53 protein-coding genes (1 of these 53 running past the window's edge) are annotated in these 57671 nt (G+C 52.1%); 17 read left to right on the forward strand and 36 right to left on the reverse strand.

The window, feature by feature from the left end; genetic code table 11:
• Positions 1 to 330: 330 nt before the first annotated feature.
• Positions 331 to 903 (reverse strand): D-glycero-beta-D-manno-heptose 1,7-bisphosphate 7-phosphatase, encoded by a 573-nt coding sequence (gene gmhB, locus ACJHYD_RS05710; protein WP_001140178.1) that lies wholly within the window; start codon positions 901 to 903, stop codon positions 331 to 333.
• A 186-nt stretch (positions 904 to 1089) separates the two neighbouring features.
• Between gmhB and metN the strand changes: the two genes are divergently transcribed.
• The 7 genes from metN to ACJHYD_RS05745 all read left to right on the forward strand — a co-directional run bounded on the left by metN (position 1090) and on the right by ACJHYD_RS05745 (position 7554).
• Positions 1090 to 2121 carry a methionine ABC transporter ATP-binding protein MetN gene (gene metN / locus ACJHYD_RS05715; RefSeq protein WP_000593994.1) on the forward strand — a complete coding sequence of 344 codons (1032 nt, stop codon included), beginning with the start codon at positions 1090 to 1092 and terminating at the stop codon, positions 2119 to 2121.
• On the forward strand, positions 2114 to 2767 hold the full coding sequence (locus ACJHYD_RS05720) for a methionine ABC transporter permease MetI (RefSeq protein WP_001294600.1): 654 nt from the start codon (positions 2114 to 2116) through the stop codon (positions 2765 to 2767). Before metN ends, ACJHYD_RS05720 begins: the two co-directional genes overlap by 8 nt.
• 39 nt (positions 2768 to 2806) lie before the next feature.
• Positions 2807 to 3622, forward strand: coding sequence for a methionine ABC transporter substrate-binding lipoprotein MetQ (gene metQ / locus ACJHYD_RS05725; RefSeq protein WP_000874224.1), 816 nt, complete (start codon positions 2807 to 2809; stop codon positions 3620 to 3622).
• A 117-nt stretch (positions 3623 to 3739) separates the two neighbouring features.
• Complete coding sequence (gene rcsF / locus ACJHYD_RS05730) at positions 3740 to 4144, forward strand: Rcs stress response system protein RcsF (protein ID WP_001202329.1); 405 nt, start codon at positions 3740 to 3742, stop codon at positions 4142 to 4144.
• Complete coding sequence (gene tsaA / locus ACJHYD_RS05735; protein WP_000094022.1) at positions 4141 to 4848, forward strand: tRNA (N6-threonylcarbamoyladenosine(37)-N6)-methyltransferase TrmO; 708 nt, start codon at positions 4141 to 4143, stop codon at positions 4846 to 4848. The genes rcsF and tsaA overlap by 4 nt, the downstream gene beginning before the upstream one ends.
• 110 nt (positions 4849 to 4958) lie before the next feature.
• Positions 4959 to 6677, forward strand: a complete 1719-nt coding sequence (proS, locus tag ACJHYD_RS05740) for a proline--tRNA ligase (protein WP_001260708.1) — start codon at positions 4959 to 4961, stop codon at positions 6675 to 6677.
• Positions 6678 to 6729: 52 nt separating this feature from the next.
• Positions 6730 to 7554, forward strand: coding sequence for a YaeF family permuted papain-like enzyme (locus ACJHYD_RS05745; protein WP_001550629.1), 825 nt, complete (start codon positions 6730 to 6732; stop codon positions 7552 to 7554).
• Between the two features lie 30 nt (positions 7555 to 7584).
• Here ACJHYD_RS05745 and nlpE read toward each other — a convergent pair whose 3' ends face one another.
• Genes nlpE through ACJHYD_RS05760 form a run of 3 tightly spaced genes read right to left on the reverse strand, consistent with a single transcriptional unit; the run spans position 7585 to position 9273 of the window.
• The gene (nlpE, locus tag ACJHYD_RS05750) at positions 7585 to 8295 is read right to left on the reverse strand and encodes an envelope stress response activation lipoprotein NlpE (protein WP_000239188.1); all 711 of its coding nucleotides are present in this window, start codon (positions 8293 to 8295) and stop codon (positions 7585 to 7587) included.
• Positions 8296 to 8308: 13 nt separating this feature from the next.
• Positions 8309 to 8731, reverse strand: coding sequence for an alternative ribosome rescue aminoacyl-tRNA hydrolase ArfB (gene arfB, locus ACJHYD_RS05755; protein WP_000635534.1), 423 nt, complete (start codon positions 8729 to 8731; stop codon positions 8309 to 8311).
• A complete protein-coding gene (locus ACJHYD_RS05760) occupies positions 8728 to 9273 on the reverse strand; it encodes a YaeQ family protein (RefSeq protein ID WP_001185287.1) in 546 nt (181 codons plus the stop codon). The genes arfB and ACJHYD_RS05760 overlap by 4 nt, the downstream gene beginning before the upstream one ends.
• 165 nt (positions 9274 to 9438) lie before the next feature.
• Here ACJHYD_RS05760 and ACJHYD_RS05765 point away from each other — a divergent pair, with 165 nt between their 5' ends.
• Positions 9439 to 9639 (forward strand): YaeP family protein, encoded by a 201-nt coding sequence (locus tag ACJHYD_RS05765; RefSeq protein WP_000417058.1) that lies wholly within the window; start codon positions 9439 to 9441, stop codon positions 9637 to 9639.
• Positions 9626 to 9886, forward strand: coding sequence for a Rho-binding antiterminator (gene rof, locus ACJHYD_RS05770; RefSeq protein WP_000062311.1), 261 nt, complete (start codon positions 9626 to 9628; stop codon positions 9884 to 9886). Before ACJHYD_RS05765 ends, rof begins: the two co-directional genes overlap by 14 nt.
• Before the next feature lie 48 nt (positions 9887 to 9934).
• Here rof and tilS read toward each other — a convergent pair whose 3' ends face one another.
• From tilS to rpsB, 20 genes are all read right to left on the reverse strand, one after another.
• Positions 9935 to 11233, reverse strand: coding sequence for a tRNA lysidine(34) synthetase TilS (gene tilS, locus ACJHYD_RS05775; RefSeq protein ID WP_001550628.1), 1299 nt, complete (start codon positions 11231 to 11233; stop codon positions 9935 to 9937).
• A 64-nt stretch (positions 11234 to 11297) separates the two neighbouring features.
• Complete coding sequence (locus ACJHYD_RS05780; protein ID WP_000901098.1) at positions 11298 to 11687, reverse strand: VOC family protein; 390 nt, start codon at positions 11685 to 11687, stop codon at positions 11298 to 11300.
• A gap of 56 nt (positions 11688 to 11743) precedes the next feature.
• Positions 11744 to 13885: a lysine decarboxylase LdcC gene (gene ldcC, locus ACJHYD_RS05785; RefSeq protein ID WP_001020973.1), complete on the reverse strand. Its 2142-nt coding sequence runs from the start codon at positions 13883 to 13885 to the stop codon at positions 11744 to 11746.
• A 97-nt stretch (positions 13886 to 13982) separates the two neighbouring features.
• Positions 13983 to 14942: an acetyl-CoA carboxylase carboxyl transferase subunit alpha gene (accA, locus tag ACJHYD_RS05790; RefSeq protein WP_000055748.1), complete on the reverse strand. Its 960-nt coding sequence runs from the start codon at positions 14940 to 14942 to the stop codon at positions 13983 to 13985.
• Between the two features lie 12 nt (positions 14943 to 14954).
• Positions 14955 to 18437, reverse strand: coding sequence for a DNA polymerase III subunit alpha (gene dnaE, locus ACJHYD_RS05795; protein ID WP_001294781.1), 3483 nt, complete (start codon positions 18435 to 18437; stop codon positions 14955 to 14957).
• A gap of 36 nt (positions 18438 to 18473) precedes the next feature.
• Entirely contained in the window at positions 18474 to 19070 is a 597-nt protein-coding gene (rnhB, locus tag ACJHYD_RS05800; protein WP_001550627.1) for a ribonuclease HII, read from the reverse strand.
• Positions 19067 to 20215: a lipid-A-disaccharide synthase gene (gene lpxB, locus ACJHYD_RS05805; RefSeq protein ID WP_001550626.1), complete on the reverse strand. Its 1149-nt coding sequence runs from the start codon at positions 20213 to 20215 to the stop codon at positions 19067 to 19069. Before lpxB ends, rnhB begins: the two co-directional genes overlap by 4 nt.
• A complete protein-coding gene (gene lpxA, locus ACJHYD_RS05810; protein WP_000565966.1) occupies positions 20215 to 21003 on the reverse strand; it encodes an acyl-ACP--UDP-N-acetylglucosamine O-acyltransferase in 789 nt (262 codons plus the stop codon). The genes lpxB and lpxA overlap by 1 nt, the downstream gene beginning before the upstream one ends.
• 3 nt (positions 21004 to 21006) lie before the next feature.
• Positions 21007 to 21462, reverse strand: coding sequence for a 3-hydroxyacyl-ACP dehydratase FabZ (gene fabZ, locus ACJHYD_RS05815; protein ID WP_000210739.1), 456 nt, complete (start codon positions 21460 to 21462; stop codon positions 21007 to 21009).
• 104 nt (positions 21463 to 21566) lie between these two features.
• A complete protein-coding gene (lpxD, locus tag ACJHYD_RS05820; protein WP_001139287.1) occupies positions 21567 to 22592 on the reverse strand; it encodes a UDP-3-O-(3-hydroxymyristoyl)glucosamine N-acyltransferase in 1026 nt (341 codons plus the stop codon).
• A gap of 3 nt (positions 22593 to 22595) precedes the next feature.
• Entirely contained in the window at positions 22596 to 23081 is a 486-nt protein-coding gene (gene skp / locus ACJHYD_RS05825) for a molecular chaperone Skp (RefSeq protein ID WP_000758956.1), read from the reverse strand.
• A gap of 121 nt (positions 23082 to 23202) precedes the next feature.
• Positions 23203 to 25635, reverse strand: coding sequence for an outer membrane protein assembly factor BamA (gene bamA / locus ACJHYD_RS05830; protein WP_001240896.1), 2433 nt, complete (start codon positions 25633 to 25635; stop codon positions 23203 to 23205).
• Positions 25636 to 25664: 29 nt separating this feature from the next.
• Positions 25665 to 27017, reverse strand: a complete 1353-nt coding sequence (rseP, locus tag ACJHYD_RS05835) for a sigma E protease regulator RseP (protein WP_001520521.1) — start codon at positions 27015 to 27017, stop codon at positions 25665 to 25667.
• An 11-nt stretch (positions 27018 to 27028) separates the two neighbouring features.
• Positions 27029 to 27886 carry a phosphatidate cytidylyltransferase gene (cdsA, locus tag ACJHYD_RS05840; RefSeq protein WP_019842250.1) on the reverse strand — a complete coding sequence of 286 codons (858 nt, stop codon included), beginning with the start codon at positions 27884 to 27886 and terminating at the stop codon, positions 27029 to 27031.
• Positions 27887 to 27898: 12 nt separating this feature from the next.
• Positions 27899 to 28657 carry a (2E,6E)-farnesyl-diphosphate-specific ditrans,polycis-undecaprenyl-diphosphate synthase gene (ispU, locus tag ACJHYD_RS05845; RefSeq protein WP_001295562.1) on the reverse strand — a complete coding sequence of 253 codons (759 nt, stop codon included), beginning with the start codon at positions 28655 to 28657 and terminating at the stop codon, positions 27899 to 27901.
• 188 nt (positions 28658 to 28845) lie between these two features.
• Positions 28846 to 30042 carry a 1-deoxy-D-xylulose-5-phosphate reductoisomerase gene (gene ispC / locus ACJHYD_RS05850; RefSeq protein ID WP_000811923.1) on the reverse strand — a complete coding sequence of 399 codons (1197 nt, stop codon included), beginning with the start codon at positions 30040 to 30042 and terminating at the stop codon, positions 28846 to 28848.
• Between the two features lie 91 nt (positions 30043 to 30133).
• Positions 30134 to 30691, reverse strand: a complete 558-nt coding sequence (frr, locus tag ACJHYD_RS05855) for a ribosome recycling factor (protein ID WP_000622418.1) — start codon at positions 30689 to 30691, stop codon at positions 30134 to 30136.
• Positions 30692 to 30982: 291 nt separating this feature from the next.
• The gene (gene pyrH, locus ACJHYD_RS05860; RefSeq protein ID WP_000224573.1) at positions 30983 to 31708 is read right to left on the reverse strand and encodes a UMP kinase; all 726 of its coding nucleotides are present in this window, start codon (positions 31706 to 31708) and stop codon (positions 30983 to 30985) included.
• 146 nt (positions 31709 to 31854) lie between these two features.
• Entirely contained in the window at positions 31855 to 32706 is an 852-nt protein-coding gene (gene tsf, locus ACJHYD_RS05865; protein ID WP_000818114.1) for a translation elongation factor Ts, read from the reverse strand.
• A 257-nt stretch (positions 32707 to 32963) separates the two neighbouring features.
• Positions 32964 to 33689: a 30S ribosomal protein S2 gene (gene rpsB, locus ACJHYD_RS05870; RefSeq protein WP_000246882.1), complete on the reverse strand. Its 726-nt coding sequence runs from the start codon at positions 33687 to 33689 to the stop codon at positions 32964 to 32966.
• Between the two features lie 367 nt (positions 33690 to 34056).
• Between rpsB and map the strand changes: the two genes are divergently transcribed.
• The 4 genes from map (at position 34057) to ACJHYD_RS05890 (ending at position 39139) form a co-directional block, all read left to right on the forward strand.
• Positions 34057 to 34851, forward strand: a complete 795-nt coding sequence (gene map, locus ACJHYD_RS05875; protein WP_001018190.1) for a type I methionyl aminopeptidase — start codon at positions 34057 to 34059, stop codon at positions 34849 to 34851.
• 61 nt (positions 34852 to 34912) lie between these two features.
• A complete protein-coding gene (glnD, locus tag ACJHYD_RS05880) occupies positions 34913 to 37585 on the forward strand; it encodes a bifunctional uridylyltransferase/uridylyl-removing protein GlnD (protein WP_001094540.1) in 2673 nt (890 codons plus the stop codon).
• Between the two features lie 30 nt (positions 37586 to 37615).
• A complete protein-coding gene (gene dapD, locus ACJHYD_RS05885) occupies positions 37616 to 38440 on the forward strand; it encodes a 2,3,4,5-tetrahydropyridine-2,6-dicarboxylate N-succinyltransferase (RefSeq protein ID WP_001186656.1) in 825 nt (274 codons plus the stop codon).
• A gap of 312 nt (positions 38441 to 38752) precedes the next feature.
• A complete protein-coding gene (locus tag ACJHYD_RS05890; RefSeq protein WP_000272188.1) occupies positions 38753 to 39139 on the forward strand; it encodes a DUF3461 family protein in 387 nt (128 codons plus the stop codon).
• 53 nt (positions 39140 to 39192) lie between these two features.
• On the opposite strand, the gene cdaR is transcribed toward ACJHYD_RS05890, so the two are convergent.
• The 3 genes from cdaR to dgt form a co-directional block, all read right to left on the reverse strand.
• The gene (cdaR, locus tag ACJHYD_RS05895) at positions 39193 to 40350 is read right to left on the reverse strand and encodes a DNA-binding transcriptional regulator CdaR (RefSeq protein ID WP_000929439.1); all 1158 of its coding nucleotides are present in this window, start codon (positions 40348 to 40350) and stop codon (positions 39193 to 39195) included.
• A 154-nt stretch (positions 40351 to 40504) separates the two neighbouring features.
• Positions 40505 to 41929, reverse strand: a complete 1425-nt coding sequence (gene degP, locus ACJHYD_RS05900; RefSeq protein ID WP_000753946.1) for a serine endoprotease DegP — start codon at positions 41927 to 41929, stop codon at positions 40505 to 40507.
• 129 nt (positions 41930 to 42058) lie between these two features.
• Positions 42059 to 43576, reverse strand: coding sequence for a dGTPase (gene dgt, locus ACJHYD_RS05905; protein WP_000057068.1), 1518 nt, complete (start codon positions 43574 to 43576; stop codon positions 42059 to 42061).
• A gap of 83 nt (positions 43577 to 43659) precedes the next feature.
• Here dgt and mtnN point away from each other — a divergent pair, with 83 nt between their 5' ends.
• Genes mtnN through ACJHYD_RS05920 form a run of 3 tightly spaced genes read left to right on the forward strand, consistent with a single transcriptional unit; the run spans position 43660 to position 45812 of the window.
• Positions 43660 to 44358: a 5'-methylthioadenosine/S-adenosylhomocysteine nucleosidase gene (gene mtnN, locus ACJHYD_RS05910; RefSeq protein WP_069903798.1), complete on the forward strand. Its 699-nt coding sequence runs from the start codon at positions 43660 to 43662 to the stop codon at positions 44356 to 44358.
• Positions 44351 to 45151 carry a vitamin B12 ABC transporter substrate-binding protein BtuF gene (gene btuF, locus ACJHYD_RS05915; RefSeq protein ID WP_001306218.1) on the forward strand — a complete coding sequence of 267 codons (801 nt, stop codon included), beginning with the start codon at positions 44351 to 44353 and terminating at the stop codon, positions 45149 to 45151. The genes mtnN and btuF overlap by 8 nt, the downstream gene beginning before the upstream one ends.
• Positions 45152 to 45188: 37 nt before the next feature.
• A complete protein-coding gene (locus tag ACJHYD_RS05920; protein WP_000964221.1) occupies positions 45189 to 45812 on the forward strand; it encodes a TRIC cation channel family protein in 624 nt (207 codons plus the stop codon).
• Positions 45813 to 45858: 46 nt separating this feature from the next.
• On the opposite strand, the gene erpA is transcribed toward ACJHYD_RS05920, so the two are convergent.
• Genes erpA through yadX form a run of 4 tightly spaced genes read right to left on the reverse strand, consistent with a single transcriptional unit; the run spans position 45859 to position 47765 of the window.
• Positions 45859 to 46203 carry an iron-sulfur cluster insertion protein ErpA gene (gene erpA, locus ACJHYD_RS05925; RefSeq protein WP_001295564.1) on the reverse strand — a complete coding sequence of 115 codons (345 nt, stop codon included), beginning with the start codon at positions 46201 to 46203 and terminating at the stop codon, positions 45859 to 45861.
• Positions 46196 to 46261 (reverse strand): small protein YadW, encoded by a 66-nt coding sequence (gene yadW / locus ACJHYD_RS05930; protein WP_120795373.1) that lies wholly within the window; start codon positions 46259 to 46261, stop codon positions 46196 to 46198. Before yadW ends, erpA begins: the two co-directional genes overlap by 8 nt.
• Before the next feature lie 23 nt (positions 46262 to 46284).
• Positions 46285 to 47706: a H(+)/Cl(-) exchange transporter ClcA gene (gene clcA / locus ACJHYD_RS05935; protein ID WP_001550624.1), complete on the reverse strand. Its 1422-nt coding sequence runs from the start codon at positions 47704 to 47706 to the stop codon at positions 46285 to 46287.
• Between the two features lie 11 nt (positions 47707 to 47717).
• Complete coding sequence (gene yadX / locus ACJHYD_RS05940) at positions 47718 to 47765, reverse strand: protein YadX (RefSeq protein ID WP_211180485.1); 48 nt, start codon at positions 47763 to 47765, stop codon at positions 47718 to 47720.
• Between the two features lie 165 nt (positions 47766 to 47930).
• Between yadX and hemL the strand changes: the two genes are divergently transcribed.
• Positions 47931 to 49211 carry a glutamate-1-semialdehyde 2,1-aminomutase gene (gene hemL, locus ACJHYD_RS05945; RefSeq protein ID WP_000045291.1) on the forward strand — a complete coding sequence of 427 codons (1281 nt, stop codon included), beginning with the start codon at positions 47931 to 47933 and terminating at the stop codon, positions 49209 to 49211.
• A 34-nt stretch (positions 49212 to 49245) separates the two neighbouring features.
• On the opposite strand, the gene fhuB is transcribed toward hemL, so the two are convergent.
• The 5 genes from fhuB to mrcB all read right to left on the reverse strand — a co-directional run.
• Positions 49246 to 51228, reverse strand: a complete 1983-nt coding sequence (gene fhuB, locus ACJHYD_RS05950) for a Fe(3+)-hydroxamate ABC transporter permease FhuB (RefSeq protein WP_000044039.1) — start codon at positions 51226 to 51228, stop codon at positions 49246 to 49248.
• Positions 51225 to 52115 carry a Fe(3+)-hydroxamate ABC transporter substrate-binding protein FhuD gene (gene fhuD, locus ACJHYD_RS05955; protein WP_001308368.1) on the reverse strand — a complete coding sequence of 297 codons (891 nt, stop codon included), beginning with the start codon at positions 52113 to 52115 and terminating at the stop codon, positions 51225 to 51227. The genes fhuB and fhuD overlap by 4 nt, the downstream gene beginning before the upstream one ends.
• Complete coding sequence (fhuC, locus tag ACJHYD_RS05960; protein ID WP_001158929.1) at positions 52115 to 52912, reverse strand: Fe3+-hydroxamate ABC transporter ATP-binding protein FhuC; 798 nt, start codon at positions 52910 to 52912, stop codon at positions 52115 to 52117. Before fhuC ends, fhuD begins: the two co-directional genes overlap by 1 nt.
• A gap of 50 nt (positions 52913 to 52962) precedes the next feature.
• Positions 52963 to 55152 (reverse strand): ferrichrome porin FhuA, encoded by a 2190-nt coding sequence (fhuA, locus tag ACJHYD_RS05965; protein ID WP_001545231.1) that lies wholly within the window; start codon positions 55150 to 55152, stop codon positions 52963 to 52965.
• A gap of 219 nt (positions 55153 to 55371) precedes the next feature.
• Positions 55372 to 57671, reverse strand: the 3' portion of a protein-coding gene (mrcB, locus tag ACJHYD_RS05970; protein ID WP_001550623.1) for a bifunctional glycosyl transferase/transpeptidase. The gene runs 235 nt beyond the window's last position; 2300 of the gene's 2535 nt are visible here — the last part of the coding sequence; its start codon lies beyond the right edge, outside the window; it ends in the stop codon at positions 55372 to 55374.

The following is a 57671-nucleotide window of genomic DNA, read 5'->3' on the forward strand; positions in this document are numbered from 1 at the left end:
GAATTACGTGTTCACTCTTGAGACTTGGTATTCATTTTTCGTCTTGCGACGTTAAGAATCCGTATCTTCGAGTGCCCACACAGATTGTCTGATAAATTGTTAAAGAGCAGTTGCGACGCGGCTTTCAGCTTGCTGTCGCGAGGTGGCGTATATTACGCTTTCCTCTTTCAGAGTCAACCCTGAATTTCAGGATTTTTCTCTTCAACCGAACCGGCTGTTTGTGTGAAGTGATTCACATCCGCCGTGTCGATGGAGGCGCATTATAGGGAGTCGGCTCAGGAAGACAAGCGGAAAAATGCATTTTTATTTCAACCGCTCATCTTTTAATCATTACGCCGGTTTTTGCTGCTTTTTTATCGCTTGCGGCAGGTCTGCCAGGCTATTTAACACCCAATCCGCCGCGTTTTCTGCTTCAGGCGTAACAGGTTTACCCGTACGCACCAGCACTTTTGTTCCCACGTTCGCCGCAGCCGCTGCCTGCATATCTTCTAATTTATCGCCCACCATATAAGAAGCGGCCATATCAATATGCAAATAATCGCGTGCCGATAAAAGCATCCCCGGATGTGGTTTGCGGCAGTCGCAGACCTGGCGAAACTCTTCAACACTACCCTGCGGATGATGCGGGCAATAATAGATACCATCCAGATCGACATCGCGGTCCGCCAGCGACCAGTCCATCCACTCGGTCAGCGTTTCAAACTGTGCTTCAGTAAATTTACCGCGAGCAATGCCAGACTGGTTGGTTACTACCACCAGCGCAAAGCCCATTTTTTTTAGCTCGCGCATGGCGTCAATAACACCGTCGATAAATTCAAAGTTGTCGATCTCATGGACATAGCCGTGATCGACATTAATGGTGCCATCACGGTCAAGAAAAATTGCGGGTACGCTCTTCGCCACCTTTATAGCTCCTTAATAAGGCATGTGACGCTAGTATCGCATGTTTCGACCAGCAAGAAAGTGCTCTTCGCATAAACCTGATTGATTTAGACGTCTGGATGCCTTAACATCCATTTCATTGACGGCGTTGCCCGTTCCAGGCATTCGAAATGCCACGACTAACTTAATGACGATAATAAATAATCAATGATAAAACTTTCGAATATCACCAAAGTGTTCCACCAGGGCACCCGCACCATCCAGGCATTGAACAACGTCAGCCTGCATGTGCCAGCTGGACAAATTTATGGCGTTATCGGTGCCTCAGGCGCGGGTAAGAGTACGCTTATACGTTGTGTAAACCTGCTGGAGCGCCCAACCGAGGGTAGCGTGCTGGTCGATGGACAGGAACTGACCACGCTGTCAGAATCCGAGTTGACCAAAGCTCGCCGCCAGATTGGTATGATTTTCCAGCATTTTAACCTGCTCTCTTCGCGTACTGTTTTTGGCAACGTGGCTCTGCCGCTGGAGCTGGACAATACACCGAAAGACGAGATCAAACGTCGCGTGACGGAATTGCTGTCATTGGTTGGTCTTGGCGATAAGCATGATAGCTACCCGTCGAATCTTTCCGGTGGGCAGAAACAACGTGTGGCGATTGCCCGTGCATTAGCCAGCAATCCCAAAGTATTGCTGTGTGATGAAGCCACCAGCGCGCTGGACCCGGCAACGACACGTTCTATTCTCGAACTGTTGAAAGACATTAACCGCCGTCTGGGTTTGACGATTCTGTTGATCACCCACGAAATGGACGTTGTGAAGCGCATTTGTGATTGCGTGGCGGTTATCAGTAATGGCGAACTGATCGAGCAGGACACGGTAAGTGAAGTGTTCTCGCATCCGAAAACGCCGCTGGCGCAGAAGTTTATTCAGTCGACCCTGCATCTGGATATCCCGGAAGATTATCAGGAGCGTCTGCAAGCGGAGCCATTCACTGACTGCGTGCCGATGCTGCGTCTGGAGTTTACCGGTCAATCGGTCGATGCCCCACTGCTTTCTGAAACCGCGCGTCGTTTCAACGTCAACAACAACATTATTAGCGCGCAGATGGATTACGCCGGTGGCGTTAAGTTCGGCATCATGCTGACTGAAATGCACGGCACACAACAAGATACGCAAGCCGCCATTGCCTGGCTGCAGGAACACCATGTAAAAGTAGAGGTACTGGGTTATGTCTGAGCCGATGATGTGGCTGCTGGTTCGTGGCGTATGGGAAACGCTGGCAATGACCTTCGTATCCGGATTTTTTGGGTTTGTGATTGGTCTGCCGGTCGGCGTCCTGCTTTATGTTACGCGCCCGGGGCAAATTATTGCTAACGCGAAGCTGTATCGTACCGTTTCTGCGATTGTGAACATTTTCCGTTCTATCCCGTTCATTATCTTGCTGGTATGGATGATTCCGTTTACCCGCGTTATTGTCGGTACATCGATTGGTTTGCAGGCAGCGATTGTTCCGTTAACCGTTGGTGCAGCACCGTTTATTGCCCGTATGGTCGAGAACGCTCTGCTGGAGATCCCAACCGGGTTAATTGAAGCTTCCCGCGCAATGGGTGCCACGCCAATGCAGATCGTCCGTAAAGTGCTGTTACCGGAAGCGTTGCCGGGTCTGGTGAATGCGGCAACTATCACCCTTATTACCCTGGTCGGTTATTCCGCGATGGGTGGTGCAGTCGGTGCCGGTGGTTTAGGTCAGATTGGCTATCAGTATGGCTACATCGGCTACAACGCGACGGTGATGAATACGGTACTGGTATTGCTGGTCATTCTGGTTTATTTAATTCAGTTCGCAGGCGACCGCATCGTCCGGGCTGTCACTCGCAAGTAACGTTCAACACAACATAAATAATTGAAGAAGGAATAAGGTATGGCGTTCAAATTCAAAACCTTTGCGGCAGTGGGAGCCCTGATTGGATCACTGGCATTGGTAGGCTGCGGTCAGGATGAAAAAGATCCAAACCACATTAAAGTCGGCGTGATTGTTGGTGCCGAACAGCAGGTTGCAGAAGTCGCGCAGAAAGTTGCGAAAGACAAATATGGTCTGGACGTTGAGCTGGTAACCTTCAACGACTATGTTCTGCCAAACGAGGCATTGAGCAAAGGCGATATCGACGCCAACGCCTTCCAGCATAAACCGTACCTTGATCAGCAACTGAAAGATCGTGGCTACAAACTGGTCGCAGTAGGCAACACTTTTGTTTATCCGATTGCTGGTTACTCCAAGAAAATCAAATCACTGGATGAATTGCAGGATGGTTCGCAGGTTGCCGTGCCAAACGACCCAACTAACCTTGGTCGTTCACTGCTGCTGCTGCAAAAAGTGGGCTTGATCAAACTGAAAGATGGCGTTGGCCTGCTGCCGACCGTTCTTGATGTTGTTGAGAACCCAAAAAATCTGAAAATTGTTGAGCTGGAAGCACCGCAGCTGCCTCGCTCTCTGGACGACGCGCAAATCGCTCTGGCAGTTATCAATACCACCTATGCCAGCCAGATTGGCCTGACTCCGGCGAAAGACGGTATCTTTGTCGAAGATAAAGACTCCCCGTACGTAAACCTGATCGTGACGCGTGAAGATAACAAAGACGCCGAGAACGTGAAGAAATTCGTCCAGGCTTATCAGTCTGACGAAGTTTACGAAGCAGCAAACAAAGTGTTTAACGGCGGCGCTGTTAAAGGCTGGTAATTTTTAGGCTGTTTCCACAATTTGTAATATCATTCAGGACGGGCGCTTGCCCGTCTTGTCATTTTTACAAGCTCCTGATTCAATATTGACGTTTTGATCATACATTGAGGAAATACTATGCGTGCTTTACCGATCTGTTTAGTAGCACTCATGCTAAGCGGCTGTTCCATGTTAAGCAGATCCCCTGTCGAACCCGTTCAAAGCACTGCACCCCAGCCGAAAGCGGAGCCTGCAAAACCGAAAGCGCCGCGCGCCACGCCGGTCCGAATTTATACCAATGCAGAAGAATTAGTCGGCAAACCGTTCCGCGATCTCGGTGAAGTCAGTGGCGATTCTTGCCAGGCCTCCAATCAGGACTCTCCGCCGAGCATTCCAACCGCACGTAAGCGGATGCAAATCAACGCCTCGAAAATGAAGGCCAATGCGGTATTACTGCATAGCTGCGAAGTCACCAGCGGTACGCCAGGCTGCTATCGTCAGGCTGTATGTATCGGTTCTGCGCTTAACATTACGGCGAAATGAGCAGTTTCCAGTTCGAGCAAATAGGCGTTATTCGCTCGCCCTATAAAGAAAAATTCGCCGTTCCGCGCCAGCCAGGTCTGGTAAAAAGCGCCAACGGCGAACTGCATCTCATTGCTCCCTACAACCAGGCCGATGCCGTTCGCGGCCTGGAAGCGTTCAGCCATTTATGGATCCTTTTCGTCTTTCATCAAACGATGGAAGGCGGCTGGCGTCCGACTGTGCGTCCACCGCGCCTCGGCGGTAATGCCAGAATGGGTGTTTTCGCTACGCGCTCCACTTTCCGCCCTAACCCGATTGGTATGTCGCTGGTAGAGCTGAAAGAGGTTGTTTGCCATAAAGACAGCGTGATTCTGAAGCTCGGCAGTCTGGATCTGGTAGATGGTACGCCGGTGGTGGATATCAAACCGTATCTCCCCTTTGCCGAATCGCTTCCAAATGCCAGTGCCAGCTATGCGCAAAGTGCGCCAGCGGCAGAGATGGCGGTGAGCTTTACCGCAGAGGTCGAAAAGCAGCTTTTGACGCTGGAGAAACGTTATCCGCAGTTAACGCTGTTTATCCGCGAAGTACTGGCGCAGGACCCGCGCCCGGCCTATCGTAAAGGTGAGGAAACGGGCAAAACCTATGCCGTCTGGCTGCATGATTTTAACGTTCGCTGGCGCGTCACCGACGCAGGTTTTGAAGTCTTTGCGCTGGAACCGCGTTAAATTCGCGCCCTTCTCTTTTGACATTTCTTTTGCACTGGTAAACTAAATCACTTTTTTTGTCCCAGGCTCGCCTTGAGCCTGTTCTACCTTCCAACTGGAACCGTAACAACATGCGTACTAGCCAATACCTGCTCTCCACTCTCAAGGAGACACCTGCCGACGCCGAGGTGATCAGCCATCAGCTGATGCTGCGCGCCGGGATGATCCGCAAGCTGGCCTCCGGGTTATATACCTGGCTGCCGACCGGCGTGCGCGTTCTGAAAAAAGTCGAAAACATCGTGCGTGAAGAGATGAACAACGCCGGTGCGATCGAGGTGTCGATGCCGGTGGTTCAGCCAGCCGATTTGTGGCAAGAGAGTGGTCGTTGGGAACAGTACGGTCCGGAACTGCTGCGTTTTGTTGACCGTGGCGAGCGTCCGTTCGTACTCGGCCCAACTCATGAAGAAGTTATTACAGACCTGATTCGTAACGAGCTGAGCTCTTACAAACAGCTGCCGCTGAACTTCTATCAGATCCAGACCAAGTTCCGCGACGAAGTGCGTCCGCGTTTCGGCGTCATGCGTTCCCGCGAATTCCTGATGAAAGATGCTTACTCTTTCCATACTTCTCAGGAATCCTTACAGGAAACCTACGATGCAATGTATGCGGCCTACAGCAAAATCTTCAGCCGCATGGGGCTGGATTTCCGCGCCGTACAGGCCGACACCGGTTCTATCGGCGGTAGCGCCTCTCACGAATTCCAGGTGCTGGCGCAGAGCGGTGAAGACGATGTGGTCTTCTCCGACACCTCTGACTATGCAGCGAACATTGAGCTGGCAGAAGCTATCGCGCCGAAAGAACCGCGCGCTGCTGCTACCCAGGAAATGACGCTGGTTGATACGCCGAACGCGAAAACCATCGCGGAACTGGTTGAACAGTTCAATCTGCCGATTGAGAAAACGGTGAAGACTCTGCTGGTTAAAGCGGTTGAAGGCAGTAGCTTCCCGCTGGTTGCGCTGCTGGTGCGCGGTGATCACGAGCTGAACGAAGTTAAAGCAGAAAAACTGCCGCAGGTTGCAAGCCCGCTGACTTTCGCGACCGAAGAAGAAATTCGTGCCGTGGTTAAAGCCGGTCCGGGTTCACTGGGTCCGGTAAACATGCCGATTCCAGTGGTGATTGACCGTACCGTTGCGGCGATGAGTGATTTCGCTGCTGGTGCTAACATCGATGGTAAACACTACTTCGGTATCAACTGGGATCGCGATGTCGCTACCCCAGAAATTGCTGATATCCGCAACGTGGTGGCTGGCGATCCAAGCCCGGATGGTCAGGGTACGCTGCTGATCAAACGTGGTATCGAAGTCGGTCACATCTTCCAGCTGGGTACCAAGTACTCCGAAGCACTGAAAGCCTCCGTTCAGGGTGAAGATGGCCGTAATCAAATCCTGACGATGGGTTGCTACGGTATCGGGGTAACGCGCGTTGTGGCTGCGGCAATTGAGCAGAACTATGACGAACGCGGCATCGTATGGCCTGACGCTATCGCGCCGTTCCAGGTGGCGATTCTGCCGATGAACATGCACAAATCCTTCCGCGTACAGGAGCTGGCCGAGAAACTGTACAGCGAACTGCGTGCACAAGGTATCGAAGTGCTGCTGGATGACCGCAAAGAGCGTCCGGGCGTGATGTTTGCTGATATGGAACTGATCGGTATTCCGCACACTATTGTGCTGGGCGACCGTAACCTCGACAACGACGATATCGAATATAAATATCGTCGCAACGGCGAGAAACAGTTAATTAAGACTGGTGACATCGTCGAATATCTGGTGAAACAGATTAAAGGCTGATGCCAGAAAGGGTCCTGAATTTCAGGGCCCTTTTTTACATGGACTGTATAAAATGGATAAACCAAAGGTGCATTGCCGCCTGCTTCTCCCCTGCTTTCTTTTCCTTTCGGCCTGTACCGTAGATATCAGCCAGCCGGACTCATCAGCCACAGCGGTAGATGCCGGGGCGAAAACATGGGCAGTCAAATTCCAGCATCAAAGCTCTTTTACCGAACAATCAATAAAAGAAATAACGGAACCTGATCTCAAACCCGGCGATTTGCTGTTCTCCTCAAGCCATGGGGTAACCTCATTTGGAATCCGCGTCTTCAGCACTTCCTCTGTGAGTCACGTTGCAATCTATCTGGGTGAAAATAACGTTGCAGAAGCGACAGGCGCTGGCGTCCAGATTGTTTCCCTCAAAAAAGCGATGAAGCATAGCGATAAGCTTTTCGTCCTACGAGTCCCGGATCTTACCCCGCAACAAGCCACAGAAATCACCGCGTTCGCCAACAAAATTAAAGATAGCGGTTACAACTATCGCGGCATTGTCGAATTTATTCCCTTTATGGTAACTCGCCAGATGTGCTCACTGAATCCGTTCTCCGAGGATTTTCGTCAACAGTGCGTCAGCGGCCTGGCGAAAGCGCAGTTAAGCAGTGTGGGCGAAGGAGACAAAAAGTCGTGGTTTTGTTCGGAATTTGTCACTGATGCATTTGCCAAAGCCGGGCATCCACTTACACTGGCGCAATCGGGCTGGATTAGCCCTGCCGATCTGATGCATATGCGTACTGGCGATGTCTCTGCGTTTAAGCCAGAAACGCAGTTACAGTATGTTGGGCACCTGAAGCCTGGGATTTATATCAAGGCGGGCCGCTTTGTTGGGCTGACTCAGTGATGAAAGCCGGAGAATGCTCCGGCTTTCAATTTACTGCCCCAAACTACTGCAATCCTGGTTCGGGTAAAATTTACCTGCCGTATCGGGCGCTAATACTTTGGTTGGCGCACCGGTATCCGGATTAGCCTCAAGCGTAAAGTGCCCTTCTAATGACAGTAACATCGGTTTTTCACTATGACCGCGCGCAGTCAGGTAGCCACGCTCCAGCTCTGCGTTATTCGCTACCATGAAACGTTTTCCGGTCGCGCAATCAGTGAAGGTCGCCGCATCAGCCATATAAAAATACATGCCCCGCAGGGTCATCGGCGTCATAGGTAAACTGGATTGCGCCGGTTCCAGCGTATAGTTGAACTGCGATTCAATCGGATTACCTTCACGATCGAGCATCTCCAGCGCATCGCCTTTCGCCCGATAATATGACTTTTCACCTTTGCTGTCGGTTAATACCAGCTTGTCAGCGGTTCGCGCCCATGTACCGTAGGAAGCGAAAGAGGAAGGCTCTTCACGCGCACCAAGATAGCGTTCATTCATCACCCAGGTTCCATCTTTTTCGAGGAACAAAGAGGTTTCGATCCCTTCGCAATCGGCACACGGCAGCACGCCGCGCCAACTTTGCGGCATCGGTTTCAGTTCGGCAGCCTGCGCCGGAGAAAGCGTATCGACTTCGGCCCGATTATTACATCCCATCAGAGTAAAGAGGCTGATTACAGCCATCGCTGTCACTATCGCTTTTTTCACCATCCATTCCTTCTTTTTATTCCCGACCGCTGCGCACTTTGCCGCGCATCGCCTTCACGCTTGATTTTTGTGCTTTCGATGCCAGTCTGCGCTCTTTTGATGCGCGGGTGGGCCGCGTGGGTCGTCGGGCTTTTTGTTCTGTTGTTAAATCTTTAATCACTGCTACCAGCCGGGCCAGCGCCGCTTCGCGGTTGAGCTCCTGATTGCGGTATTCCTGTGCCTTAATGACAATCACGCCATCACTGCTGATCAAATGATGGCTGGCGGCGAGCAGACGCTCTTTGTAATACTCTGGCAGGCTGGACGCCCGAATGTCAAAACGCAGATGAATAGCCGTTGAGGTCTTATTAACATGCTGCCCGCCCGCGCCCTGCGCACGAATGGCGGTGATCTCAAGCTCACCATCGGGGATAGCAACATGTCGGGAAATCACAATCATGAAGGTTGTTGCCAGACGGTTAAGTTCACTTCCAGATTATTCTTATCATCCGATAACCAGATCACGCCATCCTGAATCGTTGCCTGCAGCGTCATGGTACGATCGGCAAAGGCGCTTACTTTCGCCAGTTGTTCATCGTCCAGATACCAGATGGAAAGATTGGCAAACTGCACACATTTGCTCTGATTTTGCTGCCACCAGATTTGCGCCGCCCGACTATTATAGGTAAACAGCGCAACTTCTGCGGCCTGGGTGCAGGCTTTCTTAATCCGCCGCTCATCCGGCAGCCCCAGCTCAATCCACAAATCAATGCCCAGGTGATCGTTACGCAGCCACGCTTCCGGCTCATCATCGGCACACAAACCACGGGTAAATTGCAGACGTTCATCAGCATATTTCAGCCACGCCAGCAGGCGCAGCATCATGCGCTCCTGGGTTTCTGAAGGGTGGCGCGCCAGCGTCAGAGAGGCATCGAGAAACTGGTTGCGGTCGAGATCGGCCACATTAACCGTCGCTTTATAAATTGTCGCTTTAAGCGCCATAAGAAAACTCCTTTTGAATCAGGAGGCCATTGTAACGGAATACGTGCAGTTGCGGCGCTGATATTGCAGAAATGAGTGTGGTATAGTCACCTTGCGAAACAGAGTTTATCTTCGTAGGCTTAGACTTGCATCCACGGTTAAGTCAGAGTGCTGACAGGAGGGCATGTGGAAAAATATTGTGAGTTAATACGCAAGCGGTACGCGGAAATCGCCAGCGGAGACTTAGGATACGTTCCGGACGCGCTGGGCTGCGTTTTGAAAGTGCTGAATGAAATGGCTGCCGACGACGCCCTTTCTGAGGCTGTCAGGGAAAAAGCAGCATACGCTGCGGCAAACTTACTGGTGAGCGATTATGTCAATGAATGATACGTATCAACCAATCAATTGTGATGATTACGATAATCTTGAGCTCGCCTGCCAGCATCATTTAATGCTGACACTTGAGCTGAAAGATGGCGAAAAATTGCAGGCGAAGGCCAGCGATTTAGTCTCCCGCAAAAATGTGGAGTATCTGGTCGTCGAGGCCGCTGGTGCAACCCGCGAGCTGCGTCTGGATAAAATTACCAGCTTTAGCCACCCGGAAATCGGTACGGTGGTGGTGAGCGAGTCCTGATTGACTTTCGCCGGATGCGACGTTTGAAGCGTCTTATCCGGCTTTCACTTAACTAAGCGTTTTCTGCCAGACAAAACTGACGCCTTTCTCACCTTCAGCCACACCTTCTTGCGTCACAAATACCCCTGCCGCCGCAATCAACGTTTCGCCATAAAACAGCAGTGGCGTGGTGTCACGTAGCCACGGCGGCACACCCAGCTCTTGCCAGATTTTCTTCAGCTTACGTCCGCCGTTGCGCCCGATAATATGCAGCAATCCTGGCGCTTTGAAACGCACGCTGACCGCTTCGTCTGCACGCGGAGGGCGAATATCGCCTCCCGCTGTAAGCTGTACACTTCCCAGTCCCGCCGGTAATTCCAGCGGTTGTAGCCACGTCTGCCACGGCACAATGGTTTCGCTTTGCCCGGCAACGGATTTAATCCACCACAGTTGCGACTGATAGCGGCGGATTTCAAACGCGCCCAGACGTAAACAGGGGGAAGCATCTTCCCGCGCCAGCGCCACTTCCTGCCAGATCCTCACCAACGCGTCGCGGGAAGGCATCGGTGCATTCTTCCCTGCCAGCCAGCGGCGGATAATCGCCGCGCGGCGGGCATCACTCATCGCCAGCATTGGCGCAATCTGCAGCGTCCCCTGCGGCTTTTGACAGTGCGCTATATCATCCGCCAGCAGTTCATCTAACAGGCTCTCTTGTTCAGCGCAAAGCGCAGCGCTGCGGGCCGTTGCTTCGGCAAAATGCGGCCAACGCTGCTGCAATAACGGCACCACGCGCAGGCGCAGGAAGTTACGATCGTAGCTATCATCCTGATTACTTTCGTCTTCAATCCAGCGTAAATCATACTGACGCGCCCACTGCACCAGTTCTCCCCGCGTGCGGGCGAGCAACGGGCGGATAAGCCGTGTTCCGGCAAACTCCGAAACTTCCCCCATAGCCGAAAGCCCGGCAGGGCCGCTACCGCGTTTTAGCGCCAGCAGAAAGGTTTCGCATTGATCGTCGAGATGTTGCGCGGTGACCAGCACTTCACCGGGCAACAAGGTGCGGGCAAATGCCTGATAACGCGCCTGCCGCGCCTGGGCCTCAATACCCAGTCCTTCTTGCGCAAGTTGCACGCGCTCGACCACCAGCGGCACCTGCCACTGTTGGCAGATGTTCTCGCAATGCCTAACCCAGGCATCGGCATTGGCACTTAAACCGTGATGCACATGGATAGCGCGCAGAGTGACGCCCGGATTTTCCGCCCGCCACTGCACCAACTGATGCAGCAGTACGGTAGAGTCAAGCCCGCCGCTAAAGGCCACCAGAATCTGGCGTGAGGTGAGAAGTTGTCTATTGAGCGTGAGTGTCATGATGGTGCGATTTTACAGTAGCAATGCCCGGCACGTTACCGGGCAAATGCGGCGATGACAAGCCTTACTGCTCATACAGTTCCAACGGCAGCCCGTCCGGATCGTTAAAGAACGTGAAGCGTTTTTGCGTGTATGGATCGACACGGATGGCTTCACACTTCACGTTATGGCTTTCAAGGTGCGCCACTGCCGCATCGATATCATCAACGCTAAAAGCCAGATGACGCAGGCCGCAAGCTTCCGGTCGGCTGGGGCGCTCCGGCGGGAACGGAAATGAGAAAAGCTCAATCACATATTGCCCATTAAGCGCCAAATCCCCTTTCCACGAGTCGCGCGCTTCGCGATAGACTTCGCTTTGCAGCGTGAAACCAAGAATATCGCAGTAAAACGCTTTGCTCACCGCATAATCCGTCGCAATAATCGCAATATGGTGAACCTGTTTTAAACCCAGCATAACGTCTCCTTTATTTGTTAACAGCACGTTACTCGCCCGGAAGCCGCTCTGGCAAGTTATCCCGCCATTTTTAGGACTCGTACGCGGTAAACGCCGTCTTCGTCCTGTTTCGCGCCGTGAATATCCGTTTCAAAACCGGGGTAATGTTGCCCTACGGAACAAAGCATCAGTAGAAAATCGAGTACTGTGCGGCTCTCTTTGGTCAGCATTTCTCCTGGCATCAGCAGCGGTACGCCCGGTGGATAAGGCAGGATCATATTTGCCGACACCCTACCAACCAGTTGTTCCAGCGCAATGGTTTCTACTTCGCCTTTAATCTGCCTCTGCCATGCCTGATGTGGCGTCATGATCATCTCCGGCAAGGTATCGAATGCCCGCAACATCAAACCGGGAAGATCGTGTTTACGAATCAGCTTATGGATCCCTTGCGCCAGATCCTGAATGCGCATATTGCGGTAGAAATCGGGATCTTCTGCATAGAGATCGGGTAGCATATTTTTGATCCGCAGGTTGAGATCGTAAGAGCGCTTAAATTCCGTCAACCCACGCAATAATCCCATTGCTTTGGTTTTATCGATTCCAATACTAAAGAGAAACAGCAGGTTATAAGGACCGGTTTTCTCTACTACGATCCCTCGTTCGTCGAGGAATTTTGCTACCAGCGCCGCCGGGATCCCCTCCTCGCTCATATTGCCCTGCTCGTCCATCCCCGGTGTCAAAATAGTGACTTTAACCGGATCGAGAAACATATGATCGGCATCCGCATCGTTAAAGCCGTGCCACTGTTCGCCAGGCGCAACGGGCCAGCATTCGGCTTCATCCACCTGCGGCGGTTGCCAGATATCGAAAAACCAACCGTCAGACTCTTCCCGCAGCCGCTGGACCTCTTTGCGAAAATGCAGCGCCCGCTCCACCGAACGGTTAATCAGCCGTTTGCCCGGATTACCACGCAGCATCGCCGCCGCCGTCTCAACCGAAGCAACAATGGGATAACTGGGCGAGGTGGTGGTATGCATCATAAAGGCTTCGTTAAACGCCTCTTCGTCATACTCGCCTTTAATGTGGATCAGCGAAGCCTGCGATAACGCCGCCAGCATTTTGTGGGTCGACTGCGTTTCGAAGATCACTTTTCCCGCAACACGCTCGCCGCTCATACCACTTTTACCCTGGTAGATCGGATGAAAATGGGTGTACGGCACCCAGGCAGAATCGAAGTGAATCGACGGGACATCCAGCGTCTGTTTGATCCAGTCGGTGTTGTAGAGCAAGCCATCATAGGTGGAGTTGGTGATCACCGCATGAACCGGCCATTGAGCTTGCGTGGTAGCAGCGACTTTCTCTTCGATGCTGTCGCGAGTAAATTCACGGCGCGGGATCCCACCAAGAATCCCCAACGCATTACGCGTCGGTTTCAGCCAGACTGGCACTACATCGTTCATCATCAACAGATGCGCCAGCGATTTATGACAATTGCGGTCGATCAACAGCGTACTGCCGGACGGCGCGGCGTACATACCCACAATTTTGTTAGACGTCGATGTTCCGTTGGTAACGATATAACTCTGTTCCGCGCCAAAAGTCCGCGCGATGTACTCTTCCGCTTCCAGGTGTGGCCCGGTGTGGTCGAGCAACGAACCAAGCTCGGTAACCGAAATAGAGACATCAGCCTTAAGAGTATTCCCGCCGAAAAAATCATAAAACAGACAGCCAACCGGGCTTTTTTGATATGCGGTGCCGCCCATATGACCCGGCGTACAAAAGGTGTACTTCCGCTCTTTGACGTAGGTAAACAAGGCTTTCGTGAACGGCGGTGTAATGTTATCAAGATATTCGTCGGTGTACTGACGCATACGAATGGCGATATCTTCTGCCTGCCCCAGCGCATATTCAAAAAACCAGAGCGCCATCCGCATATCCTGCACGCTGACATCCATCGTCGAGTGGGTGTTGATGAAGGCATAAAGCGGGAGATATTCATTAAGCTGATTGATATCGCTACATAAATCGAGACTGTACTCATCCCAGTCAAAAATCACGCCGCAAATTCGAGGGTTATGTTCAATAAATTTCAGCAAATCAACGCTGTTTTGTGGCCAGATAATCTGAAAGCCTTGCGCCACCAGCGCCGACTCCAGTTCTTTGATGGGCTCATCTTTATAAAAGACGCCATGCGGTCCCATAATGGCAATGATGTTCATGTGTTCCTCCTGGAAAATCCTTCCTTAATCATAGCCTGCTCAAACCGTGGCGATAAAAAAGGGCCACCGAAGTGACCCTTTTCAGAACATTTGCGAATTACGCGTAACCGTAGCTCATCAGGCGCTGATAACGACGATTTTTTAAATCTTCAGTGCTTAACACGTCGAGATCGGCCAGATCCGCCAGCAGCTGCGCTTTCAGAGACGCCGCCATCGCTTCCGGGTTACGGTGAGCACCACCCAGCGGTTCCGGGATGATGGAGTCGATCAGTTTCAGCTCTTTCAGACGCGGAGCGATGATACCCATCGCTTCAGCCGCCAGCGGCGCTTTGTCGGCGCTCTTCCACAGAATGGACGCACAACCTTCCGGCGAGATAACGGAATAGGTGCTGTATTGCAGCATATTCACTTTATCGCCCACGCCAATCGCCAGCGCACCGCCAGAACCACCTTCACCGATAACCGTACAAACTACCGGTACGCTAAGGCGAGACATTTCACGCAGGTTGCGTGCAATGGCTTCAGACTGACCGCGCTCTTCTGCGCCCACGCCCGGATAAGCCCCCGGGGTGTCGATAAAGGTGATGATTGGCATCTTAAAGCGTTCAGCCATTTGCATCAGACGCAGTGCTTTGCGGTAACCTTCTGGCGCTGGCATACCAAAGTTACGGCGAATTTTTTCTTTGGTTTCACGACCTTTTTGATGACCAATGATCATCACCGGACGACCATCGAGACGGGCGATACCACCGACGATAGCTTTATCGTCTGCATACGCGCGGTCGCCAGCCAGTTCGTCAAATTCATCAAATGCCAGGCGAACGTAATCCAGGGTATAAGGACGCTGTGGATGGCGTGCCAGTTGCGCAATCTGCCATGCACCGAGATCGGCGAAGATTTTACGTGTCAGTTCTACGCTTTTTTCACGCAGACGATGCACTTCTTCATCGATGTTAATATCCAGTTTCTCATCCTGACGGCTAACCGCAGTCAGAGAATCGATTTTCGCTTCCAGCTCTGCAATCGGCTGTTCAAAATCAAGGAAATTCAGACTCATAGTATTCCTGTATTAGTCAAACTCCAGTTCCACCTGCTCCGAACCAATGAGGCCACGGAGATCGTTTAATAAACGATCGCTCGGAGAGACACGCCACGTCGCGCCAAAACGCAACCGCGCGCGTGCATCCGCCCTCTGATAGTAGAGATGTACTGGAATTGTCCCAGAGCGGTGGGGTTCCAGAGACTGACGGAGTCGGTTTAAAAGCTGGTCATCAATTTGCCTGTCCGTCAGCGAGATAGCAAGCCCGCGAGCATATTTTTCCCGGGCTTCGTCAATATCCATCACTTCGCGAGCGGTCATTTTAAGCCCACCGCTGAAGTCATCAAAGCTGACCTGTCCGCTGACGATAAGTATGCGGTCTTTTTCCAGCAATTGCTGGTATTTATCCAGGGCGTCAGTAAACAACATCACTTCCAGCCGCCCGGAACGGTCATCCAGCGTGCAGATACCGATACGATTGCCGCGCTTGGTGACCATAACCCGCGCGGCAACAACGAGCCCCGCAGCCGTGATGACTTTACCACGTTCTGTCGGGTGCATGTCTTTCAGCCTTACGCCTCCGACATAACGCTCAATCTCTTTTAAATACTGATTGATAGGGTGTCCCGTCAGGTACAGACCTAACGTTTCACGTTCCCCATCTAATACCACCTGCTCCGGCCACGGTTGGCAGCTGGCGTAGGATTGTTCAATTTGTTCCGGCTCTTCGGCCAGCACACCGAACATATCGGCCTGACCGATAGCTTCCGCTTTCGCGTGTTGATCTGCCGCTTTTAACGCATCGCCCAGCGAGTTCATCAGCGCCGCGCGGTGTGGCCCAAGACGGTCAAACGCCCCGGACATGATCAGTTTTTCCAGCACCCGCCGGTTTAACTTTTTGGTGTCGGTTCGGGCGCAGAGATCAAACAGTTCGCGGAAGTAGCCGCCTTTATTACGGGCTTCGATGATCGCCTCAATCGGACCTTCACCGACCCCTTTGATCGCGCCAATACCATACACGATTTCGCCGTCGTCGTTGACGTGGAAATGGTAAAGACCGGAGTTTATATCCGGCGGCAGGATTTTCAGCCCCATCCGCCAGCACTCATCCACCAGGCCCACCACCTTCTCGGTGTTGTCCATATCGGCGGTCATTACCGCCGCCATAAACTCCGCCGGATAGTGCGCTTTCAGCCATAACGTTTGATATGACACCAAAGCATAGGCCGCAGAGTGCGATTTGTTAAATCCGTAACCAGCGAATTTCTCCACCAGGTCGAAGATTTTCATCGCCAGTTCGGCGTTGATTCCGTTCTTTTCTGCACCTTCAGCAAATACAGAACGCTGCTTAGCCATCTCTTCCGGCTTTTTCTTACCCATCGCACGACGCAGCATATCCGCGCCACCGAGGGTATAACCAGAAAGCACCTGGGCAATCTGCATGACCTGTTCCTGATACAGGATGATGCCGTAGGTTGGCTCCAGTACCGGTTTCAGGCTTTCATGCTGCCACTGCACGTCCGGATAGGAGATCTCTTCGCGACCATGTTTACGGTCGATAAAGTTATCCACCATCCCTGATTGCAACGGACCGGGGCGGAACAGTGCCACCAGTGCGATCATATCTTCGAAGCAGTCAGGTTGCAGACGCTTGATCAGGTCCTTCATGCCGCGCGATTCAAGCTGGAATACCGCAGTGGTTTCCGAGCGTTGCAGCATGTCGAAGCTTTTCTTGTCATCCAGCGGGATCGCGGCGATATCCAGAGGCGGCTCGCCATTCTTCGCCCGCCGCTTGTTGATCATCTCCAGCGCCCAGTTGATGATGGTGAGCGTACGCAAACCAAGGAAGTCGAACTTCACCAGTCCGGCGTATTCAACGTCGCTTTTATCAAACTGGGTGACCGGATGTTTGCCCTCTTCATCGCAGTAAAGCGGCGCAAAATCGGTAATTTTGGTCGGTGCGATAACCACCCCACCGGCGTGCTTACCGGCGTTACGGGTGACCCCTTCCAGTTTGCGCGCCATGTCGATCAGCGCCTTAACTTCTTCATCCGCTTCGTAGATTTCCGGCAGCTGCGGCTCGGCTTCAAACGCTTTCGCCAGCGTCATCCCCGGATCGGGCGGGATCAGTTTCGAGATACGGTCGACAAAGCCGTACGGATGCCCCAGCACGCGGCCTACGTCGCGGATCACCGCTTTCGCCGCCATCGTACCGAAGGTGATAATCTGCGATACCGCATCACGACCGTACATGTCCGCTACGTGCTCGATAACCTGGTCGCGTTTCTCCATACAGAAGTCAACGTCGAAGTCAGGCATGGAGACACGTTCCGGGTTAAGGAAACGTTCGAACAGCAGGTCAAATTCCAGCGGATCGAGGTCGGTGATTTTCAGCGCGTAGGCCACCAGTGAACCCGCACCGGAGCCACGGCCTGGCCCTACCGGTACGCCGTTATCTTTCGACCACTGGATAAATTCCATAACGATGAGGAAGTAGCCCGGGAAGCCCATCTGGTTGATAACCTGAAGTTCAGTCTCCAGACGTTCGTCATATTCCGGGCGGCGCTTAACACGTTCTTCCTCGTCAGGGAATAAAAATGCCAGACGCTCTTCCAGGCCCTCTTTTGCACGCATGACCAGATAATCTTCGGTGCTCATGTCCCCGGTCGGGAACTGCGGCAGGAAGTATTCACCAAGACGCACAGTTACGTTACAGCGTTTGGCGATCTCAACGGTGTTGGCAAGGGCTTCTGGGATGTCGGCAAACAGCTCGCACATCTCCTCTTCGCTACGCATATATTGCTGCGGCGAATAGTTACGCGGGCGTTTAGGATCGTCGAGGGTAAAGCCGTCGTGGATCGCGACGCGGATTTCGTGTGCGTCAAAGTCGCTGCTGTCGATAAAGCGCACATCGTTAGTCGCCACGACGGGCAAACCGCGCGCTTCCGCCAGTTCCACCGCCGCGTGCAGATAGCTTTCTTCATCCGGCCTGCCGGTGCGGATCAGCTCGAGAAAATAGCGATCCGGGAAGTGTTCTTCATAAAACGCGACACACTCATCTACCAGCGCGCTGTTACCACGCAAAAGACTGCGTCCGACGTCGCCCATGCGCCCGCCGGAAAGAAGGATCAACCCTTCGTTTAATTCGATAAGCCAGTCGCGATCGATGATCGGCCCAGCTGCACCGTACCCGCGCTGATACGCTTTTGAGATCAGCAACGTCAGATTCTGATAGCCGGTATTGTTCGCCGCCAGCACCGTCAGGTGGGTTAACTCATCACCCAGCAGGTCGCACTGGACATTAAAATCTGCCCCGACGATAGGCTTAATCCCTGCGCCATGTCCCGCTCCGTAGAACTTCACCAGACCGCAAAGGTTGGTGAAATCGGTGATCGCCAGTGCTGGCATACCCAACGCCGCCGCCTTTTTTACCAGCGGTGCGGTTTTGGCCAGACCATCGATCATCGAGTAGTCGCTGTGCACCCGCAGGTGTACGAAACGTGGTTCAGACATCTTCAGATTCCGGTTTACTTAATCTCGACACAAGAATCAGGACGCAAGTCCCAGTGCGCGTTTGACAGGCCCAAAGCTGCGACGATGATGTTCAGTCGCGCCATATTCAGCCAGTTTTTCCAGATGAAAAGCAGTTGGATACCCTTTGTGTTGGGCAAAACCATATTGCGGGAAAACAATATCCAGCGCCGCCATTTCGGCGTCGCGCGTCACTTTCGCCAGGATAGACGCAGCACTGATTTCTGGTACGCGGCTATCGCCTTTCACCACTGCCATCGAAGGCATCGGTAATTTCGGGCAGCGGTTACCATCAATCAACACATATTCCGGCGCAATATGCAGCCCAGCGACGGCACGCTGCATCGCCAGCATGGTCGCGTGTAAAATATTCAGTTCGTCGATTTCGTGGGGTTCCGCGCGGCCCAGACTCCAGCTCAACGCTTTATCTTTGATCTCTTCACAGAGCGCCAGACGGCGTTTTTCGCTCAGCTTTTTGGAATCATTCAGCCCGGCAATCGGGCGCGATGGGTCAAGGATCACCGCAGCGGTGACGACCGCGCCAACTAACGGCCCGCGTCCGACTTCATCCACACCCGCAACCAGCTGCGTGTGCGGATAAACAAATTCGATCATTGTGCTAACTCCAGAACGGCTTGTGCCGCCTGCTCATCGGCATTGCAGCGGATCTGCTGATGCAGTTCACGGAAGGTATCGTGCATCGCGTGGCTGGTTTTCCCGTTCGCCAACAGCGGTAACAGCGCCGCAGCCAGTTTTTGCGGCTCACACTCTTCCTGCAATAACTCTTTGACTAACTCTCTGCCCGCCAGCAAATTTGGCAGCGAGACATAATCAGTTTTCACCAGACGCTTCGCCAACCAGAAAGTGAAAGGCTTCATGCGATACCCCACCACCATCGGGCATTTCGCCAGCATGCACTCCAGGGCTGCCGTCCCCGACGCCAGTAGTGCCGCATCACTAGCGACCATCGCCTCACGGCCCATCCCATCCAACATATGAACCGACAGGTCTGGCGCAACTTCAGCTTTGATGCGTTCAAACTGCTCGCGGCGTTTGGCATTCACCAGCGGCACCACGATTTCGAGATCCGGATATGTCTGGCGCAAAAGCTGAGCCGTTTTCAGGAAATCAGCACTAAGCATTTCGACTTCTGCACCACGGCTGCCCGGCAACAAAGCCAGACAGTGGGCATCGTAAGGGATCCCCAGCACATCACGGGCACCATTTTTATCTGGATCTAATGGCATGGCATCAGCCATGGTATGACCGATAAAGCGGCACGGTACATTGTATTTGTCATAAAACGCTTTTTCGAAAGGCAGAAATGCGAGCACCAGATCGGTGGCTCTGCCTATTTTGAAAACGCGTTTCTGTCGCCACGCCCAGACGGATGGACTGACGTAATGAATGGTTTTGATACCCTGCTTTTTGAGGTTACCTTCAAGAGTAATATTGAAGTCGGGCGCATCAATACCAACAAAAACATCTGGCTTCAGTTCGCCAAAACGCTTTGTCAGATCGGCACGAATATGCAGTAAGCGACGCAGACGACCGAGCACTTCAACAATGCCCATCACCGCCAGTTCTTCCATTTCGTACCAGGCTTCGCAGCCTTCAGCCTGCATTCGTGGCCCGGCAACACCAACAAAGCGGGCGTTGGGCACACGTTCTTTCAGAGCGCGGATTAAACCGGCCCCCAGGATATCGCCGGAGGTTTCTCCGGCGACCAGGGCAATCGTTAATGGACGCTGTTCAGTCATTAACGAATCAGACCGCGCGTTGAGCGTGCAAAGAAATCGGTAAAGGCTTTCACTTCCGGATATGTTTCCGCCAGTTCAGCAATTTCCGGTTTCACTTCATCGAGCGTTTTACCGCTACGATAAATCAGCTTATACGCATTGCGGATAGCGGTAATCGCCTCACGGCTGAATCCGCGGCGCTTCAGCCCTTCGATATTGACACCGAACGGCGTTGCGTGGTTACCCTGCGCAATGACATAAGGAGGGACGTCCTGCGCCACACCGGAGCAGCCGCCAACCATCACATGCGCACCAATGATGCAGAACTGATGGACTGCGGTCATGCCGCCGATGATCGCGAAGTCGTCAACCGATACGTGACCCGCCAGCGTTGCGTTGTTGGCGAGAATACAGCGGTTACCTACCGTACAATCGTGCGCAATGTGCGCGTTGATCATCAGTAAGTTGTCGCTGCCCACCTTCGTCAATCCACCGCCCTGGACTGTGCCACGATGAATGGTGACGCTTTCGCGAATGCGGTTACGATCGCCGATTTCCACGCGGGTCGGTTCGCCAGCATATTTCAGATCCTGGTTAACTTCGCCGATGGAGGCGAACTGATAAATCTCATTATCGCGGCCAATTTTAGTATGACCATTCACGACAACGTGAGATTTCAGTACGGTACCCTCACCAATTTCGACATGGGGTCCAACGATACAAAAAGGACCAATGTGAGCGTTAGCGCCAATCGACGCGCCCTCTTCCACAATGGCGGTTGGATGCACAAAGGCGGATTTATCAATCACGTATCAGGCCTCCCGGCTACGAGCACACATCATCGTTGCTTCGCAAACTACTTTACCGTCGACCAGAGCAACCCCTTTAAAACGGGTCAGGCCGCGGCGCGTTTTTTCGAAAGTGACTTCCATGATCATTTGATCGCCAGGCACGACCGGGCGCTTGAAGCGCGCTTCGTCAATACCAGCGAAGTAGTACAGCTCACCCGGTTCCAGTTTTCCTACGCTTTTAAACGCCAGAATACCTGTTGCCTGTGCCATTGCTTCCAGAATCAGCACACCCGGGAAAATCGGTTTTCCAGGGAAATGGCCCTGGAAGAATGGCTCATTGACAGAGACATTTTTTACTGCGCGCAGAAAACGACCTTCTTCAAAATCCAGCACGCGATCCACCAGTAAGAACGGGAAACGGTGCGGCAGAAGTTCTAAAATCTCTTCAATCTGCAGAGTATGAGTGTTAGTAGTCAAGATACTCTTCCTGTCAAAATATAAGAAACGACAATAATAACACGGCCTGCCGCAATCGTAAGAATGAGACAGGCCGTAAAGTTTGGCGAACAAAAGATGGAACGTTAGTCTTGTTGATTAACCTTGCGCTCAAGCGATTTCAGACGCTTGCTCATGTCATCAATGTTCATCACCAGTGCAGCGGTTTTGCGCCAGACTTTGTTGGGTTGCAGCGGAATGCCTGAGGAATAGACGCCTGGTTCAGTGATGGGACGCATCACCATACCCATGCCCGTAACCGTCACTTTGTCGCATATTTCCATATGCCCGTTGATTACGCTGGCTCCGCCGATCATGCAGTAACGACCAATTTTCAGGCTGCCCGCCATAATGACGCCACCGGCAACCGCCGTATTGTCGCCAATCACGACGTTATGTGCAATCTGGCACTGGTTATCAATGATCACGCCATTGCCAATAACAGTGTCATCCAGCGCGCCGCGATCGATGGTAGTACATGCGCCGATCTCCACGCGATCGCCAATAATTACGCGACCAATCTGTGGGATCTTCACCCAGTTACCACGATCGTTGGCATAACCAAAGCCGTCTGCACCTACCACTGTTCCGGACTGGATCAGGCAATTCTGACCGATCTGGATCTCATGGTAAATGGTTACGTTCGCCCAGAGACGCGAACCTGCACCGATTCTGCTGTTTTTACCTACGAAGCAACCGGCACCGATAATCACGTTATCGCCCAGTTCAACGCCGGACTCAATCACCGCGTTAGCGCCAATCGATACGTTGTTACCCAGCTTCGCCGTCGCGTCGATCACCGCACTGGGTGCAATGTTCTGCGCGGGCTGCGGCGTGGTATCTAAAATTTGCGCCATGCGCGCGTAAGTCAGGTAGGGATTCTTCACTACCAGCGCGGCACTTTTCGCGAAAGGAAGATCGTCCTGGGTCATGACAACCGCGGACGCCTGGCACAAGCCTAAATGCTCACGGTATTTTGGGTTAACCATGAACGTAATGTGACCTGTTTGTGCAGATTGCATGGACGCAACGCCGGTGATGACGATATCGCCATCACCGTGTAGTTCTGCATCCAACTGCTGCGCTAAATCAGCCAGTCGAATTGAAGGCATTACTTATTTAACCTGTTTCAGTACGTCGGCAGTGATGTCTTTTACATCGCTGCTGTTGTAAGCAACGGCGTTTGCATCAACAACCAGATCGATATCCTGGCTGTTGGCAACGGATTTCACAGCAGTCTGGATACGAGTAACCAGTTTGCCGCGTTCTTCGTTGGAACGACGTGCGCGATCCTGCTCAAAAGCCTGCGCTTTCTGAGCAAAAGTCTGGCGCTGAGCCATCACGTCTTTTTCCAGTTTGGTGCGATCGCTGCCCGCTTTCATGGACTGCAGCTTTTTCATTTTAGCCTGCAGATCGGTTTCCATACGCTGCAGTTCGCTGGCACGGCCTTTGAACTCATTTTCCAGCGTGTTAGAAACACCGGTTTTCTGCGCTACCTGCTGGAACAGGCTGCCCATATTGACGATTGCAATTTTGTCAGCCGCCTGAGCAGAAGTTGCCAGTGCTAAACCAAGACCTGCAGCTAATAACCACTTTTTCACAATAAACTCCTTACCATCCCATTTGCACCGGAGGGTGCAGTTCTTTGCGTGGCCCGGCGATCTTATATTGATCGCCTAAAGTCATCGCTACACTACCACTACATTCCTTTGTGGAGAACACTTACCAGGTTTTACCGATGTTAAACTGGAACTGTTCTGCCTTGTCTCCATCGTACTTTTTGAACGGCTGGGCGTAGGAGAACACCAACGGCCCCAATGGGGACATCCATTGTAATGCGATACCCGCAGACATACGGATATTGCTTGGATCACTATAGTCCGGATATCCAGAATATTGGCTGGAATCCCAGTTTGTATCCCAAACGGTACCCATATCCCAGAAGAAGGAAGTACGAACCGAGTTAGCATACTTATCGCTAATAAACGGCGTCGGGGTGATGAACTCGAGGCTGGCAACCGCCATAGCGTTACCGCCTACAGCATCATCCGATTTACACAGGTCTTTCGCGCCGTCCTGAGTCGCACATTCGTAATCATAGTCCGGATCATAATTACTAGCCTGATGCGGGAAGTAAACTGCTTTCGGACCAATGGTATTGGACTGGAAGCCACGGACGGTGCTGGAACCACCGGCATAGAAGTTCTCGTAGAACGGCATCTCTTTGCCGCCTAAACCATCACCATAACCCCAGCGGGTACGACCCAGAACAACCCATTTGTGATCGTCATCGATCGGCACATAAGTCGCCGTGTCTAACGTCACTTTGTAGTATTCGTTATCCGATCCCGGAATGGTCACTTTACCAGTCAGGTTGACACGTGAACCATCTGTCGGGAAGTAACCACGGTCAAGCTTGTTATAGGTCCAACCATAGTTGAACGTGAAGTCGTCCGTTTTGAAGCTGTTATCCTGATCAGAGGTGCTCGGATGTTCACCCATAGAGTACAGATAACGCCACATCGCAACCTGAGGCTGCATGTTGGACAGGGAGTTATGTACATAACCCAGACCTGCACGCAGCGAGTTATATTCGTTGATCGGGAAGCCCAACGTCACGTCTGTACCATAACTCTTGTTGGTATAGTCGGACAGGTCGGCGTCATCTGCCTGGAAGTCATTATAGAAGAGACGACCACCGAGGCTTACGCCATCTACGGTGAAGTACGGGTTGGTTACCGACAGTTCAGCATAGGTCTGGTAATCGTTTTTGGTCCCGTTGATACCAACAGCATAACCCGTACCTAACCAGTTATCCTGTTGCACACCAGCCTGGAAGCTCACGCCACTTTCAGTACCGTAACCAATCCCGAAGTTGAAGCTACCGGTGTTACGTTCTTTCACCTTGTAGACTACATCAACCTGGTCCGGGCTACCCGGAACACGTTGGGTATCGGTATCGACAGTTTCAAAGAAGCCCAGACGATTCAGACGCTCCTTACCCTGATCGACCAGATCGCTCCCCAGCCATGCACCTTCCATCTGACGCATTTCGCGACGCAGGACGGCATCTTTCGAGGTATCGTTACCTTCAAAACGGATCTTACGCACGTAGAAACGGTTACCCGCATCAACGTTCACGCGTAATTTAACGGTTTTGTCGGCATCGTTAATTTCAGGCATCGACTGTACGCGCGGATAGGCATAACCATAGCGACCGAGAAGCTTTTTAATGTCATCTTCCATTTTGGTCACTTTGGTGCCGTTATACAGCTCGCCCGGCTCGATCTTAGTCAGCTGCTCAATTTCAGCGGAGTGCCCGGCAAGGTTGCCGCTCACTTCAACGCCAGAAAGCTTGTACTGATCGCCTTCGGTGATGTTCACCGTGACGTAAATACCTTTTTTATCTGGCGTCAGACTGACCTGGGTAGAGTCGATGTTGAAACGGGCATAACCGCGGTCCAGATAGTAGCTGCGCAGGGTTTCAAGGTCGCCCGCCAGTTTCTGTTTCTGGTATTTACGATCGCCTACCACGTTCCACCACGGCACTTCGTCACGCAGTTGGAAATGAGAGATCAGTTCGTCGGTGGTGAAAGCATGGTTACCAACAATGTTAATTTGCTGGATTTCAGCTGACACACCTTCCTGGAACACCAGTTTTAGGTCAACACGGTTGCGCGGCAGCGGGGTCACGACAGCTTTAACGCTGGCGCTATATTTACCGACGCTGTAGTAGAAGTCTTCCAGACCTTTCTCGATATCGGCAATGGTGGTGCGATCGAGGGATTCGCCCACACGCACACCAGAAGCCTCGAGGTTTTGTTTCAGCATGTCATCTTTCACCGATTTGTTACCGGAGAAAGTAATGCTGGCAATGGTCGGACGTTCTTTTACCTGAACCAGAAGGGTATCACCATCACGAAGGACGCGAACATCCTCAAAGTTGCCGGTAGCAAACAGAGCGCGAATGGTATTACTGATATCTTCATCATTAACCGTGTCGCCTGTGCGCACCGGCATACTGAGGAGGGCCGCACCAACGGCGACACGCTGAAGGCCTTCGAAATGAATATCTTTCACTACGAACCCTTCAGCACCGTATACGGTGGCGCTGCTAAACAGCAGCGACGCTATGAGCAACTTTTTCATCGCCATCGTTATTATGCGTTCTTCCTAACTAACTCTCATAACCGAGAGAAATCATTGAAAAGTGCAAGCCCCATTAACAGCACCAGCAGAATCGAGCCAATGCGATAACAAAAGTCTTGAACCCGCTCGGATACCGGTCCGCCCTTGATCTTTTCGATCGCAAGGAACAGCAGATGCCCCCCGTCAAGTACGGGCAACGGAAACAGGTTAATTATCCCTAAGTTCACGCTAATAAGCGCAAGAAACGGCAGGTAATAAACAACCCCGAGTTCCGCTGTCATCCCAGCCCCCTTGGCGATAGAGATCGGCCCACTGAGGTTGTTCAGTTTCACATCACCGGTGATCAATTTTCCCAGCATACTGACCGTCAGCTTCATCAGCTGCCACGTTTTGTCCGTGGCTTCGACGATGGCGTTGAACGGCCCATACTGGCGTACAACTTTATACTCATCTGGCAAAGGAATGACTTTCGGCTCAATACCGACAAAACCAATCGCTTTACCATTACCCGGTTTACTCTCCGGGATTAATGTCAAAGACAAGGGACTCCCCTGCCTTTCGATTTCTAACGCTAAGGATTTACCCGGGTTATCCCGGACAAGCATCACAAAGGTCACCCACTGCGTTAAGGGCTGACCATCGACTTTAACGATCCTGTCGCCTGCTTGCAAACCTGCCTTGCTTGCCGCCGAGTTTGGCTGCACATTTTCCAGTACAGATTCAATTTGCGGCCCACGAGGACGAATCCCCAGCGAAGTTATCGGATCTTCTTTATCAGGCTCAAACGTCCAGTGACGTAAATCGAGCTTTACATCCCGCCGTTGGTCGCTGCCAAATGGCGCTACTGTAATGGTGGTGCTTTCATCGCCAATTTTATCGACCAACTGCAAACGCACGGCATCCCAATCAGGCGTTTCGATACCATCTACGGCTTTTAGTTCCGTACCTGGTGCAATTTGTGCTTCTGCAGCTATCGAATTGGCTGCTATTTCGCCAACCACCGGACGTACGCCAGGCACACCAATAATAAAAACCAGCCAGTAGGCAAAGATAGCAAAAATGAAGTTTGCAACCGGACCTGCGGCAATAATCGCCGCTCGTTGGCCGACAGATTTATTATTGAAGGCATGGTGGCGGAGTTCCGGAACGACCGGTTCTGCGCGCTCATCCAGCATTTTGACATAACCGCCCAGCGGGATCAGGGCGATAACATATTCGGTGCCGAGCTTATCAGTTCGCCGCCAGAGCGCCTTACCAAACCCTATTGAGAAACGCTCAACGCGAACACCACAACGCCGGGCAACCCAGAAATGACCAAATTCATGCACGGTGATAAGTACACCCAGTGCAACGATGAACGAAGCCAAATCCCAGAGAAAACTCAGCATATTACCTTCCGTTAAAGCGTCCTGAATACCAGTAACAACAAGCAAGCAAAGACCGGTACCGCAGCCGTCAGGCTATCAATACGATCTAAAATACCACCGTGTCCTGGAATTAAATGACCGCTGTCCTTAATTCCTGCTTCACGCTTAAACATACTCTCGGTCAGATCGCCGAGCACTGAGGCTAACGCTGCGACAATAGAGCAAATGAGTAAGGTGACGGGAGCGACGTCGAGATTCGCCCACATGCCATAACCCCATGAGATTACCGCTGCAGTCGCGAGTCCACCTATAAAGCCTTGCCAGGTTTTACCCGGAGAAACCTTCGGTGCCAGTTTATGTTTACCAAACAATTTGCCAAACATATATGCGCCAGAGTCAGCGCCCCATACCAGGATCATGACATAGAGCAGCCATATTGCGCCACTGTAATGATTCTCGTCGTAGTGCCAGGCCCGTAACGCCAGCATGCCCCAGAAGAAGGGAACAATGGTTAGCACGCCAAAAATAATGCGCAATGTTTTAGAGTTACGCCAGATTGCTGCGGAACCTGGGTAAAACAGCACCAGCAATAGCGCGACACTCCACCAACCCAGCGAAGCCCAAAGTGAGATTTCAACCAGCGGTTGATGAATATTTCGGTGATATTCCGGCAACAGAAAAAGCATCAGCGCCAACAATAACCCACATAACACCGCCAACCATACTCGCTGCGAGCGAGTGGTAAAACCGCTAAGCTGTCCCCATTCCCACGCTGCCAGCATGCAGACCACCAGCGTTACAATGGCGAACCCCACCGGCGGCAACAGAAACAACGCCGCGATGACGACGGGTATTAACACAAAAGCAGATATCAGGCGATACTTCAGCAAAAGCGACCCCCATCAGGCTGTTTCATCACCGGGCTCGGTGCCGCCGAAACGACGCTCTCGATTAGCAAAGGCATTTAACGCCCCTTCAAAGTCTTGTTCATCGAAATCGGGCCAGAGAACATCTGTAAAGTAAAGTTCGGCATAGGCAATTTGCCAAAGCAAAAAGTTACTAATGCGATGCTCCCCCCCAGTCCTAATTACTAAATCTACAGGGGCCAGTTCATGCATACAGACATGCTGGTTTAGCATCTCTTCATCTATCTGATCTGGTTGCAGGTTTCCTTGCTGCACCTTTTCAGCCAGTTGCCTGACTCCCTGGACTATATCCCAACGTCCACCGTAGTTCGCCGCAATATTCAGCGTCAGACCGGTATTCCCGGCTGTTAGCGCTTCAGATTTACGAATACGTTCTTGCAAACGCGAGTTAAAGCGACTGGTATCGCCAATAATACGCAGACGCACGTTATGTCGGTGCAGACTCTTTACTTCGCTATCAAGCGCCCACACAAACAGTTCCATTAACGCACTGACTTCCTGCGCTGGTCGGTTCCAGTTTTCACTACTAAAGGCATACAGAGTTAACGCCTCAATACCGTTGTTGGCCGCAAAAGAGACAGCCCGGCGGACGGATTTTGCCCCGGCTTTATGCCCAAAGGCACGAATCTTCCCTTGCTTTTTTGCCCAGCGACCATTGCCGTCCATAATGATCGCAACATGACGACAGCCATGCGCTGGCAATTTTTCGCTAAGTGGTTGAGTAGCAGACAACATCACGCGTTTCTTATTCCCTGACAGGGTTTACGGTACTCAGGAATACTGAAGCCTATACAAAAAAAAGCCGTGTAAAACCACGGCATACCTGACCTTATAAAGCCAACTACTTACGATCAGATGGCGCAGACTATATCACTGAAGCCCTACGCTAACAAATAGCGCGACTCTCTGTAGCCGGATTATCCTCAGCTTGCGAGACGCATCACCTCTTTTCTGGCGACTTCACGCGCGTTCGCATCAACAGATAACACATCGTCCACACATTGTGGTTCGCGCATATCCATTTTTTCCAGTACGGATAAATTCAACGCGGCGATATCCGTAAAGCGGATTTGTTGCGCAAGAAAAGCAGCAACGGTGATTTCGTTTGCGGCATTCAATGCTGTCGTCGCTGCCTGGCCTTGTTCGAACGCCTCCATCGCCAGTTTCAGGCATGGATAACGATCATAATCCGGTGCGGCAAATGTCAACGCACTTAGTTTGCAAAAATCGAGTGGCTTCACGCCAGAGTTCACGCGATTCGGCCATGCCATGGTGTGAGCAATTGGCGTACGCATATCCGGTTCACCCAGCTGCGCCAGAACACTGCCGTCCTGGTAGCGCACCATTGAGTGAATCACTGACTGCGGGTGAATCAGCACTTCCATCTGGCTGGCGCTGGCGTTAAACAGCCAACGCGCTTCAATGTATTCCAGACCTTTGTTCATCATGGTAGCCGAATCGACGGAAATTTTACGTCCCATCGACCAGTTCGGATGACGGCAGGCTTGATCGGGCGTCATTGTTGCCAAATCGCGCAATGGCGTCTCACGGAAAGGGCCACCAGACCCGGTAAGTAAAATGGACACCACGCCATTTTGCTCAAGGTCAGCGTATCCCAGATTATGCTGGATAGGTTGCGGTAAACTCTGAAAAATGGCGTTATGTTCGCTATCGACCGGTAACAATTGCGCTTTGCTCTGCTTTACGGCGTCCATAAACAGACGTCCGCAGGTAACCAGTGATTCTTTATTGGCCAGCAAAATGGTTTTACCCGCGCGGATCGCAGCAAGCGTAGGTAACAGCCCAGCAGCGCCAACAATGGCTGCCATCACCTGATCAACATCCTCAAGCGCTGCCATATCGCAAGCGGCTTGTTGCCCACTTAAGACTTCGGTGCGGCTACCCTGTTGCTGTAGCATCGTTTTAAGAAGTTTCGCACTCGCTTCATCGTCCATTACGGCATAGCGGGGAGAGAATTCCAGGCACTGTTCTACCATGCGAGTGACATTTTTGCCTGCCACCAGCGCAACTACGCGGAAGTGTTCGGGATTATGGCGCACCACGTCCAGCGTGCTGCAACCAATCGAGCCGGTCGAGCCCAGAATGGTGAGTTGCTTCATGAAACATCCAGAGTTGAGACAGAATAAAAAGCAAAACGCCGCCAGCCGATCCGCAAGGATCTACTGAGCGGCGTTTTTGTCGTTCAAGAAATCAGAACTGCATCAGTTCTGCTTCTTTGTCTGCCAGCGCCGCTTCAATTTTCTTGATTGCAGCATCAGTCAGTTTCTGTACATCGTCCTGAGAACGGCGATCGTCGTCTTCGCTGATCTCTTTATCTTTCAACAGTGCTTTCACTTTGTCGTTCGCGTCACGACGCACGTTACGTACTGCAACACGCGCTTGTTCTGCTTCACCACGAACGATTTTGGTCAGATCTTTACGACGTTCTTCCGTCAGCGGCGGCAGCGGAACACGGATGTCGCTACCCGCAGAGTTCGGGTTCAGGCCAAGATCGGACGCCATAATCGCTTTTTCAACGGCCGGAGACATTGAACGATCAAACACGTTGATTTTCAGAGTACGGGAATCTTCTACCGTTACGCTTGCCAGCTGACGCAGCGGCGTCGGCGTGCCGTAATATTCCACGACAATGCCATCCAGCAGGCTGGGAGAAGCACGACCCGTGCGTATTTTGCTGATTTGGGTTTTGAACGCTTCTACGCATTTGTCCATGCGTACTTCAGCATCTTTTCTGATATCGCTAATCACGTTACGAATCCTTGAAAACTTGTCTCAGTCAGACCAGACAGTCACACACAGTGGAAGTGTGCTAAGTATAGCCCTGATTAAACATATTACGGGTAATCGTCTGGATTATTAGGCTATTTTATTTGCCATTTTGGCCCCGGGCAGTGCTCGCCATCCTCACGCACTTGTGTACGCTCCGGTTGCTGCGCGCTGGCCGTGACCAAACTGCCTGCAACAATAACGCCTTATAACCAGACTTACGCCCCCGCGATACTTACGCGGAATCTTACCCTTATTTATCCATCACGGGAATTATTCCGTGATTAAAGTCCCTTCTTTTTCACCCATTACCACACGGCGCAGCGCACCCGGTTTGTTCATGTTGAAAACACGAATCGGTAATTTATGGTCACGAGCCAGCGTGAAGGCCGCCAGGTCCATGACTTTCAGCTCTTTTTCGAGCACTTCGCTGTAAGTCAGTTGCTCGTACATGGTTGCGGTTGGATCTTTCGCCGGATCAGCGGTAAACACGCCGTCAACTTTGGTTGCTTTCAGCACCACATCGGCTTCAATTTCGATACCACGCAGGCAAGCTGCTGAGTCGGTGGTAAAGAACGGGTTACCTGTACCGGCGGAGAGGATCACCACACGGTTGTTGCGCAACAGGCTGATAGCTTCTGCCCAGCTGTAGCTGTCGCACACGCCATTCAATGGAATAGCGGACATCAGACGAGCGTTCACATAGGCGCGGTGCAGTGCATCACGCATTGCCAGGCCGTTCATTACGGTCGCCAGCATCCCCATGTGGTCGCCCACAACGCGGTTCATACCCGCTTTCGCCAGACCAGCGCCACGGAACAGGTTACCCCCACCAATCACCACACCAACCTGAATACCCAGTTCAACCAGTTCTTTGATTTCCTGAGCCATGCGATCCAGTATGCTTGCATCAATACCGAAGCCTTCAGTGCCCTGCAGAGCTTCGCCACTCAACTTAAGCAGAATGCGTTTATAGACGGGTTTTGCATTGGTAGCCATGTTTCTTTCCTGAGACTGTCAACGATTGAAATGAATTAATACTAGCGACATTGTACGTCGCTTTTCAGCGCAGCCCCACAAGGGTTAGCTGAATTTACAAGATGGGCACAAAAAGAAGCCGCCCTCAGGCGGCTCCTTTTCGATAATTAAGACTGCTTGGACATCGCAGCAACTTCTGCTGCAAAGTCAGTCTCAACTTTCTCGATGCCTTCACCCACTTCGAAGCGGATGAAGCCAGTCACTTCAGCGTTATGCTCTTTCAGCAGCTGACCAACAGTTTTGCTTGGTTCCATAACGAACGGCTGACCGGTCAGAGAAACTTCGCCGGTGAATTTCTTCATGCGGCCTTCAACCATTTTCTCTGCGATTTCTTTCGGCTTACCAGACTGCATCGCGATATCCAGCTGTACCTGGTATTCTTTTTCTACCACTTCAGCGGATACATCTTCCGGTTTGATGAATTCTGGCTTGCTTGCAGCAACGTGCATAGCGATGTGTTTAACCAGCTCTTCGTCAGCGCCTTTAGCAGCAACCAGAACGCCGATACGCGCACCGTGCTGATAAGAACCCAGAACGTCGCCTTCCAGCGCAGCAACGCGGCGAATGTTGATGTTTTCACCAATTTTCGCTACCAGCGCAACACGTTCTTCTTCGAACTGTGCTTTCAGAACTTCAACGTCAGTGATTTTGCCAGCAACAGCTGCGTCCAGAACTTTGTCTGCGAACGCCTGGAAACCAGCGTCTTTTGCAACGAAGTCAGTCTGGCAGTTAACTTCCAGAATGATGCCGTAGTTGCCGTCGATTTTGGTTTTGATCACGCCGTCAGCAGCAACGTTGCCTGCTTTTTTCGCTGCTTTAATAGCACCGGACTTACGCATGTTTTCGATTGCCAGCTCGATGTCGCCGTTAGCTTCAGTCAGTGCTTTTTTGCAATCCATCATGCCTGCGCCAGTACGCTCACGCAGCTCTTTTACCAGGGATGCGGTAATTTCAGCCATTCTAAAATCCTCGGAGATGTGATCTGCCCGGCATTAAACCGCACAGATATAAAAGTGAAAAAGGGGGCCATATGCAGGCCCCCTAACCAAACGTGTACTACCTGGTCTATAAGGGCTCTCCCCCTTCATATTTCGCGCCGCAGATGCGTTGTCTTCGCTCGCTCATCCCGGTCACTTACTGATGTAAGCTCCCGGGAATTCTCGAGCTTGCCGCCTTTCTGCAACTCGAACTATTTTGGGGGAGTTATCAAGCCTTATTACTCAGCTTCTACGAAGCTTTCTTCCGCCTGGGAAGCCAGATCCTGAGAACGGCCTTCACGTACGGTTGCAGCAACAGCGCCCAGGTACAGGGTCACAGCACGGATTGCGTCGTCGTTACCCGGGATAACGAAGTCAACACCGTCCGGATCAGAGTTGGTATCAACGATAGCAAATACCGGAATACCCAGGTTGTTTGCTTCTTTGATAGCAATGTGTTCATGGTCAGCATCGATTACAAACAGAGCGTCCGGCAGACCGCCCATGTCTTTGATACCGCCCAGGCTGTTTTCCAGTTTCTCCAGCTCACGAGTGCGCATCAGCGCTTCTTTCTTGGTCAGCTTGTCGAAAGTACCGTCCTGAGACTGAGTTTCCAGGTCTTTCAGACGTTTGATGGACTGACGAACGGTTTTCCAGTTAGTCAGCATACCGCCCAGCCAGCGATGGTTCACGAAGAACTGGTCGCAGCTCAGAGCAGCGTCTTTCACCGCTTCGCTTGCAGCGCGTTTAGTACCAACGAAAAGGATTTTACCTTTGCGAGAAGCAATCTTGTTCAGTTCAGCCAGAGCTTCGTTGAACATCGGTACAGTTTTCTCAAGGTTGATGATGTGAACTTTGTTACGCGCACCGAAGATGAACGGCTTCATTTTCGGGTTCCAGTAACGGGTCTGGTGACCGAAGTGAACACCAGCCTTGAGCATGTCGCGCATGGAAACAGTTGCCATGATTAAAACCTCTATATAAAAGTTGGGGTTATGCCTCCACGTATCCCATATTACCGACCCCAAAGGGCACCCCGGAATATGTGCCGATACGTGTGTGTTGTTACACAAAGTGAGATTGTCGCTTCCGTCCAGTCTGTGTATACGAAATGGATCGGAAGTCCGGCGCGCTTTATACCACAAATACGTCGCGGACACCAATAATTGTTGGCGCTGTGTACAGCATCAGACGTTGAATTTTCTATTATAGAAAACCTTCAGTGGCACGTTTGGCGAAATTCAGAATGATTCTCAATTTGCCCGGGTGTGATACCATTGACGGCACTTACATATATATTGTCGGTATCACCGACGCTGATGGACAGAATTAATGGCTATCTCAATCAAGACCCCAGAAGATATCGAAAAAATGCGCGTCGCTGGCCGACTGGCTGCCGAAGTGCTGGAGATGATCGAACCGTATGTTAAACCGGGCGTCAGCACCGGCGAGCTGGATCGCATCTGTAATGATTACATTGTTAATGAACAACACGCGGTTTCTGCCTGCCTCGGCTATCACGGCTATCCGAAATCCGTCTGCATCTCTATTAATGAAGTGGTGTGCCACGGTATCCCGGACGACGCCAAGCTGCTGAAAGATGGCGATATCGTTAACATTGATGTCACCGTAATCAAAGATGGTTTCCACGGCGATACCTCGAAAATGTTTATCGTCGGTAAGCCGACCATCATGGGCGAACGTCTGTGCCGCATCACGCAAGAAAGCCTGTACCTGGCGCTGCGCATGGTCAAACCAGGCATTAATCTGCGCGAAATCGGTGCGGCGATTCAGAAATTTGTTGAAGCAGAAGGTTTCTCCGTCGTTCGTGAATATTGTGGACACGGTATTGGTCGTGGCTTCCATGAAGAACCGCAGGTACTGCACTATGACTCCCCTGAAACCAACGTCGTGCTGAAACCGGGGATGACCTTCACCATCGAGCCAATGGTCAACGCGGGTAAAAAAGAGATCCGCACCATGAAAGATGGCTGGACGGTAAAAACCAAAGATCGCAGCTTGTCTGCACAATATGAGCATACTATTGTGGTGACTGATAACGGCTGCGAAATTCTGACGCTACGCAAGGATGACACCATCCCGGCGATAATCTCGCACGACGAATAAGATGAAGCCGGCGAATGCCGGCTTTTTTAATGTGATAATTTAATCTTATGGGTGGCGCACGATGAATACCCTTCCAGAACAGTACGCAAATACCGCTCTCCCCACCCTTCCCGGTCAACCGCAAAATCCATGTGCCTGGCCCCGTGATGAATTAACCGTCTGTGGGATAAAAGCCCATATTGATACTTTCCAGCGTTGGCTGGGTGATGCCTTTGACAATGGAATCTCTGCAGAAGAGTTGATTGAGGCGCGTACCGAGTTTATCGACCAGCTCCTGCAACGGTTATGGATTGACGCGGGATTCAGCCAGATTGCCGACCTGGCATTAGTCGCCGTCGGTGGCTACGGTCGTGGCGAGCTGCATCCACTTTCCGACATCGATTTGCTGATCTTAAGCCGTAAGAAACTCCCGGATGATCAGGCACAGAAAGTTGGCGAACTGTTAACACTATTATGGGATGTGAAACTGGAAGTCGGTCATAGCGTGCGCACGCTTGAAGAGTGCATGCTGGAAGGGTTATCGGATTTAACCGTCGCCACCAATTTAATCGAATCCCGCTTATTAATTGGCGATGTTGCGCTGTTCCTCGAACTGCAAAAACATATTTTCAGCGAAGGATTCTGGCCTTCCGACAAGTTCTACGCGGCGAAAGTTGAAGAACAGAACCAGCGCCATCAGCGTTACCACGGCACCAGCTACAACCTTGAACCAGACATCAAAAGTAGCCCCGGCGGCTTGCGCGATATCCACACGCTGCAATGGGTGGCCCGCCGTCATTTTGGCGCAACATCGTTGGATGAAATGGTCGGGTTTGGCTTCTTAACCTCAGCGGAGCGAGCGGAATTAAACGAATGTCTGCATATATTGTGGCGTATTCGCTTTGCCCTGCATCTTGTCGTCAGCCGTTACGATAATCGCCTGTTATTCGATCGCCAGCTTAGCGTCGCCCAGCGTTTGAATTACAGTGGTGAAGGTAACGAACCGGTCGAGCGGATGATGAAGGATTACTTCCGCGTTACACGCCGCGTCAGCGAACTCAACCAGATGCTGCTGCAACTGTTCGATGAAGCCATCCTCGCCCTTCCCGCCGACGAAAAACCACGTCCAATCGACGATGAGTTTCAGCTACGCGGTACGCTAATCGACCTGCGTGATGAAACACTATTTATGCGCCAGCCGGAAGCCATCTTGCGTATGTTCTACACCATGGTGCGCAACAGTGCGATCACTGGCATTTACTCTACCACGCTGCGCCAGTTACGCCACGCCCGTCGCCATTTGCAACAACCGCTGTGTAATATTCCGGAAGCGCGAAAACTGTTTTTGAGCATTCTGCGTCACCCTGGTGCGGTGCGTCGCGGACTATTACCGATGCATCGTCATAGCGTGCTCGGCGCGTATATGCCCCAATGGTCGCATATCGTCGGGCAGATGCAGTTTGACCTGTTCCACGCCTACACGGTGGATGAACATACTATTCGCGTGATGCTGAAACTGGAGAGTTTTGCCAGTGAAGAAACGCGCCAGCGCCATCCGTTGTGTGTGGACGTCTGGCCGCGCCTGCCGTCAACTGAGCTGATTTTCATCGCCGCGCTGTTTCACGATATCGCCAAAGGACGCGGCGGCGACCACTCCATTCTCGGTGCACAAGACGTGGTGCATTTTGCCGAACTCCACGGGCTTAACTCGCGCGAAACACAGCTGGTGGCGTGGCTGGTTCGCCAGCACTTGCTGATGTCGGTGACAGCTCAGCGCCGCGATATTCAGGACCCGGAAGTGATCAAGCAGTTTGCCGAAGAAGTTCAAACGGAAAATCGTCTGCGCTATCTGGTATGCCTGACAGTGGCTGACATTTGCGCCACCAACGAAACGCTGTGGAATAGCTGGAAGCAAAGTCTGTTGCGCGAACTCTATTTCGCCACCGAAAAGCAGCTACGACGTGGAATGCAAAACACGCCGGATATGCGCGAACGGGTTCGCCATCACCAACTCCAGGCGCTGGCACTACTGCGCATGGATAACATCGACGAAGAGGCGCTGCACCAAATTTGGTCACGCTGTCGTGCTAACTATTTTGTCCGCCATAGCCCAAATCAACTGGCCTGGCATGCGCGCCATTTATTACAGCATGATTTAAGCAAACCGCTGGTATTGCTTAGTCCGCAGGCTACGCGTGGAGGCACCGAGATTTTTATCTGGAGCCCGGACCGCCCCTATCTGTTTGCCGCCGTCTGTGCCGAATTAGACCGCCGCAATTTAAGTGTCCACGACGCACAAATTTTCACCACTCGCGACGGTATGGCGATGGATACCTTCATCGTGCTGGAACCCGATGGCAGCCCGCTGTCCGCAGATCGCCATGAAGTTATTCGATTTGGTCTGGAGCAGGTACTGACACAAAGTAGCTGGCAGCCACCGCAGCCACGTCGCCAACCGGCCAAACTACGTCACTTTACTGTTGAAACTGAAGTGACATTTTTGCCGACCCATACCGACCGCAAATCGTTCCTTGAGCTTATCGCGCTCGACCAACCAGGACTGCTGGCGAGAGTCGGGAAAATTTTTGCCGATCTGGGAATTTCGCTTCATGGCGCCCGAATTACAACCATTGGCGAACGAGTAGAAGATTTATTCATAATTGCCACCGCTGACCGGCGTGCACTTAATAACGAGTTGCAGCAGGAAGTGCATCAGCGGTTGACAGAGGCCCTCAATCCAAACGATAAAGGGTGATGTGTTTACTGATATGAAAAGAGTTTAACAATGCAGCAGTTACAGAACATTATTGAAACCGCTTTTGAACGCCGTGCCGAGATCACGCCAGCCAATGCAGACACAGTTACCCGCGAAGCGGTAAATCAGGTGATCGCCCTGCTGGATTCCGGCGCACTGCGTGTAGCGGAAAAAATTGACGGTCAGTGGGTGACGCATCAGTGGTTGAAAAAAGCGGTGCTGCTCTCTTTCCGTATTAATGATAATCAGGTGATCGAAGGGGCAGAAAGCCGCTACTTCGACAAAGTGCCGATGAAATTCGCTAACTACGATGAAGCACGTTTCCAGAAAGAAGGCTTCCGCGTCGTGCCACCAGCGGCAGTGCGTCAGGGCGCGTTCATTGCCCGTAACACCGTGCTGATGCCGTCTTACGTCAACATCGGCGCATATGTTGATGAAGGCACGATGGTTGATACCTGGGCGACCGTCGGTTCCTGTGCGCAGATTGGTAAAAACGTCCACCTTTCCGGTGGCGTGGGTATCGGCGGCGTGCTGGAGCCGCTGCAGGCTAACCCGACCATTATTGAAGATAACTGCTTCATCGGCGCGCGCTCTGAAGTGGTTGAAGGGGTAATTGTCGAAGAAGGTTCCGTCATCTCTATGGGCGTATACATTGGTCAGAGCACCCGTATTTACGACCGTGAAACCGGCGAAATCCACTACGGTCGCGTTCCGGCAGGATCTGTGGTTGTTTCAGGCAATCTGCCGTCGAAAGATGGCAAATACAGTCTTTACTGTGCGGTTATCGTTAAGAAAGTTGACGCGAAAACTCGCGGCAAAGTCGGCATTAACGAACTGCTGCGTACCATCGACTAAAAGTATGCACACGGGCAGCACGACGCTGCCCGATTGCTTTCTGGTTCAGAATAATTCGTCCTACTCATTCTTCTTCCCCTTTTTTAAATACTTTTTCATCTTGTTTCGGACTGTCATGTAATTCGCAAAACAAAGATAAATGTGCTAATCCATCCCATGGAATATCGCCACAATAAAGCAGGTAATTTTTTGATTTTTACGCCATGATAGAAGTCTGGAAGAAAAAGGCTTTCTGCGATCACAGTCGAGCCGGGCGGGCCAGGCCAAATGCTAAAATAAGCACAATTTACTGACTCATTTTGAGGTAACGCTATGTACGACAATCTGAAAAGTCTGGGTATTACCAATCCTGAAGAAATTGATCGTTACAGCCTCCGGCAGGAAGCCAACAACGATATTCTGAAAATCTATTTCCAGAAAGACAAAGGCGAGTTTTTCGCCAAGAGCGTGAAGTTTAAATATCCGCGTCAGCGTAAAACGGTCGTCGCCGATGGTGTGGGTCAGGGTTATAAAGAAGTGCAGGAGATTAGCCCTAATCTTCGCTATATCATTGATGAGTTAGATCAAATCTGCCAGCGTGACCGCAGCGAAGTTGATCTTAAGCGTAAGATCCTCGACGACTTACGTCATCTGGAGTCAGTAGTAACCAATAAGATCAGCGAGATTGAAGCCGATCTGGAAAAACTGACGCGTAAATAATGCCATTCTTTGGGCCGGGTAAAGTCTCACCCGGCTGTAATTTTGTCATCGACCTACCGCTCTTCATCCAGTTGCAACGCCACATACAGCAGCAACCTGTCATCAAAATTGCCCAAATCCAGCCCGGTCAGTTCCGATATACGATTAAGCCGATACTCCAGAGTATTACGATGAATAAACAGCGCCTTTGACGTAGCCAGCGGTTGCACATTGTGGCGAAACCACGCCGCCAGCGTTCGTCGCAGCAAGCCGTTATTGTCCATCGCTTTCAGCCGCGCCAGCGGTCGCGCCAGTTCGTTGGCCTGCCAGTCGCCACGCAAACTGTCGAGTAACACAGGCAACATCAGATCCTGATAAAAATAGCAGCGACTTTCTGGCATTCGCTGTTTACCCACCACCATCGTCGTTTTCGCCGTACGATAAGAGCGGGCAATACTGCCCGGTCCGGTAAAATAGTTACCCAGCGAAACGCGAAAACGCAGCTGGCCGTACTCTTTCATGCGGGTAATCAGTTGTTCAACTCGCTTACGATGATCTTCTGCATCCCAGCGCCCAAAAGAGTTCAACGCCGGTTTCAACACCACCATTTCGGTCAGCGAAACAATTGCCACCAGATTATTACGCTCAGGCGTAGTCAGCGCGTTTTGCAGTTGCTGTAACTCCGCCATTGCGCTGTCCACGCCAAGCTGACCGCTGTCGACCTCAACAATAGCCACCACTCGCGGTTGATTGAGATCGATCCCCAGCCGTTGCGCCCATTCAGTAAGTGCGGGGGTATTCTCCTCAGCCTGAATCAGGTTCATCACCAGTTCTTCCCGCAAACGGCTATCCTGCGCCAACAGGTGCATCAACCGCGACTGTTCCAGCATCATTTCAGCCGTCATGCAGACCAGTTCGCCATATTTACGCAGGTTCTCTGGTTCACCAGTCAGGCCAATTACGCCGACAATTTCACCTTCCAGCCGTAACGGTAGATTAATCCCTTGCCGCACACCGTGCAGATGACGTGCCACCGCGTCATCGATATCGACGACTCGTCCCTGTGAAAGTACCAGCAATGCACCTTCGTGCAATTCACCAATACGCTCACGATCGCCGCTGCCGATAATTCGCCCGCGGGCATCCATTACGTTGATATTGGTATCGATGATGCGCATGGTACGTGCCACGATATCCTGCGCCATTTTGGTATCAAGATGCCAGCCAGCCATAAGTCCTCCGTTATGCACGGCTTAGCATAAGGAAGTACGTAACGTACGGCATTGTGCAAATGCCCAAAGGATGATGAAGATGTATGGAGTTGTGGTGAAGTTCACAGATTGTAAGGAGAACCCCTTCCCGTTTTCAGGAAGGGGTTGAGGGAGATTACTGCATTAACAGGTAGATGGTGCTGTCGCCGCGCTGAATGTTCAGTGCCAGCACAGATGGTTTGCTGTCGAGAACTTTACGCAGTTCAGCGATGTTTTTCACTGCCTGCTGGTTCGCGCCAATAATCACATCACCTTTTTTCAGGCCGATCTGCGCAGCCGGAGTGCCCGTTTTCACGTTGTTCACTACCACGCCCTGATCTTTGCCTTTGTTGCTCATCTCAGCGCCTTCAATGCCGTTGAAGATGGAGCTGGAATCAACCTGATTCTGGCTGCTCTGCTGCAGTTCCAGGTTCACGTTAACCTGCTTACCGTCGCGCAGTAAGCCCAGGGTCAGTTTGCTGCCCACCGGCATAGTACCCACCTGAGCACGCAGGGCGGCAAAGCTGCTGATCGGCTTACCGTTCAGTGAGGTGATCACATCACCCGCTTTAATGCCCGCTTTTGCAGCGGAGGAATTAGGCAGAACCTGGCTTACGAAAGCACCGCGCTGGGCGTCAACTTTCATCGCTTTCGCCAGTTCAGAGTTCAGCTCAGTCCCCATAATACCCAGCTCACCGCGTTTCACCTGGCCGTATTCCACCATCTGCGAGGTCAGGTTTTTCACCATGTTACTCGGGATAGCAAAACCGATACCGATGTTGCCGCCGTCCGGTGCGAGGATCGCGGTGTTGATACCGATCAGTTCGCCGTTCAGGTTAACCAGCGCACCACCGGAGTTACCACGGTTGATCGCTGCATCGGTCTGGATGAAGTTTTCGTAGTTTTCAGCATTCAGGCCGCTACGCCCCAGCGCAGAGACAATCCCGGAAGTTACCGTCTCGCCCAGACCAAACGGGTTACCAATCGCTACGGTGTAATCACCCACGCGCAGTGCATCAGAATCCGCCATCTTAATTGCGGTCAGATTTTTCGGGTTCTGGATCTGGATCAGCGCGATATCAGAGCGCGGATCTTTGCCAACCATCTTCGCGTCGAACTTACGACCATCGCTCAGCTGGACTTTAATCACCGTCGCGTTATCAACAACGTGGTTGTTGGTGACAACATAGCCTTTATCGGCATCAATGATGACGCCGGAACCCAGCGCCATGAATTTCTGTTGCTGGCCGCCGCCATTACCGCCCTGGCCCCCCTGGCAGAACGGAGAGCTCTGGAACGGAGAACCTTCCTGGCAGAACGGAGAATCATCACCGAAGAACTGCTGGAAATTACGCGGCATACGCGGCGTATTAACGGTTGTGCTACCTTCTACGTTAATGCTGACCACTGAAGGCATCACCTTTTCGAGCATCGGTGCAAGGCTTGGCATCTGCTGGGCTGTCGTTGCTGAAGAAGTCTCAGCCGCCGTTGCAGAGAGCGGAGATAACGCCAAACCTAAACTCAGAGCCAGTGCACTCAGTGCTAATGTGGTTTTTTTCATGTATTTCAGTCTCGATTAACAGATAACGCAAAATTGCTGTGTTCTTCAGATTCGTTTTATAGCGCGAAGTTCCGAACTAAAGTTTCTGCAAAAGGTAAAAATTTATTGTTCGTCTTTACAAAAGCCTGGTTATTGTTCTACGGCCATCAGACGTCGGTATTCATCCCAGGCATAGAGGTCGGTCATACCGCTGATATAATCCTGCAGCAGGCGGCAACGGTAATAATATTCCCATAGCGGAAACTCAGGAGAATCTGACGGTAATTTACTGACAGCCTCGACATAGGCCAGCCGATGGCGCGTCGAGAGTTTGTTGAATAAGCGCGATTCAATAGGGAAACGTTTCACCCGTTCTTTTTCTACCAGTTCAGTAAAGTCTGATAACGACAGGCTTAATAAAGGGCGATAAATCTCTAATAATCCGCTAATGACCCGATAGCCCTGCAATTCAAGCTGCTCGACATCTGGATGGCTAAACACATGTTTTACAGCGACATTTTTATATAACTTTAGAAGATCGCTGCATTCGCTGGCATCTTCCAATAATGCATGATTAAACGTTCCGGCGAAAATCGCAGGCAGATTATCAATAAATCGTTGTGCCGCGTAGGGTACCAGTTTATTTAGGGTGTTTACCCGTAAATACATAAAAAACTGATCTTCCGTACTGCGGCTTAAACTATTTGAGCGTGATTTTTCCCAGGCATTTTCAACCACCAGCGAAAAGAGCGAACCTTTCTCATGCTGGCCCCACGCTTCGTGCAAATGATGATAAAGCTGCTCAACGGTAAATATTCTTTTCTCTACCGCATCTTCAAGGTCTGCCACACAATAGGAGATGTCGTCAGCAGCTTCCATAATCCACGTTAATGGAAAACGACTGTAAAGCGCCAAATTAAGTTCTTTACGCAACCGGGCAATATAGGCTTCCTCAGAAAGATAATAACCCGGCTTTTTCATTAAATAGTGATGTGTCTCAGGCGTTTCACCACGCCACCACGCCGGACGAGTATATTTTAAAATACCGCCAACCTGTGCCCAGGTGAGATTCATCCGCATCAATGTATGCACCAGGCGAATGCCTTGTGCATTCCCCTCAAAATGACATAAGTCCTGACGTATTTTGCGCCGCAGCTCGTTAAGCGGTTCTTCCCCGTCCCGTAAACGTAGTGCTGCCACGCTGCAGCGATCGTCAGTCAGAGGCTGGCTTTCGGCATCTTCCGGGTGCAAACGCTGGCGAAACCAGTCATTTATCGCCGCTTCGCCAAAATGACCAAACGGCGGATTGCCGATATCGTGCATCAGGCATGACATCTCAACAATGCTTTCAAAAGGGCCGGTCAGTTCATCCAGGCCGTATGCTTCCAGCAATTTAAGCTCTTTCAGACGGCTTAAAATTTCTTTGGCGATGTAGCGCCCCACCTGCTGGACTTCCATCGAGTGGGTAAGACGCGTGCGCACGGCGGCATTGCGCTCCAGTGGAAAAACCTGGGTCTTTTGTTGCAGACGACGAATTGCCGGAGAGTTGATGATACGCCCGCGATCGCTCTCGAAGATCCGCAGGATCTCATGTTCGGTTTTAACGCCCTGCGGTGAACGGTAACGACGATGCCAGTTTATTTTTTTTCGGAAATCAATCTGTGCCATGTCCTCTCCCGCGTGAGAAATACGCTTCCCCGTAAGCGCATGGTAAACTATGCCTTCAAATCGGGCTTATCGCGAGTAAATCTATGAAAATCGGCATCATTGGTGCAATGGAAGAAGAAGTTACGCTGCTGCGTGACAAAATCGAAAACCATCAAACTATCAGTCTCGGCGGTTGCGAAATCTATACCGGCCAACTGAATGGAACCGAGGTTGCGCTTCTGAAATCGGGCATCGGTAAAGTCGCTGCGGCGCTGGGTGCCACTCTGCTGTTGGAACACTGCAAGCCAGATGTGATTATTAACACCGGTTCTGCCGGTGGCCTGGCACCAACGCTGAAAGTGGGCGATATCGTTGTCTCGGACGAAGCACGTTATCACGACGCGGATGTCACGGCATTTGGTTATGAATACGGTCAGTTACCAGGCTGTCCGGCAGGCTTTAAAGCTGACGATAAACTGATCGCTGCCGCTGAGGCCTGCATTGCCGAACTGAATCTTAACGCTGTACGTGGCCTGATTGTCAGCGGCGACGCTTTCATCAACGGTTCTGTTGGTCTGGCAAAAATCCGCCACAACTTCCCACAGGCCATTGCTGTAGAGATGGAAGCGACGGCAATCGCCCATGTCTGCCACAATTTCAACGTCCCGTTTGTCGTAGTACGCGCCATCTCCGACGTGGCCGATCAACAGTCTCATCTTAGCTTCGATGAGTTCCTGGCTGTTGCCGCTAAACAGTCCAGCCTGATGGTTGAGTCACTGGTGCAGAAACTGGCACATGGCTAAGTCACTGTTCAGGGCGCTGGTCGCCCTGTCTTTTCTTGCGCCACTGTGGCTCAACGCCGCGCCGCGCGTCATCACGCTTTCTCCCGCCAACACTGAACTTGCCTTTGCCGCCGGGATCACGCCGGTTGGGGTCAGCAGCTATTCCGACTATCCTCCACAAGCGCAAAAGATTGAGCAGGTTTCCACCTGGCAGGGGATGAATCTGGAACGCATTGTCGCGCTGAAACCCGATCTGGTGATTGCCTGGCGTGGAGGTAATGCCGAGCGGCAGGTTGACCAGCTGGCTTCGCTGGGAATAAAAGTGATGTGGGTCGATGCGACAAGCATTGAACAAATTGCCAATGCGTTACGTCAACTGGCCCCCTGGAGTCCGCAACCAGACAAGGCCGAACAAGCCGCGCAATCCCTGCTGGATCAGTACGCGCAATTGAAAGCGCAATATGCTGATAAACCTAAAAAACGTGTTTTTCTGCAATTCGGCATTAATCCGCCATTTACCAGTGGAAAAGAGTCGATTCAGAACCAGGTACTCGAAGTTTGTGGCGGAGAAAACATCTTTAAAGATAGCCGGGTTCCCTGGCCGCAAGTTAGCCGCGAACAGGTGTTAGCACGCGCGCCACAGGCGATAGTCATTACAGGCGGACCGGACCAAATTCCTAAAATCAAACAATACTGGGGTGAACAGCTCAAAATTCCCGTTATTCCTCTCACGAGTGACTGGTTTGAACGTGCAAGCCCACGTATTATCCTCGCTGCACAACAGCTCTGTAATGCGCTTTCACAGGTAGATTAGCGCCTGACCTTTTCAGGTGCTCAGTGGGGATTGAACAATGCTCGTCTATTGGCTGGATATAGTCGGCACAGCGGTATTTGCCATCTCCGGCGTTTTGTTAGCCGGAAAATTGCGTATGGACCCTTTTGGTGTTCTGGTACTGGGCGTGGTTACCGCAGTAGGCGGCGGGACAATTCGCGACATGGCGCTGGATCACGGCCCGGTATTTTGGGTGAAAGATCCCACCGATCTGGTCGTTGCAATGGTCACCAGCATGCTGACCATCGTGCTGGTGCGCCAGCCAAGACGCTTACCAAAATGGATGTTGCCGGTGCTGGACGCCGTTGGTCTGGCGGTGTTTGTCGGCATTGGCGTGAATAAAGCCTTTAATGCGGAAGCCGGTCCGTTAATCGCGGTTTGTATGGGCGTCATTACTGGCGTTGGCGGCGGGATCATTCGTGATGTACTGGCCCGCGAAATCCCCATGATTTTACGTACAGAAATTTACGCAACTGCCTGTATTATCGGCGGTATTGTCCACGCTACGGCTTATTACACATTTTCCGTACCACTGGAAACAGCCAGTATGATGGGCATGGTCGTGACGCTATTGATTCGGCTGGCGGCTATTCGTTGGCATCTTAAGCTACCGACGTTTGCGCTGGATGAGAATGGGCGTTGAAGAGAGAAGATGTGCCGGATAGTTTATCCGGCACATGAACAACAGATTAGATGCTAAAGGAAGAACCGCAACCGCAGGTGCTTTTCGCGTTCGGGTTGGTCACGATGAAACGAGAACCTTCCAGACCTTCGGTATAGTCAACGGAACCGCCGACCAGATATTGCAGGCTCATCGGATCAACCACCAGGCCAACGCCCTGTTTTTCGATGGTCATATCGCCTTCGTTCACCTGATCATCAAAGGTGAAACCATACTGGAAGCCGCTGCAACCGCCACCGGTGATATACACGCGTAATTTCAGATTCGGGTTATCTTCGTCAGCGATCAGGCTTTTAACTTTGTTGGCTGCTGCGTCGGTAAACTCCAGCGGCAGTGCTACGTCATCACTCATATTTTGCTCCAAACGACATCGGCAATTGGGCAAATTCTAACCCAATAATAATCGCCATTATCTAATACCCTGGTATTTCGTTCAAGTATTCTCGCTGGCTGATGCGGCCTTGCTTCGCGCCAGTTGCTCAGCTTCCTGTTTTGCCAGCGTGCGCGCAAGAATCGCCGAGTATAGCGGTTTCCCGCCGGTAAATTGTGCTAATAGTGTTGCGCCAAGACCGGTAATAATCATTGGCAAAATGAGCTGGTAGTTATCGGTCATTTCCAGAACCAGAATGATTCCCGTTAACGGCGCGCGAATAGATGCCGCCAGTAACGCCCCCATTCCGGCAATAGCAAAAGTGCCTGCTTCAAGGTGATATTGCGGAAACAGCTCAACGGCAACCATTCCGAAAGCGGTTCCCAGCACAGTACCCAGCGCCAGCATCGGGGCAAAAATACCGCCCGGCGCGCCGGAAGAGAAACAGAGTAAGGTGGTAATGACCCGCGCGACGAAGATAAACACCAGCATTCCCATGCTGAAATTCCCTGCGGTAGCGATAGGAATCAGGTTAAAGCCGCCGCCCGACGTTGCTGGTGCCACAAACCCCAGCAATCCACACAGACCGCCAATTACACCGCCCATCAGTACCCATTTGGTAATATTGCCGCCGTGAACACGGTGCAGCAAATCCTGCATCCCCAGCACCCATTTATTAAAAATAGGGCCGAAAATGCCAAAAATAATACCGAGGATCAGATAAAGCCACAGCGTATTAAGCGGCGCGTCAGAAAGTTTACCGACGTCAATCAATGCAACTTCATGATTAAAAATCCGGTACATAATGGTCGACATAATGACGCCAATAAATACCGCTTTAATCGAAATTAACGTATAGCGAAACTGCGGACGCATCTCTTCGATAATAAACAAAATACCCGCTAGCGGGGCGTTAAAGGCCGCCGCCAGACCCGCCGCCGCACCGGTTGCCAACAGCGTATGGCGAGCTTCATCACCTTTCAGGCGGAAAATATCAAGCACCATGCGACCGATATTGCCGCCGATCTGTACGGTTGGCCCTTCGCGCCCCAACACCATGCCTCCGCCGAGTGTCCCCAGCCCGCCAAAGAATTTCACCGGCAACACACGCCACCAGCGAACGGGACGTTGATCTTCCAGCGCCCCTTCAATTTCCGGGATCCCCGAACCACCTGCTTCCGGCGCGTATTTGCGCACCAAAAAGTAGCCGAACATCGCCAGCACCGCCGAACAGAGAAAAGCGACGGTTAACAGAAGCGGATAATTATCAGCAGTATGTACCAGCGCCCCCATACGCTGGTTCTGCAACCAGGCGACACCTTTGTCAAAAGCAACCGCAGCCAGCCCGACAAGCGTGCCGACGACTGCCGCCATAAACAAAATGGCTAACGGGGTTTTATCGCGCTCAAGAAGTTGGCGAATCAGTTGTCTGCGTCGCAGGCGCGCGGCCTGCGGTGTTTCTAAAGAGGGAGTATCAGTTTTCATCCAATGATCACTTATTGGTCATACAAATAAGATGACGGCATTTTACTCGCACGTTCCATGAAAATCCTTTGCAAAGCGTAATGTTTCAAATGCACAAAACTTTTATACTCTAAGAAATCAGGATTGCACCAGTACAAGCAGCCTGATGTTTGACGAGTATTTAACTTGTTATGAATAACATAGAATAGCAGCCATTCACTTTTTCTACGAATCAGGAACCCTCCATGAGTAAGTCTGAAAATCTTTACAGCGCAGCGCGCGAGCTGATCCCTGGCGGTGTGAACTCCCCTGTTCGCGCCTTTACTGGCGTGGGCGGCACTCCACTGTTTATCGAAAAAGCGGACGGCGCTTATCTGTACGATGTTGATGGCAAAGCCTATATCGATTATGTCGGTTCCTGGGGGCCGATGGTGCTGGGCCATAACCATCCGGCGATCCGCAATGCCGTGATTGAAGCCGCCGAGCGTGGTTTAAGCTTTGGTGCACCGACCGAAATGGAAGTGAAAATGGCGCAACTGGTGACCGAACTGGTCCCGACCATGGATATGGTGCGCATGGTGAACTCCGGCACTGAAGCGACCATGAGTGCCATCCGCCTGGCCCGTGGTTTTACCGGTCGCGACAAAATTATTAAATTTGAAGGTTGTTACCACGGTCACGCTGACTGCCTGCTGGTGAAAGCCGGTTCTGGCGCACTCACGTTAGGCCAGCCAAATTCGCCGGGCGTTCCGGCAGATTTCGCCAAACATACCTTAACCTGTACTTATAACGATCTGGCCTCTGTACGCGCCGCGTTTGAGCAATACCCGCAAGAGATTGCCTGTATTATCGTCGAGCCGGTGGCAGGCAATATGAACTGCGTTCCACCGCTGCCAGAGTTCCTGCCAGGTCTGCGCGCGCTGTGCGACGAATTTGGCGCGTTGCTGATCATCGATGAAGTGATGACCGGTTTCCGCGTAGCGCTAGCTGGCGCACAGGATTATTACGGTGTGGAACCGGATCTCACCTGCCTCGGCAAAATCATCGGCGGTGGAATGCCGGTAGGCGCATTCGGTGGTCGTCGTGATGTAATGGATGCGCTGGCCCCGACCGGTCCGGTCTATCAGGCGGGTACGCTTTCCGGTAACCCGATTGCGATGGCTGCTGGTTTCGCCTGTCTGAATGAAGTCGCGCAGCCGGGCGTTCACGAAACGCTGGATGAGCTGACAACACGTCTGGCAGAAGGTCTGCTGGAAGCGGCAGAAGAAGCCGGAATTCCGCTGGTGGTAAACCACGTTGGCGGCATGTTCGGTATTTTCTTTACCGACGCCGAGTCCGTGACGTGCTATCAGGATGTGATGGCCTGTGACGTGGAACGCTTTAAGCGTTTCTTCCATATGATGCTGGACGAAGGTGTTTATCTGGCACCGTCAGCGTTTGAAGCGGGCTTTATGTCTGTGGCGCACAGCATGGAAGATATCAATAACACCATCGATGCTGCACGTCGGGTGTTTGCGAAGTTGTGATGATTTTGCCTCGCCCACCGGGCGAGGCATTCAATTAACGGCTCTGCTTTCTCAACAAATAGATAAAATATGGCGCGCCGATAAAGGTCGACAGCAGCCCCGCTGGGATCTGGAATGGAAACAGCACCATCCGCCCACACCAGTCAGCGAACACCAGCAGTAATCCTCCCACCAGCGCCGAAATTACGATGTGTGGCATCGTCCGTCGAAAGCCCATCATCCGCGCAATATGTGGTGCCATTAAACCAACAAAACTCAACGGTCCAATGGTCATTGTCGCAGTCGCTGTCAGGCAAGCCGCTAACAGCAGCAGCGCAATTCGCGTCGGCGTCAGCGCCATCCCCACGGCTCGTGCGGTATCACCTCCCAGCGGTAAAATGGTCAGCCAGCGGCGGCACAGCGGGGTAATCGCCAGCAAAATCACCATCACAATTCCGGTACGCCAGACCTGCGCATCGGTCGCGTTGTAGGTCGAACCGGAAATCCAGGTCAGAACTTGCGCCATTCGCGGGTCACCACTTGCCTGCAACATCATCAAAAGCATGGTGAACGCGGTACTTAACGCCATCCCCGCCAGTAACATGCGGTGTGGGGAAAATCCACCGCGTCCGGCGGCGATCATAATGATCAACAGCGTCACCGCCGCGCCGAGACTGCCTGCAGGTAACAGCCAGCCAAAGGCATTACCCGGCACCAGAAACAGCATCAACACCACGCCAAACGCCGCGCCGGAGCTAATCCCCAGCACTTCCGGGCTTGCCATCGGGTTTCCGGTCAGCCGCTGAATAATACAGCCCGCCACCGCCAGCATGACTCCCGCAAACAGCGCCGCCATAATTCGCGGCCAGCGCCAGGGCATCAAATCCTCGAGCAACGCCCCGCTCGCCCACGTCCAGCCGTGCGCATCACGGCCAAACGACAGCGCCACCACCACTGCCATCAACAGCAGCACGCCGCCCGCGAGGGCAAACGCCAGCACATGTTGGCGTTCAGCAGCGACACGATCGTTCACCTTCATATCCGGCGCGCTAATGCTGCGTAAACGCGGCAGCAGCCAAAGTAGCAGCGGCGCACCTATCAACGCAGTGACCGAACCGGTAGAAACTTCCATCCACACGCGAGTCAGCCAGAGGATGATTTGATCAGAAAGCCACAGAATTAACGCCCCAATCAGCGACGCCAGCATCAATCGTGGCAACAAACGCCGCGCCCCCAGCATTTTTGCCAGCAGTGGCGCGAACAACCCGATAAAGCCGATAATCCCCACTGCGTTCACCAGCAGCGCACTGATGACTATCGCCAGCGACAGCGCCGCCAGACGCGCGAGCGACAAGGCCAGCCCGAGGTTGCGCGCCACGCCATCATCAAGCCCCATCAGGGTTAACGGACGAAGTAGCAGTAACGTCAGCATCACGCCGCCCAGCAACTGCGGCCATAAACGCTCAACGCCGCCCCAGTCGGTTTGCGTCAGCGTTCCGGTGCTCCACAGGAACATGCTTTGCAACTGGTCATGATGGAAGATAACCAGTAACTGATTGATTGCCCCACAATAAAGGCTCACTACCAGCCCCGCGAGAATCAGCGTTACCGGCGACAGCCGTTTCCCCCACGCGACGCCAAAGACAATTAAGCCAACAACGCAAGCCCCTGCCAGCGCAGCAAACTGGCTCGCCATAGCACCTGGGATCGCCCAGAGCGTAGTGACGGTAATCCCCAGTTGCGCGCCTGTTGCAACGCCCAACGTCGTCGGTTCCGCCAGCGGGTTACGCAGCACTTGCTGAAACAGCACGCCCACCAGCCCCAGGCCCGCGCCCACCAGCAGCGAAATCGCCAGACGCGGCAACAAGCTGTAGTGAAAAATCATCTGCTCGATGACGTCAATATCCGGCGACCAGGCAGCCTGCGCCCACTGGCTACGCGGCAGCGCTTGCGAAAAGTTCATCCAGGTGAGCGCCGCTGCGACAATAACCAGCAGCGCCAGCAATAACGCCGGGAAAAGCGCAATTCGTTTACTCACGCTTTACCTCCGATGGCGTTATCCAGAATACGCACAAAGTGCATTGCCGAAAGCGTCGCGCCATAGAACCAGACCGCCGGAACGCGCTGAAAACGTCCTGCACGGACAAACGGCATGGCCTGCCACAGCGGGGTTGCCATTAGCGCATCCATGTCTTTGCTGTTGTCGTGATCAAAACAGAGCACATCAACGTCTTTATACGCTGCCAGACGATCGATACTGACGGCGGTACTGCCCCAGAAGTTGGTTTCCCCTTGCCAGGCATTTGGGATGCCGTACTCATCAAGAATTTCCTGGAACAAGCTGTTTGGACCGAAGACCAGCATATGGCGCGGATCGATAAGTGTCGTCAGCAATAACGGGCGCGCACCACGCTTCACAAAGCGGGGTTTCATGCTGCGGATAAAGTCTTCATAGTGCGCTAAATGCGTTTCTGCTGCGCTTTGCAGGTTAAGTAAATCTGCCATTTCCGTCAGTGACTTACGCGCCATCGCCAGCGGCTGTTTGCCGTCGCTGAAGTTAAATCCGCGCCCCGGCGCAATGCGTGCCAGCATTTCTGGTGAAGGGCCATATCCTGCCGACCAGACCATAAACGACGGTTTCATTTCGGTCAGCAGTTCAAGGTTAGGTTCTGTACGCAAACCAACGTCAATCACTGAGTCCGGCAATGGCGGTTCGCTGACCCACAGGCGATAGTTGATGGTATCCGCCACGCCGTAAGGCACGATGCCGAGCGCCAGCAGTAATTCCACCGGCAACCACTCCAGCGCCACAATACGATTGGGATCAATAGCCGCCGCGTGGGCAGTATTCATCTGCCATAACAACGGAGAAAGCGCCATCGCCGTTAACAGTCGACGGCGCGAAATAAGAGGTAAGCCGCTCATCAATAAACAAAACTCACAGGTGCAGCACCCGCCGGATGCGGCAAAATACCCATCGGGATGCCATAAATCATTTCGAGGGTTTCGCCGCGCATAATTTCCGCAGGCGTTCCCTGAGCAATCATTTCACCGCCGCGCAGGGCGACCAGATAATCACAGTAACGCGCAGCCATATTGATATCGTGCAGCACGGCAATGACCGTCAGGCCACGCTCCTGACTTAAACGATGCACCAGCGCCAGCACATCAACCTGGTGGGCGATATCCAGCGCCGAGGTCGGTTCGTCGAGCAACAGACAACGGCTATCCTGTGCCACCAGCATGGCGATCCACGCCCGCTGACGTTCGCCGCCAGAGAGACTATCGACCAGCCGATGCGCCAGCGGTTTTAAGCCAACCAGCGAGATAGCTTCCTCGACCTTTTCGCGATCTGCCGCACCAAAGCGCCCTAGTGCGCCATGCCACGGGTAACGACCAATCGCCACCAGTTCACGCACTGTCATCCCTTCTGCCGGAGGAAGCTGCTGCGGCAAATAAGCCACTTTGCGGGCAAACGCTTTGCTGCTCCAGCTTTCCAGCGGTTGGGCATCAAGAAGAATCTCCCCTTCCGACGGTGGCTGGTGACGACCAAGCATTTTGAGCAGAGTGGATTTACCAGAACCGTTGTGACCAATCAGACCGGTCACTTTCCCGGCAGGAAAGGTTAACGACAGCGGATGCAAAAGCGTGCGCCCGGGCACACGAAAGGAGATATTACGCAGTGCAAAAGTGGTATCGGAATGATTCGTGTATTCCTGCATAACAGCCAACTTGTGAAACGGGCACGGAAATCCGTGCCCCAAAAGAGAAATTAGAAACGGAAGGTTGCGGTTGCAACGACCTGACGTTCTGCGCCCCAGAAGCAGCCATAGGTCTGGAAGCAACTGGCAACATACTCACGATCGAGCAAATTGTTGACGTTCACAGCAAGGCTGGATCCCGCCATACCAAAGCGTGCCAGATCATATTTTACAACAGCATCCATTACAGCTGCGCTACCCACTTTAAAAGTGTTTGCCGGATCACCATAGCTGGAACCAATAAAACGACCACCTGTTCCCAATGTTAAACCAGAAAGCGGCCCTTCATTGAAGGTATAATCCCCCCAGAGAGATGCCATATGCTCCGGTACTTGTTCTGGAGTTTTACCTTTGAGATTGGTGTCTTTGGTGTATTCCGCATCGGTGTAGGTATAAGAAGCCGTCAAGTTAATATTGGCATTTAACGCCGCTTTTGCTTCAAGTTCCACACCACGAGCGCGAATCTCACCTGCCGGGACTTGCGCTAATGGGTTTGTTGGGTCTGCTGTCAGGTTATTTGTTTTCGTCAATTGATAGACTGCGCCCGTAACAACGACCGGCATATCATTCGGAACATATTTTACGCCAGCTTCATACTGTTCACCTTTCGATGGCTTATAGGAAACGCGCGGGTTGCTCCACAGATCGAAAGCACTCGGTTCAAAGGACTGGCTATAGCTAAAGTAAGGTGAAATACCATTATCGAATAAGTAATTTACACCACCGCGCCAGGTGAACTGATGATCATTGCGCTCAATATAACCTTCAGTCGGCGTATAAGAGTTTTCACGAACAGTGGTCGCTTGCTTAGACCAATCGTAGCGTCCCCCCAGAGTGAATACCCATTTATTCCATTCCGCCTGATCCTGAACATAAATACCTGTTTGTTTGCTTTCATTCATCTGGTATGGCTCTGCGCTACCAAATGCAAAGTATTCAGGATGGTATTTGTTATAAAGATCGATGGATGGTGCAGATCCAAAGCTGGCATTGATATCATTGCGCATACGCATGAAGTCTACCCCTGTCAGCAAAGTATGCCCGACGTCACCTGTAGCAAACTTACTTTCAAGTTGGGTATCAACGCTAAAGTTTTGTAGACGCTCATTATCCACCACTGTCCCGCGGTTTAAGGTATGACCATCGCTGGCAATCCCTGTGCCATAAACACTTTTCTGTGAGGTTTTCATTTCACTGAAACGCAGATTCTGACGCACGGTGAAGGTGTCATTAAAACCATGTTCAAAACTATATCCCACCATTTTCTGGTTACGGGAGTATGTATTATTCGATGCACCTTCATTGAAATCAGTCGGTAGACGCTTACCATTAGGCAATGGCTCAACGGTCCCCTCTTTCGGCAACCAACCGTAATAACCCGTTTCTGGTTCGTTCTGAAAATAGGACAGGAAAGTAAAATTGGTTTTGTCGTCTGGACGCCATGAGAATGATGGAGCAATGGTATAACGCTGAGATTCAGAGTTTTTCTGCTGTTCGTTTGTTGAGCGTGCGAGGCCAGTCAAACGGTAGGAGAACTCACCGTTATCATCCAGCGCATCACTGAAATCGAATCCGGTCTGAAACAGATTATCCGTCCCCATTTTAAACTGAATTTCTTTCAGGGGTTCAGTTGTCGGACGCTTACTCACCATAGAAATAATCCCACCAGGATTACTTTTCCCATAGAGAACAGACGTCGGCCCGCGCATCAGTTCAACCCTCTCGAGCATGTAAGGATCAATCACAGCATCGTTATAAAAGTTGCCCTGAAGTTTTAGCCCATCAAGGTAATTATTTTGATTCAGACCAACAGATGAGAAACCACGAATAATAACAAAATCATATGTATTAGAAGCACCACGACTGCTAACCGTAACGCCAGGTGTATAACCTAATGCTTCTTTTACAGACTGAAATTGATGCATCTGCATCTCTTCATTTGTCACAACCGAAATAGACTGCGGCGTTTTTTCAATTGGTGTATCCGTTTTAGTCGCAGTAGCAGAGTGCTTCGCCGCAATAGTTGCAGCTGGCCCCCATGCGCTTTCTTGCGGCGCAGGTGCAGCGGTAACGGTGATAGTGTCTTCTTTCGGTTCAACCGCTGCCTGTGCATAAACAGACATGCCGCTAACCGCTGTGGCTACTACAACTGCGATTTTACGCAGTGAGTGTTTTGGCTGAGCAGTTTTGGAACGCGCCATTGGTATATCTCTGATGTAAAGTGAATGATAACGTAAACGAGAATGATTATTATAAAGATAAGATAATATTCGAAACGCTGGCGGGTTCGCAAGCGGTACGCAATCTGAGCGTTCCTGAAGGGTTAATAAACAACCAGATGAAAAGAAAGGGTTAATACTTTAGGTGGGATGTTATTTTACCGGATGGCAACTCGCCATCCGGTATGTCACGCTTAGACGTTAATTACTACCAAACATATCCTTGATCCAACCGGCTACACCGTCGCTGTCTTTCTGCTCTTGCTGAGCAGGTTGCTGTTGCGGCTGTTGCTGCGGCTGAGAAGACTGATCAAACGGATTGCCTGACGGTTGCTGCTGCATCTCACTCTGCTGGCACAGCGATTGCGGATCGCTGGTCCAGACCGGCAAGACACGCATACCACCGCTGCAAACAAAGTTGCCGTCGTAGTCCACGCCCATATTTGCAATATCTTCTGGCGGAACAAGATTTAGCGGCGTTGGCGTCTGGTTAGCCAGATAACGCTGATAAATCGACATTGCCCCGCTGGCTCCATACAGTTTGGTCGGTTGGTTGTTATCACGGCCTACCCAGGTGATGGTCACCGTGCTGCCGTCAATGCCCGCAAACCAGGTATCTACGTTATTGTTGGTAGTCCCTGTTTTCCCTGCCAGATGCAGGTTCGGGTATTTCGCCCCAAGCTGACGACCCGTACCACGTTGTACCACCTGCTGCATGGTCCATAGTGTCAGATATGCCGCCTGCGCCGGAACAGCGCGTTCTGCCTGCGGGAAGCTCTGATACAGCACCTTGCCATCTTCTGCGATGACTGAACGCAGCGCAGAAAGCGGTGCACGGTTACCACCGCTGGCGATGGTCTGGAATGCCTGCGCCACTTCGATTGGCGTTAAGTTCAACGCCCCCAGCAGCATTGCCGGAACCGGATGCAGCTGATCTTTCGGTACGCCCAGTTTAATCCAGGTCTCCGTAACCGCAGGCAGCCCCAGCGCCATCCCCAGATTCACCGTCGGCACGTTCATCGAACGGGTCAACGCATCCACCAGCATCACTCTGCCACTTTCGCTATAACGACGGTCATCATTCTGCGGTGACCAGACCTGGCCATTCGGCTGACGCAGCGCGATTGGCGCATCGGCAATCCACGTATTCAAACGATAGATTTTCGGCTGGCTTAAGGCAGTCAGATAAGTCGCTGGTTTTGCAAGGGAACCAATCGAACGACGCGCCTGCATCGCACGGTTGTAGCCCGCAAACTGCGGCTCAGAACCACCGACCATCGCACGAACTTCACCGCTAAAGCGGTCAACAACCACAATCGCGGTTTCAAGATCACTCAACTTACGCTGTTTCTTCAGTGCCGGAATGCCTTCCACGGCGGCTTTTTCTGCCGCGTCCTGGGCCACCGAGTCAAAGGTAGTGAAGATCTTCACGCCGGAGAGATCTTTTACCTTATCGCCCAGTTTTGCCTGCAGCTCCTGACGCACCAGCTGCATAAAGGCTGGCTGTGGAGAGATTACCCCACCGCGCGGCTGAACGCCCAGCGGACGTGCACTCAACATGTCATAGAGTTCTTGATCAATAATCTGTTGCTGTTGCAGCAGACGCAGTACCAGATTACGTCGCTCCAGCGCCAGTTTCGGGTTACGCCACGGATTGTAGATGGACGCCCCTTTCACCATACCCACCAACAGCGCCTGCTGGTCGAGGCTCAATTCTTCTACTGGGCGACCAAAGTAATACAAGCTCGCCAGCGGGAAGCCGCGGATTTCGTTGTCGCCGCTCTGACCGAGATACACCTCGTTCATATACAGCTCAAGAATACGGTCTTTGCTGTAACGCGCGTCCATGATCAGCGCCATGTAAGCTTCGTTCGCTTTACGCCAGTAAGAGCGCTCGCTGGAGAGGAACAGGTTTTTCACCAGCTGTTGCGTCAGCGTACTCGCCCCCTGCACCGTGCGTCCGGCGGTCAGGTTTGCCAGCACCGCACGTCCGATGGAGTAGAGACTGATCCCATCATGCTCGTAGAAATGGCGGTCTTCTGTCGCCAGCAAAGTATCCACCAGCAAATCAGGGAAACCACTGCGCGGCACAAACAGACGTTGCTCACCGTTTGGCGAGGAGATCATGGTGATCAGGCGCGGATCAAGACGGAAGAAACCAAACTGACGGTTGTTCTCCATATTGACGATGGTCGCCAGATGATCGCCATCAAAGGTCAGACGCGCACGCACCTGCCCTTCTTTACTGTCCGGGAAATCAAACGGACGGCGGATCATCTCAATGCTGTTGGCCTGCACGGTAAATTCGCCAGGACGGGTCATTTTCGACACCTGACGATACTGGGTTGCCTCCAGCAGCTTCACCATCTCGTTCTTGCTGATGGTCATATCTGGCTCAAGGTTGACCATTCGGCCATAAACTGCCGCAGGCAGTTGCCAGACCTTGCCATCAATACGGCTGCGAATTTTTTGATCGAGATAAACGCCGTAAATGGCGATCA

The sequence above is a fragment of the Escherichia sp. WS1368 genome (assembly GCF_046487485.1).
GTDB lineage: Bacteria > Pseudomonadota > Gammaproteobacteria > Enterobacterales > Enterobacteriaceae > Escherichia > Escherichia coli.

Excerpts from the sequence above, each read along its gene's own strand:
- metN (WP_000593994.1), top strand. The coding sequence starts at position 1,090 with ATGATAAAACTTTCGAATATCACCAAAGTGTTCCACCAGGGCACCCGC.
- ACJHYD_RS05720 (WP_001294600.1), top strand. The coding sequence starts at position 2,114 with ATGTCTGAGCCGATGATGTGGCTGCTGGTTCGTGGCGTATGGGAAACG.
- metQ (WP_000874224.1), top strand. The coding sequence starts at position 2,807 with ATGGCGTTCAAATTCAAAACCTTTGCGGCAGTGGGAGCCCTGATTGGA.
- rcsF (WP_001202329.1), top strand. The coding sequence starts at position 3,740 with ATGCGTGCTTTACCGATCTGTTTAGTAGCACTCATGCTAAGCGGCTGT.
- tsaA (WP_000094022.1), top strand. The coding sequence starts at position 4,141 with ATGAGCAGTTTCCAGTTCGAGCAAATAGGCGTTATTCGCTCGCCCTAT.
- proS (WP_001260708.1), top strand. The coding sequence starts at position 4,959 with ATGCGTACTAGCCAATACCTGCTCTCCACTCTCAAGGAGACACCTGCC.
- ACJHYD_RS05745 (WP_001550629.1), top strand. The coding sequence starts at position 6,730 with ATGGATAAACCAAAGGTGCATTGCCGCCTGCTTCTCCCCTGCTTTCTT.
- nlpE (WP_000239188.1), bottom strand. The coding sequence starts at position 8,295 with ATGGTGAAAAAAGCGATAGTGACAGCGATGGCTGTAATCAGCCTCTTT.
- arfB (WP_000635534.1), bottom strand. The coding sequence starts at position 8,731 with ATGATTGTGATTTCCCGACATGTTGCTATCCCCGATGGTGAGCTTGAG.
- ACJHYD_RS05760 (WP_001185287.1), bottom strand. The coding sequence starts at position 9,273 with ATGGCGCTTAAAGCGACAATTTATAAAGCGACGGTTAATGTGGCCGAT.
- rof (WP_000062311.1), top strand. The coding sequence starts at position 9,626 with ATGTCAATGAATGATACGTATCAACCAATCAATTGTGATGATTACGAT.
- tilS (WP_001550628.1), bottom strand. The coding sequence starts at position 11,233 with ATGACACTCACGCTCAATAGACAACTTCTCACCTCACGCCAGATTCTG.
- ACJHYD_RS05780 (WP_000901098.1), bottom strand. The coding sequence starts at position 11,687 with ATGCTGGGTTTAAAACAGGTTCACCATATTGCGATTATTGCGACGGAT.
- ldcC (WP_001020973.1), bottom strand. The coding sequence starts at position 13,885 with ATGAACATCATTGCCATTATGGGACCGCATGGCGTCTTTTATAAAGAT.
- accA (WP_000055748.1), bottom strand. The coding sequence starts at position 14,942 with ATGAGTCTGAATTTCCTTGATTTTGAACAGCCGATTGCAGAGCTGGAA.
- dnaE (WP_001294781.1), bottom strand. The coding sequence starts at position 18,437 with ATGTCTGAACCACGTTTCGTACACCTGCGGGTGCACAGCGACTACTCG.
- rnhB (WP_001550627.1), bottom strand. The coding sequence starts at position 19,070 with ATGATCGAATTTGTTTATCCGCACACGCAGCTGGTTGCGGGTGTGGAT.
- lpxB (WP_001550626.1), bottom strand. The coding sequence starts at position 20,215 with ATGACTGAACAGCGTCCATTAACGATTGCCCTGGTCGCCGGAGAAACC.
- lpxD (WP_001139287.1), bottom strand. The coding sequence starts at position 22,592 with ATGCCTTCAATTCGACTGGCTGATTTAGCGCAGCAGTTGGATGCAGAA.
- bamA (WP_001240896.1), bottom strand. The coding sequence starts at position 25,635 with ATGGCGATGAAAAAGTTGCTCATAGCGTCGCTGCTGTTTAGCAGCGCC.
- rseP (WP_001520521.1), bottom strand. The coding sequence starts at position 27,017 with ATGCTGAGTTTTCTCTGGGATTTGGCTTCGTTCATCGTTGCACTGGGT.
- ispU (WP_001295562.1), bottom strand. The coding sequence starts at position 28,657 with ATGTTGTCTGCTACTCAACCACTTAGCGAAAAATTGCCAGCGCATGGC.
- ispC (WP_000811923.1), bottom strand. The coding sequence starts at position 30,042 with ATGAAGCAACTCACCATTCTGGGCTCGACCGGCTCGATTGGTTGCAGC.
- pyrH (WP_000224573.1), bottom strand. The coding sequence starts at position 31,708 with ATGGCTACCAATGCAAAACCCGTCTATAAACGCATTCTGCTTAAGTTG.
- tsf (WP_000818114.1), bottom strand. The coding sequence starts at position 32,706 with ATGGCTGAAATTACCGCATCCCTGGTAAAAGAGCTGCGTGAGCGTACT.
- rpsB (WP_000246882.1), bottom strand. The coding sequence starts at position 33,689 with ATGGCAACTGTTTCCATGCGCGACATGCTCAAGGCTGGTGTTCACTTC.
- map (WP_001018190.1), top strand. The coding sequence starts at position 34,057 with ATGGCTATCTCAATCAAGACCCCAGAAGATATCGAAAAAATGCGCGTC.
- glnD (WP_001094540.1), top strand. The coding sequence starts at position 34,913 with ATGAATACCCTTCCAGAACAGTACGCAAATACCGCTCTCCCCACCCTT.
- dapD (WP_001186656.1), top strand. The coding sequence starts at position 37,616 with ATGCAGCAGTTACAGAACATTATTGAAACCGCTTTTGAACGCCGTGCC.
- ACJHYD_RS05890 (WP_000272188.1), top strand. The coding sequence starts at position 38,753 with ATGTACGACAATCTGAAAAGTCTGGGTATTACCAATCCTGAAGAAATT.
- cdaR (WP_000929439.1), bottom strand. The coding sequence starts at position 40,350 with ATGGCTGGCTGGCATCTTGATACCAAAATGGCGCAGGATATCGTGGCA.
- degP (WP_000753946.1), bottom strand. The coding sequence starts at position 41,929 with ATGAAAAAAACCACATTAGCACTGAGTGCACTGGCTCTGAGTTTAGGT.
- dgt (WP_000057068.1), bottom strand. The coding sequence starts at position 43,576 with ATGGCACAGATTGATTTCCGAAAAAAAATAAACTGGCATCGTCGTTAC.
- mtnN (WP_069903798.1), top strand. The coding sequence starts at position 43,660 with ATGAAAATCGGCATCATTGGTGCAATGGAAGAAGAAGTTACGCTGCTG.
- btuF (WP_001306218.1), top strand. The coding sequence starts at position 44,351 with ATGGCTAAGTCACTGTTCAGGGCGCTGGTCGCCCTGTCTTTTCTTGCG.
- ACJHYD_RS05920 (WP_000964221.1), top strand. The coding sequence starts at position 45,189 with ATGCTCGTCTATTGGCTGGATATAGTCGGCACAGCGGTATTTGCCATC.
- erpA (WP_001295564.1), bottom strand. The coding sequence starts at position 46,203 with ATGAGTGATGACGTAGCACTGCCGCTGGAGTTTACCGACGCAGCAGCC.
- clcA (WP_001550624.1), bottom strand. The coding sequence starts at position 47,706 with ATGAAAACTGATACTCCCTCTTTAGAAACACCGCAGGCCGCGCGCCTG.
- hemL (WP_000045291.1), top strand. The coding sequence starts at position 47,931 with ATGAGTAAGTCTGAAAATCTTTACAGCGCAGCGCGCGAGCTGATCCCT.
- fhuD (WP_001308368.1), bottom strand. The coding sequence starts at position 52,115 with ATGAGCGGCTTACCTCTTATTTCGCGCCGTCGACTGTTAACGGCGATG.
- fhuC (WP_001158929.1), bottom strand. The coding sequence starts at position 52,912 with ATGCAGGAATACACGAATCATTCCGATACCACTTTTGCACTGCGTAAT.
- fhuA (WP_001545231.1), bottom strand. The coding sequence starts at position 55,152 with ATGGCGCGTTCCAAAACTGCTCAGCCAAAACACTCACTGCGTAAAATC.